Raw genomic sequence first — 57,671 nt, 5'->3', positions numbered from 1 at the left:
GCCCTATACGCCCGCATGGCAGGAGAAGTACACGGGCATCGCACCCGACCTCGTCATCAAGACGGCGCGCGAGATCGCGGACAATGCGATCAAGACGAACGGGCGCACGATGATCATCATGGGCNCTCCCGCCGCTCCGCCCGCCCCGCCGGCAGAGCGCGTCGCGGCGAGCCTGCGGGCAGAGGCGACACCTGAGTACCCACAGGAACTCATCGAGGATGATGTCGAGGGCTCGGTGACGGTCAAGATTCTCGTTGCCGCAGACGGCTCGGTCGAGTCTGTCAAGCTCGTCACCTCCTCCGGCTACAGTGCGATGGATCGCGCGGCGATTGCGGCGGGCTATCGCTTTCAGTTCAATCCGGGGGACAATGGACGCAAGGGGGTTTTTCCGTGGACATTTTACTTCCGTTTGGAATAAGGACTGGAATATGAGTATTGCTATCTTTATGGGGGAAATATTATCATGAGACGATGGAAAAAGAAAATACTGACGACGGCAGTCCTGCTCTCCGCACTGACGGGACAGGTCTATGCGGAGGAGCCCGCGGCGGCGACAGACGATCACACGCTCGGCGAGACCATTGTCACGGCGACGCGGACGACGAAGCGTGATGTCGATGTGCCGGCTGCGACGGCCACCATTACGGCAGAGGAGATCGCACGGAGCGGCGCGGCAACGGCATCGGACGTGCTGGCAAAGGCGGATGGGTTTACGTATACCTCCTTTGGACCGAACGGCGCGGCGATGGCCAGCATGACGAACGAGCTGAACATCCGCGGTCTGAAGGGCGGTGCGCTCGTCCTCATGAACGGCAATCCGATTGCATGGCGCGGCAAGTACAATCTGGATCAGATCCCTGCGAGCACGATCGAACGCGTCGAGATCGTCAAGGGCAGCGGCTCCGTTCTCTACGGCAGTGATGCAGTGAGCGGTGTCGTCAACATCATCACGAAAAAAACAATGCCCAACGAAGTGCATGTCGGTGTCGGCAACTATGGACAGCGCAGCTATGGCGTGAGCGTCGGCGATGAGAAATTCGGCTTCTACTATAACTACGATAAGTGGGGGCGGCAGGGCGGTGTCACCAATACTGACTATGCCGTCACGCGCTTTCATGGGTCGACACAAACGGACATCAGCGATGTCATCAAGCGCAATACGGGACTGACCTACCGCATCAATCCGCGCGTGGATTTCCAGCTCGGCTATTACGAGACAGAGGGGACGTATGCGCGTACCTTTACCGCCGTTGATCCGTCGCATAACTTCTATCACATCCATGTGGGTGATCCGATGAATCGCCGCACGTACGAGACGAAGCAGTACATCGCGCAGCTGAACTACCACGACCGTGCGTGGAAGGCGAATCTGTTCTTCAACACGGGGACGCTGGATTATGCTGGCGTCGCTCGTTTTTCTGACAACCCCTTTTCCCGTAGGTCGAATGAGCTCTATCATACTCGTGAAAAGAATACGACGTATGGGGTCGATGTGCAGCGTACGTGGAAGGTCCATCCGAGAGCCACGGCAGTCGTCGGCATGGATCTTGCGCATGAGATCTATGCGAAGCTGCCGACACCTGCCAGCACGGAGGACAAGCGGTACGCACGCAATAACTGGGGACTGTTCGGTCAGTGGGAGCAGCGTTTTGATGCACGCAATACGGGGATCATCGGTCTGCGAGAGACGTGGACGACAGGGGCGGCACGCGGCCAGAACTACAGCAACCTCAGTGCCTCGGCACAGTGGCTGCATAAGCTCGATGCGAAGAGCAGTGTCTATCTGAACATTACGCAGTCCTTTGTCATGCCGACATTCTCCCAGATGTATACGGATAACGGCCGGCAGAAGGCAGCGCCCGATCTGCGGCCGCAGAAGGGGATCAACTATGAGATCGGCTGGAAGAAGACGCACGGCGGGCATGCGTGGAAGGCGGCGCTGTTCCACATGGACGTCACGGACAATATCTCTGCACGCGCACTTAGGTCGGGGCAGTATCAGTATACAAATGAGGACTTCCGCAATACAGGGATTGAACTCTCAGATCGCATCCAATCCAAGAATGGGCTTTCCTATCGCTGGGGCGTGACACTGCAGAACCCTCAGGTGAAGAACACCATGAAGAATCGCGGCTGGGAACGAAGCTTCGGGCGAGTTCAGCTCACGGGCGGTATCTCCTATCAGCGTGGGAAGTGGACGTCCGATCTCTCCGCATCCTATCTGGCGGAGCGTGTCCAGCTGCCGTCCAAAGAGCCTGCCTATGAGACGAAGCCGTACCTGCTCACAACGTGGAATACGGTCTATGCGCCCGATGAGAACAGTGAGATCCGTCTGCGCATCGACAACGTCCTCGATCGGCATGACAGCACGTCCCATGCCGGATCGGAGTACTATACGGCGCCGATTAACTACCTCTTGAGCTACAGCTACAAGTTCTGATGCCCTACCGCGCCATGGCAGGAACGGCGCGCAGGCATCGCAACAGCACAGCACGAGACGAATACAACAATCATGAAATCACTTCGCCCATGGATTTGGGCAGTGATCATAAATATAGTCACAATCTCATAGATGCACTGATGGATGTGGCTTATCAGTGTTTTCTTAAAGAAGGAGAATGGTAATGCAAATGTGGAACAAACAACTTTTGGCAGCGGCGATTGCACTTTCTGCAACGACGGGACAGGTCTATGCGGCGGAGACGGTGGATGCCGATGTGTCCGCTGGCGAGGAGGTTGCGACGCATGCCCTCGGTGAGACCGTAGTGACAGCGACGCGGACGAAGAAGCGGGATCTCGATGTACCTGCTGCGACAACGATTATCACGGCGCAGGAAATCAAGGACAGCGGGGCGGCAAACGCGTCGGATGTGCTTGCGAAAGTCGACGGCTTCGCCTATAAGTCCTTCGGACCCAATGGTGCAGCGATGGGCTCCATGACGAATGAAGTAAATCTGCGCGGGATTAAGGGCGGCGCACTCGTTCTTATGAACGGGAATCCGATTGCATGGCGCGGAAAGTATAACCTCGACCAAATCCCTGCAAGCAGCATCGAACGTATTGAAATTGTCAAAGGGAGTGGGTCTGTTCTCTACGGCAGTGAGGCAGTCAGTGGTGTTGTCAATATCATCACAAAGAAAAAGGGCACAAACGAGGTCCATGTGGGCCTCGGCAACTATGGACAGCGTAGCTACGGCGTGAGCGTTGGCGATGAGAAATTTGGCTTCTACTATAATTACGATAAATGGGGCAACAGAGATGGCCTTAACTATGCAAGTGCATCGACTGCTCGTTTTAGAGGAGAGACGCGTCTGGATGTCAGCAATATCATTCGACAGAACATAGGGCTTTCTTATCAAGTGAACCCCAGACTGAATTTCCTTTTTGGTTACTATGAAACGGAGGGGAAATATACGAGTGAGGTATCTCAGGCACGGGGAGGCACTTCAGGCTTGCGTGTGGGGGATGTAATTCAAGCCCGTAAATATGAAACAAAACAGTATATTACGCAGCTGAATTATCAGGATGCCAATTGGAAGGGAAGCTTGTTCTATAATACGGGAAATTTGGCATACGAGGGACCTACATACATCATCCGTTCATGGCAGAGAAGGAATAGTTGGTACCATACGCGTGAAAAGAACAGTTCATACGGTATGGATGTACAGCGCACTTGGAAGATGAGTCCAAAATCCACCGCGATATTGGGCTTTGACTTGGTTCACGAAATGTATGCCGTTATTCCTACGTCTTATCGACCGAGTAATGAACGGTATTCGCGCAACAACTGGGGGATCTTTGGGCAGTGGGAGCAGCGCTTCGATAAGAGAAATACTGGTATTTTCGGATTGCGTGGAACGTGGACAACGGGGGCTGCACGCAGTCAGAACTACAGCAACCTCAGCGCATCCGGACAGTGGCTGCACAAGCTCGATCGTGAGAACAGCCTATACCTGAATATCAGCCAATCCTTTGTCATGCCAACCTTTGCACAAATGTATAACGATAATGCTTCACAGCTGTCTTCACCGAATCTGCGCCCACAGAAAGGCATCAATTATGAAATTGGTTGGAAGCAGAATCATGATAGACATACATGGAAAGCTGCAATATTCCATATACGTGTTAAGGATAATATCACTCCTCACATTGACGATCTGACAAATCCGGTACGCTACTATACGAATGAAGAGATGCGGAACGTCGGAATGGAACTTTCCAATGAGATTCGGGGAGTAAATGGGTTCTCCTACAACTGGGGCGTAACATGGCAGAACCCAATGACAAAGAATACTGAGAATAAACTTGGATGGGTGCGTACATTTGGAAAGGTTCAGCTGACAGGAGGCGTGAATTACCACAAAGGAAAATGGACATCTGCGCTCACGGCTTCTTATCTTGCGGATCGTGTACAGACGCCAAACAGCAAGCCCACATTTCGTTCTAAGCCGTATCTGCTCACGACATGGAACACAGCCTATGCACCCGATGAGCACAGCGAGATCAATCTGCGCATTGACAACGTGCTCAACCGTGATGACACGGCGGGGCACTCAGGGACAAAATATTATGTTGCACCGTTCAACTTCCTCCTGAGCTACAGCTACAAGTTCTGATGCCCTACCGCGCCATGGCAGGAGCGGCGTGCAGGCAGCGCAATATCACAGTGGGAGACAGATACAACAATCATGAAATCACTTCGCCCATGGATTTGGGAGGTGATCATAAATATAGTCACAATCTCATGGATGTACTGATGGATGTGGCTTATCAGTGTTTTCTTAAAGAAGGAGAATGGTAATGCAAATGTGGAACAAACAACTTTTGGCAGCGGCGATTGCACTTTCTGCAACGACGGGACAGGTCTATGCGGCGGAGACGGTGGATGCCGATGTACCCGCCGGCGAGGAGGTTGCGACGCATGCTCTCGGTGAGACCGTAGTGACAGCGACGCGGACGAAGAAGCGGGATCTCGATGTACCTGCTGCGACAACGATTATCACGGCGCAGGAAATCAAGGACAGCGGGGCGGCAAACGCTTCGGATGTGCTTGCGAAGGTGAATGGCTTTACGTATAAGTCCTATGGTCCTGCGGGTGCGTCGATGGGAACGATGTCGAATGAACTGAATGTACGCGGTGTAAGAAGCGGTGTGCTCGTGCTGATGAACGGCAACCCAATTGCATGGCGCGGCAAGTACAATCTCGATGCAATCCCCGCAGAGAGCATCGAGCGTATCGAGATCGTGAAGGGCAGCGGCTCCGTACTCTATGGCAGCGATGCGACGGCAGGCGTTGTCAATATCATCACCAAGAAGACGATGCCCAACGAGGTTCACGCGGGCTTCGGTAACTATGGACAGCGCAGCTATGGTGTCAGTATTGGAGATGAACGCTTCGGTTTCTATTACAATACCGACCAGTTTGGACGCAGGGATGCGCTCTATTATGGTGAAGAGAATCTAAAGAAAAAGGTTAGCTCAGTCTATGTTCCGCAATTCAAAGGTAAGCAGCGTACAGATGTTCACGACATTAAGAAAGAAAGTATGGGATTGACCTACCATGTGAATCCTCGTCTCGATCTTCTTCTGGGTTATTATGAAAGTGAAGTGCGTTACACGCGCACATTCACACGAGTTGACTACACTACGTCGGGGGTTGTGGCAGGAGATCCGTACAATGCACGCAAATACATAACCAAACGATATACAACGCAGCTAAACTATAAGGATCGAGCTTGGAAAGGCAGCCTGTATTTCAATACGGGGACAGTGGCATACAACGGTCCCGATTATATCAAATCGGACGGGACACCCAATGGACGAACGGATAAACGGGAGAAGAATGTGACATACGGCATGGATCTCCAGCGTACCTGGCATGTTGGTGGAAAGTCCACAGCAATTGCTGGATTCAGCATGGAACATGAGACATACGCGCTCCTCCCTGCATTCAGTACAAAGACAGGAGCACGTTATGTACGCAACAATTGGGGGCTGTATGGGCAATGGGAGCAACGCTTTGATGCAAAGAATACGGGTATCTTCGGTCTGCGCGAGACGTGGACGACTGGAGCAGCACGAGGGCAGAACTACAGCAACCTCAGTGCCTCGGCACAGTGGCTGCACAAGCTGACCCCGGACAGCAGCCTCTATCTGAATGTCAGTCAGTCCTTTGTGATGCCGACGTTCTCCCAGATGTACCCCAATAATGATATGCAAAGGCCTGCACCGAATCTGAAGCCGGAGAAGGGCATCAACTATGAGATCGGATGGAAGAAGAATCACGGCGGACATCATTGGAAGGCGGCGCTCTTCCATATTGATGTTAAGGACAATATTACAGCGTCTGTGAACAAAAGGAACAACACACAATATGCCTATGTCAATGAAGATTTTCGCAATACGGGCATCGAACTGTCCGACGAGATTCACGGGAAAAACGGAGTTTCCTATCACTGGGGTGTCACATGGCAGAATCCCCAGATCAACAACTCCGATCGGAAGGGCGGTGGGTGGTACCGTACCTTTGGTAAGCTGCAGCTGACGGGCGGCGTGACCTATCGAAAGGACAAGTGGACTTCCTCGCTCACGGCAAGCTATCTTGCAAGTCGCGTGGTTTTGCCGTCACAGCAGCTGCCTAGCCCGGTCAAACCTTATCTGCTCACAACATGGAACACATCCTATGCCCCCGATGAGCACAGCGAGATCAGTCTGCGCATTGACAACGTGCTCGACCGCGATGACACGACGATGCACAGCGGTCTCCGTTACCACAGCGCACCGATCAACTACCTCCTGAGCTACAGTTACAAGTTCTGATCATGCTTACCTTAACCAATCTCTCCAATGCGGACTGCGATGTGGAGCATATCCTTCACGGCGATACGGATGCTCTTCCTGTCATCCTGCAGGAACTGGGGCTTGACGGCATCGAGTTCATGCTCTGTGCGACGTGGGATCGCACGCTGTTTCCGCCCACGTACATCAAGGGCGTACATCTCCTGTTTTGGCCGACGTGGGTTGATTTTTGGCGCGGGGACCGTTTTGCACTCATGGCGGAGTTCGGCAGCGAGGACAATATCCGAGGCTACTACGGCTCGCTGGATGTTGACGACTGGGTGGAGGGCTGGCGGGGAAATCTGCGGCGGGCGGCAGAATGTCAGCCGCAGTATCTCGTCTTTCACGTCGCGCATAACTGCACGGCTGAGATGTATACGCGCGTGTTTTCTGTCGCGGATGAGGAAGTCGTTCGCGCGGCCATCGAGGTCGTCAATGCGATTGCCGGCGAGATACCGAGGGGCTGCAAACTCCTTTTTGAAAATCTCTGGTGGCCGGGACTGACCTTTCAAAAACCGCAGCTCGCCGCTGAGCTCTTGGAGCGCGTCAGCTATCCCGATACGGGCTTCATGCTCGACACGGGACATCTGATGAACACGAACTTGGATCTGCAGAGCGAGGCGGAGGGCGCGGCATACGTGAAAAAGATCTACCACGAGCTTGGAGAATTGGGAAAGCGCGTCTATGGCATTCACCTGCACCAGTCCCTCTCAGGGGCATATACGCGGGAGATGATGCGTCGGCATGTAGGATGGAAGACATCGCTCGACTGGCAGGCGGCGATGGACTACGTCATGCATGTCGATCAGCATCAGCCGTTTCATACCGATGCGGCACGCCGTATCGTCGAGACTGTTCAGCCAATGTATCTCGTTCACGAGTTCCAGCATCGTTCCCGTGATGATCTGGTGAGGAAGCTGCGCATACAGCATCACGCCGCAGCGCACGACCGATAGATTCAGGTTCACAGCATGGTGGTTTTCCCTTTTATAGAGCACTGCTTTGTCATATATTCGTAGTGCTCTATATTGGTGTTTGGAGTTGTTAGTATATTTGCGCTTGACAGGACAATAAATTCGTATTATAGTACGATATGTCGAATTGCTGGAAAACTGAATATTATCGAATTAGGTGTCAAAGACTTAATGGAGAATTCGGTGAAGGCTGTATGGCCGTATGCCATGCAGACCGATGCCGAAGCGGTCCCGCCACTGTATCAGCGAGTGAGCCTGCAGGGCGTGCAGAGATGATCTGCCGTCCCGATTTGCCACTGGAGGAATGTCCTCTGGGAAGGCGCAGGTGAACGATGACCTGGAGCCAGGAGAACTGCCTAGTTATGAATCACTGCTTGTACCTGCGAGTGACAGGGAAGGGATTCTATTGTGAGCGAATGTTGTTGCGCCCGAATCATGCCTTTTCGTGAGGCTATCCCCTTTCTGTATCGCAGGAAGGGGATTTTTATTTTCTATGATTCATGCCATGCATCAAGAAGATGCGTCAAGATGCTTGTGCCAAATTTATCAGTGTTTCCTGAATATGCTTTTCTCTGACTGACGAAGTACATCCCTTTGCAGCAGATGAATAGATGGTGTATTGCCCTGCAGTAATGTGTAATGTTTTAGGAGGAGATTACGAGATGAAGCGATTGGGGTCAAGGAAGAAGCTAGGAGCTGCTCTGACAGCAGCCCTCAGTGTAAGCGTGCTGTCCATGGGCGGGCATGCATTCGCAGCCGATGCGAATAATACGGCAGATGAACATACTCTGGGGGAGACGGTCGTCACGGCGACAAGAACCCCGAATAAGGAACTCAAGACGGATGCAAATATCACGGTGATTACAGGCAAGGACCTCGAGCGCCGCCACTACACAGACCTCACGCAGGCGCTGCGCGATGTGCCGGGCGTTACGGTCAATGAGCATGCACCGGCGGGATACAACAACAGCAATAAATTCTACATCAACGGGTCGGAACATGTGGTCCTTCTGATCGATGGTGTCCGCCAGAACTATGCGGGGGGCTTTTCGGCCTCTTTGGCATCTGCGATGAAGGATCTTAGCGGCATCGACCGCATCGAGGTGCTGCACGGCTCGGCGTCAACGCTCTATGGCTCAGATGCGAAGGGCGGCGTTATCAACATCATCACGAAGAAGGCATCGGGGATGAAGACGACGCTCGGCATCGGCTACGGCAGTTATGGACGTCAGCAGTACAGCATCGCGAATGCGGGCGGTGAGCACGGATGGGACTGGCGCATCAAGTACCAGAAGGATAAGAGCGGAGACTTTTCGGATGCGCACGGCAATACGGTGCCGTCTCATCTGGATGCGGACTCGGTCAATCTTCACCTCGGCAAGGATCTGAGCAAGGCATCCTATCTTGCCTTCAATCTGCGCTCATACAAGGACTCGGATCGCTATCAGGCACTCTATGAAAAGCAGCAGGGGTTCAATGTCAATCGCGGGAACTATGATTATTTGGATGGCGATTTGATTTGGAATGTGAAAATCAATGACACGACCAAGAACCAAATGAGTATCTCGCGCAGCAAATATGATTATGATACTTTCACCCATGGCATGTGGACTCCTGCGGGATCCAGTTATGATTTTAGTGATTCGACATGGAGATTCAGCGACCAATTCGACAAGAAGCTCGGCAACCATCTGCTGACGGCTGGCTTCGAGTTCACAAAGGATGATACGACGATCAAGAAGGGCGGCATTGTGAGCATCGATGATCGTACGCTCATCAACCGCTCCTTCTATTTGCAGGATCAGTGGAGCATCTTTCCGACGCTGAAACTCACAGCGGGTATTCGTCATGACAGCAACTCGTCCTTTGGCAGTCACAACAGCCCGAGTGTCAGCCTCGGCTATGACATTGATCCGATGACGCACGCCTATGCTTCTTACAGTGCGTACTTCATCACGCCGACGCCGAATGAACTTTATGCGCCGACATACGGCAATCCAAACCTCAAGCCCGAGTCCGGCAACACGAAGGAGATCGGTATTGCCCGTGACTTTGGCAGAGGTCTCAGCCTCACGGCGAGCTACTTCAAGCGCCACTCGAAGGATCGTATCGGTTACCATCCTGTGACATACGTGAGCATCAATGTCGGCGATGAGGATGCCCATGGTTGGTCGCTGCAGCTCGCGAAGCGCGTTGACTCGCATCTGCGCGCGCGCCTCGGTTATACACGGACGCATGTCGGCAAGACGGAGCAGAGAGGCGTGAATGTAGACGGTTATCTGCCCGAGGATCAGTGGAACATCGGTGTCGACTACCGCAACCGTGCATTCGATGCGTCGCTGCTTGCGCGCGGGATCGTTGGACGCCCGGGACCGGTACGCGGTGCTTTCCCGACGGATAATTACTGGGTCGTCGATCTTGCGATGAACTATCAGATTGCCGACGCAACAAAGGTATATCTCAAGGCGAACAACATTTTCAACCAGTTCTATGCCGAGCATTCGAATGTAAAGTGGGGCGCCCCCGGACAGTGGTGGACGGCACCCGGACGCAACTTCATGGTCGGTGTGGAGCAGAGCTTCTAACGTTTCCTTCCGGCAGCGTTCCCATGTGGTGCGTCGCTCGGGTATCTCATAACTTTATAACACCGTAACTCCCCTTTCTGCGCTGTAGAGAGGGGATTTTCCCAAATAATGGGGCAAGTTTCGCGAGAGGGCTATAGATCTATAAAAGGAGTTGTGGAACGATGAGCAGATGGCTGCGTGCAGTGATGCTGCTGTGCATATTCATGCTGTTATTCTCTTTGACGGGCTGTGGTATTTCGGACAGGCAGGCTCAGAACACCTACAATGTTACTGATGCGGATGGGACGGTTGTGTCTATTTTGCATAAGCCTCAACGGATCCTGACGATTGGCGCGAGCAGTGATGAGATGATGCTTGGCCTTGTGGAGCCGAAGCGCATGGCTGCCATCAATGAGACTCTTGCCAATACAGAGGATACGAATATTCCATGGGTACGTGAAAAAATCTCAAACGTTATTTCTCGCAACCCATCAGTGGAGGAAATCGCTGCTTTGCGGCCGGATCTCGTTGCTGTTCCGGAATGGCTGCCGAAAGAGAATGTCGATGCAATACGAGACCTGAATATACCTGTTGTTGTATTCAAGTCAGCAGCCACCATAGACGATATCCATGAAAATATACGCTTGCTTGCTGCGGCTGTTGGAGAATCGGAGCGCGGGGAGAAGCTCATTAAGAAAATGGAAGACAAACTTGCTGAGCTCCAAGAGAAAATTGCCTTAGTGCCGGAGGAGAAGAAACACAAGAGTATTGCGCTTATTTCCATTATGCCAAATTATGGCGGCGCAGGGTCTACCTTTGATGAGCTCTGTCGTTATACGGAGTCCATCAATGCAAAGGCTGCCGCAGGGAATCATATGGGAGAGGAGATGACAAAAGAGCAGCTCATTGCTGCGAATCCTGACTACCTTTTCTTCCCCAGCCATGAAAATGCAGGTTCACGGGAAGAAGGGTTTGGCAAGCAGTACTTAGAAGACCCTTCGCTGGCGCAGATGACGGCCATACGGGAAAAGCACATTGGGCATCCGTGGGCACGATATGTCTACAATATTTCTCAAGATATTGTATTTGGCATACAAGAGACTGCATGGCTTCTTTATGGCGATGAATTCCGACTGTCGCGACAGGAGTTTTTGACGGCTGTGGAGTAAAGGAGGTTCTGATACATTCGATGCTGCCCCCGTGACGTAGTTTTTGCTGCTCGTACTTTGACGGAAAATCCTCCACAGAGCACCACGCTGCATTCGGAGTACCACACGTTCAGACGAAAAAACGACACCGATCTGGCGAATGTCATTTTATCGGCGGCCATTTTAAGGAAGCACTGATAAATTCGGCACGCCCATCTTGACGCATCTTTTTCGCCCGCTTTTCGTTAGCAAATCCTCCACATAGCCCTCGCTATGCGTCCGGTTTGCTGCCTCAATCGGACAAAAAATCTACGCCAATCTGGCATACCTCATTTTATCAGTGTTTCCTTAACTTAGGGCGGTGCATCAGGCCGAAGACTTTTTGCTTGCATATATAGGATGATATGGTACAATAAATCTAAGGTTGAGAAATGTTTTTGGAGGGAATGCAATGCTTGACAAGAACAGTGCCGCTGCCGGCGGCACACAGGATTTTGCAGAGAAGATTCAGGGAATTATTGCGGGGCATGAGAAGAATGAGCTGTTCTCAAAGCTGCATGACAGCGAGCCATACGCCGCAGAGCTGAATGCACTGATCGACTGTGTGAACGAGGAGCTTGAGTATCAGCGATTTCGTCTGCGTACGGTCAACGAGGCAATCAAATCCGGTATGTGGTACATGAAGATCAATCCGGATTTCAGCATTGCCTATGCAATCTGGTCGGATGAGTTCCGCCGTATGATCGGCTTCCGTGACGCATCGGACTTCCCAAACACAATCGAGTCGTGGAGTTCGCGTCTGCACCCGGACGATGTGGAGGGAACGTTTTCCTCCTTCAACGCCTGCATTCGGGATCTCACGGGTCATACGCAGTACAATGCAGACTATCGTCTCAAGGTTCATGACGGCAGCTATCGTTGGTACCATGCGTCCGGCAATGTTGTACGCGACAAGAGCGGGCACCCGGAGGAGATCATCGGTGTCTTTGTCGATATCGACGAGGAAAAGCGGAAATCGGAGGTGCTGGATCAGAACGCACAGAAGAAGGAAAAGTTCTACGGCGAGCTTGAGACGATGCTCAGCAGCCTATATGCGTCGATTGATGCGATCACGGAGAGCGTGAGTCAGACGATGGAGCGCACGATGGAGATCTCAAACGTACAGGAGGAGATCACGAAGGCTGCAGAGGATACGCGCGGACAGACGGAGAACACGCTCAAGATGTCCGAGCTCGTTATGACGATCTCAAAGCAGACGAACCTTCTCTCACTGAATGCCTCTATCGAGGCGGCACGCGCGGGCGAGGCAGGGCGCGGCTTCTCTGTTGTGGCGGAGGAGGTCAGAAAACTTGCCGACAGCAGCCGCGATGCCGCAAGCAAGATCTTCGAGGCACTCGAATCCATGGAGAAGGCGGCAAGTCATATCGCCGAGCGCATTAAGTCCATCAACGGACTGATTGAGAATCAGGCGGCGAACATGAAGGAGATCAGTGCCTCGGTTGAGGAGGCAAAGGCAATGTCGGACAACATCGAGGCATTGTCTAAGAAGCTGTAACCATATATCCATGGGTCAATATTGACTTGTAAACGACCGCAGTCCCCCCATAAGCAGCATCTTTCGTGTGCTTATGGGGGAAATTTAGTTTATCTATTCAAATAAAAAGGGGTTGAGAAGATGTCAAGTGACATCATGCTTCGTACCTATCAGCCGGGAGATCCAAGCAAGGTCTGTTATTTTCAATACGAGCTCTATAAGCGTCAGTATGGCTTTAACGGATTTTATGAACAGGAGATGCTGCGCGGGATGGCGGAGCTCTACGATGACGTGGAGGGCAGTCAGATGTGGATTGCCGAACTGGATGGGAAGATGGTCGGTGATATCGCAGTCATCAAAAAGGGGACGAATCGGGCACAGCTGCGTTGGCTTGGTGTAGATATGGATGTGCAGGGACATGGGCTTGGAAATCGTCTGCTGGCGGAGGCGATTTCTTTTTGCCGCAGAAAAGGCTACCGCCGGCTCTTTCTGGGGACACTCGATCTCTTAAAGCCTGCACGCCATCTTTATGATAAATTTGGATTTCATCGAACGAAGAGTGAACCTTACAATGAATGGGACAAAAACAGAGAAATGTGCCGTGAGATTTGGGAATGTGAATTAACGTAATACAACAGCTGTAAAGAGCGTGAATTTATTGACAGCACAGGGGGATTGAAATATAATATTAAGGAATCACTGAAAAAAAGAAGTTCGTCAGATTAGCATAGATTTTTCGTTCGAACGAGGTGGAAAACCGGAGGCAGAATGGTGTTCTGTGGAGAATTTCCCGCCGAAGTGCGAGCAAAAAGATGCATCAAGATGATGGCGCTGAATTGATCAGTGCTTCCTTAAGGCGGCTGTTTATGCCGTCGTACTATTGACGGAATGGATGAGTTTATGAATTTCGATATGAATCTCGTGGTTAATTCGTTCCCGCTCCTGCTTGTCGGTGCGGGCGTGACGATTCAGATCACGGTGCTCTCGACGGCGATCGGTTTTGTGATCGGTCTGGTCGTGGGCGTTGCGCGCATCTCGCATCTGCGCCCGCTGCGCCTGCTTGCGGAGGTCTACGTGGAGTTTTTCCGCGGTACGCCGCTGCTCGTGCAGATTTTCCTCTTTTACTTTGCCCTTCCTGTGATCACGGGGCAGCGCATCGATCCGTTCATCGCAGCGATCTCCGCCTGCGGCATCAACTCCGGCGCGTACGTGGCGGAGATTTTTCGTGCGGGGATACAGTCGGTCGATGAGGGGCAGATGGAGGCTGGGCGCTCGCTTGGTATGACGTGGCTGCAGACCATGCGCTACATCATTGTGCCGCAGGCGTTCAAGCGCGTCATTCCGCCGCTCGGCAACGAGTTTATTGCGATGCTGAAGGATTCGTCCCTTGTCTCCGTCATCGGCTTTGAGGAGCTGACGCGGCGCGGTCAGCTCATCATCGCGAAGACTTACGGGTCGTTTGAAATCTGGATGAGCGTCGCCGTGATCTACCTCGTGATGACGCTGACGATCTCGCGCTTTGTCGCGTATCTGGAACGGAGGTGCCGCGTCCATGATTGAGATTAAAGAACTGCGTAAGTCGTTCGGCACGGATGAGGTGCTGAAGGGCATTGATCTCTCCATTGCGGAGAAGGAGGTCGTTGTCATCATTGGTCCGTCCGGCTCAGGCAAGAGCACGCTTTTACGCTGCATGAATCATCTCGAGGAGCCGACGGCGGGCGAGGTCACCATCGACGGCATCATACTTTCGGGCGAGGCAAACATCAATAAAGTGCGTGAAGAGGTCGGCATGGTGTTCCAGCGGTTCAACCTGTTCCCGCACATGACGGTGCTCGACAACATCATGCTCGCCCCGATGAAGGTAAAGCATATCGCACGCGCCGATGCTGAGAAAACGGCGCGTGAGCTGCTGGCACGCGTGGGGCTGGCGGAGAAGGCGGATGCCTATCCCGACAATCTCTCGGGCGGTCAGCAGCAGCGTGTTGCCATCGCACGTGCTCTCGCGATGCACCCGAAGGTGATGCTCTTCGATGAGCCGACGTCGGCACTCGATCCCGAGATGGTCGGCGAGGTGCTCGATGTCATGCGTGCCCTTGCTAACGAGGGCATGACGATGGTTATTGTGACACATGAGATGGGCTTTGCCCGTGAGGTAGGCGACCGCCTGCTCTTCGTGGACGAGGGACGCATCATTGAGTCGGGGGCACCGCGCGAGGTGTTCGAGCATCCACAGGAGGAGCGTACGCGCAGCTTCCTGTCAAAGGTGCTCTAGGATGCGCCTGCGCGGGAGTTTGATGCTGCTGGCGGCGGCTTTCTTCTGGGGGACGACGTTCGTCGCACAGATTCTCGGGATGGAGGGGCTTGGTCCCTATACCTATGCAGCAGCGCGCTTTGCCCTCGGGACACTGTTCATGACGGCGCTCTGGCTGCTCTATCGCGGACAGCGTAAGGCGCAGCGGCGCGCGGGCACGTTCCATTCGGGCTTTCGCGCCGGGATTCCCGTCGGGCTGGCGATGTTTGTCGGCGTGACGCTGCAGCAGGTGGCGCTCCTCTCGACGACAGCGGGTAAGACGGCGTTTATCACGACGCTCTACATCGTACTCGTGCCGCTTGCGGCAGTGCTGCTTGGTCACCGTATCCGAGCGGTGCAGTGGGGTGGTGCGCTCCTTGCCTTTCTGGGCGTCTACTTTCTCTCTGCCTACGGGGAAACGACGCTGAACCAAGGCGATGTACTTGTCTTTCTCTGTGCATTTTTCTGGATGGTACAGATTCTGCTCATTGACCGCTTTGCCCGCATGGTGGATGCCATCGAGCTGTGCCTTATGGAGATGCTGATCTGCACGCTCGGCAGCGCGTTGCTCGCTGTATGTTTTGAGACCTGCACGTGGGCGGCGCTCTCGGCCGCCGTGGTCCCGATCGGCTATGCGGGCATCCTCTCCTGCGGTGTCGCATACACCTGTCAGATTTTGGGGCAGGCGCATGTCGAGCCGACGCAGGCGGCGATTCTCATGTCGATGGAGGCAGTATTTGCCGCCGTGGCAGGATGGGCGGTTCTGGGGGAGACGATGAGCGCAGTGCAGGTACTTGGCTGCGCTCTGCTGCTTGCGGGCGCGGTCATGGCACAGGCAGCACCGAAAGCGTGTAGAGAATAAGGAGGCGCGATATGCCGACTGAGGGAATTATTCAGGCGAAAATTACCATCAAGGTGGTCGGCGTGGGCGGCGGCGGCGGGAATATCCTGCGCAGTGTGCGTGAGAACTACGATCTCGATATGACACTTGTCGGGCTCAACTCGGATCTTCGTCAGCTGCATGCGCTCGAAAAACAGGGGATCACCGTGCTGCCCATCGGTGAAAAACTGACGCAGGGGCGCGGCACGGGCGGCAGAGTCGAGGTCGGTGAGGAGGCAGCGCGCAGCGAGGAAAAGGCGATTCGTCAGATGCTTGAGGGGACGGATCTCGTCATCATCACGGCGACGATGGGCGGCGGCCTTGGGACAGGGGCGGCACCTGTTGTGGCGGAGATCGCACGCGACATGGGGATCCTCTCCATCGGCGTGGTGACGACGCCGTTCCACTTTGAGATGCCGCGCAAGATGCAGACGGCGCAGGCGGGGATCGCACGGATGCAGGGCATGACGGATGCCTTCATCACGATGCGCAACGACAACCTCCTGAAGATTGCCCCCGACCGCAAGATGTCGTTTGTCGATGCTTTTGCCCTTGCCGATGAGGTGCTGCGGCAGACGGTTGGCTGCGTGGCAGAACTGATTTTGACCACGGGGGTCATCAATGTTGATTTTGCCGATGTGACGACAATCTTTCGGCAGAGTGCATCGAGCGAAACCCTGCTCGCCATCGGTACCGATGAGACGCCGCAGAAGGCGGTGCGAAAGGCGATGGAGAGTCCGCTGCTCGACCGCAATACGGCGGGCGCACGCGGCGTCGTCCTCAATCTCACGGGAGGCCCCGCGATGAGTCTGCGTGATGTGGATGAGGCCGTACGCTATATCCATGGGCATGCACATCCTGCGGTCAATATCATTGCAGGACTGGTTGTGCAGGAGAGCATGGCAGACAAGGTGCAGGCGACGCTGGTCGCGACGGACTTTGACGAGAGCTATGTTCCGCCCGAGGAGGGATGATCGGGGCGATGTACGTGAAAGGAGGAACGCAGATGGAAAAACTCCTGCATGAAATGCACACATGGATGAATGCCTATATGCGCTCCTTTCGTACCAATGACCCCGAGGTCATGCGCGGCATTCAGCTCAAGGAGATTCATACAGGCTATGTGACGGCACATGCCCGCGCACTTGCCAAGCATCTTGGATGCCATGCGCACGATATGGCTATTGCTGAGATCATCGGACTCTTTCACGATGTTGGACGGTTTCGGCAGTATGCCCGCTATCGGACGTTCAACGATGCTGCGTCGGAGGATCATGCGGAACTCGGACTGAAGGTACTCGCAGAGGAGAATATCCTCGCGCCGCTTAGCGATGTGGATGCAGAGGCGGTGCGTTTTGCGATCAAATATCACAACAAAAAGGAAATTGCTCCGACCAGAGATGAGCGCAAGCTGTTTTTTGCCAAGGTAATCCGTGATGCGGACAAGCTTGACATCTATCGCGTTCTCCTCCCGTTCCTCACGCCGGAGGGCGCGGAGAAGGCACCGAACTTCGTCCCGTCGGACGCAGCGCAGGAGGTCAGCCCCGATTTCGTGGCGGACTTTGCCGCAGGACGACAGGCGGACTACTACCGTCTGCGTACGAATGGAGACCGCAAGATCGTACGTCTCATGTGGATTTACGATATCAACTTTATGTGGACGCTGCGCCGCATTGTAGAACGTGGCTATGTGGACACTTTTATTGCGAGCCTTCCTGCGCAGGCGGGGATTGCCGAGGGCGTAGCGAAGCTGCGCGCTTACATCGATCGGTACTGCGCACAGAACGATTGATATCGAATTATACGGATAGAGGGATAGGAACATGGCGGATGTAAAGACATCAAATTTTATCCGAAATATCATCGACGAAGATCTGCGTGCGGGACGACATGCGGAGGGGATCCATACGCGGTTTCCGCCCGAGCCGAACGGCTATCTGCACATCGGACACGCAAAGTCCATCTGCCTTAACTTCGGTGTTGCTGAGGATTACAATGGTCTCTGCAATCTGCGCTTTGACGATACGAACCCGACGAAGGAGGACGTCGAGTATGTGGATTCCATTCAGGAGGACATCCGCTGGCTCGGCTTCTCGTGGGGCGATCGGCGGTTCTATGCCTCGGACTATTTCGAGCGGCTGTATGAATATGCAGTCGAGCTGATTAAGAAGGGGCTTGCCTATGTGGATGATCTCACGGCGGAGGAGATCCGGGCCTATCGCGGTACGCTGACCGAGCCGGGCAAGGAAAGTTCGTGCCGCGGGCGCTCGATCGAGGAGAATCTGGATCTCTTCACGCGTATGCGTGCGGGTGAGTTTCCGGACGGAGCACGCGTTTTGCGCGCCAAGATCGACATGGCGTCGCCGAATCTCGTCATGCGTGACCCCGTGATCTACCGTATTGCCCATGTGTCTCATCATCGGACGGGCGATGCGTGGTGCATCTATCCGATGTATGACTTTGCCCATCCGCTCTCGGATGCGATTGAGGGCATTACGCACTCGCTCTGCACGCTGGAGTTCGAGGAGCATCGCCCGTTCTACGACTGGCTGCTCACGTCACTGGGTTTCCTTGCGGGGGAGCGGCCGCGTCAGATTGAGTTCGCACGTCTGAATCTCTCGGGCGCGATCACGAGCAAGCGCAAGCTGCGCCAGCTCGTTGAGGAGGGGCATGTGCGCGGGTGGGACGATCCGCGTATGCCGACCATCTCGGGGATGCGGCGGCGCGGTTATCCGCCTGCAGCCATCCGTGCGTTCTGTGAGGAGATCGGCGTCGCCAAGAGCAACAGCACGGTGGACAGCGCCATGCTCGAGCACTGTGTACGCGACGAGCTGAACCGCAACGCGCCGCGCATTATGGCGGTACTGCATCCGCTGAAACTCGTCATTACCAACTATCCCGAAGGCGAGACGGAGTATCTGCTCGCCGAGAACAGCCCGACGCACGGAGGACGGCGATATGTGCCCTTTGGGCGCGAACTCTACATCGACCGCGAAGACTTTATGGAGGATGCGCCGAAGAAATTCTTCCGCCTGAAGCCGGGCGGCGAGGTGCGCCTCAAGCACGCCTATATTATCCGCTGTGAGGAAGTCGTAAAGGATGCGGCGGGCGAGATCACGGAGCTGCGTTGTACCTATGATCCAGAGACGCGGAGCGGCGGTACGGCGGCGAACCGCAAGGTGAAGGGGACGATCCAGTGGGTCGCGGCAGAGCATGCGCTCACAGCGGAGGTGCGCCTCTATGACAGCCTGCTGCGTACGGCAGAGGAGGGCGAGGAGGAGCCGGCAGACTTCATTGCGGCGCTCAACCCGCACTCACTTGAGGTGCTGACAGACGCGAAGGTGGAGCCGAGCGTCCGTCTCACAGCGGCAGGGACGCGCTATCAGTTCCTGCGCGTTGGTTACTTTGTTGTTGACCCGGATACTACGCCGGATCATATAGTGTTCAACCGCATCGTCGGGCTGAAGGATACGTGGAGCAAAATCAAGTAGCGCATTCTTTTTCTCGATGTGTTATGTGCCACGGACGGCAGGAGGAGGTTTGCTGTGGCAAAGATACCAAAAGATTTGTCCGACAAGGATATGATGCAGGGGCACGAGGCAGAGGAAACTCTCGCCGAGACCATGCTGCGTCAGGAGCGGCAGGCAGAGGAACGCGCCCGTGCGGCAGCGGCAAAGGAACCGCCCGCCGATCTCGCGCGTGCGGGACTCAGCGCCGCGCAGGCAGAAGAACTCGGCAAGGCTCTGCTGGAGCTGAAGCTGGCACTCGCGCAGGAGGGTGAGACGAATGTCAAGCTGAAGATCCGCCGCAGCGGCCGACAGGTGATTATCACGGCGACGTGATGGATTTCTCATAACGAGAAGTAAGGATGTGTAATGATGGAAACAGCAACGATTGTGGCGATTGTCATATTTGTCGTCGCATACGCGCTCATCATCTCCGAGAAGGTGCACCGCACCATCGTGGGACTTTTTGGCGCCATGCTCATGATACTCTTCGGGATCATCGATCAGGAGGTCGCAGTTCACCATATCGATTTCAATACGCTCGGACTGCTCATGGGCATGATGATCATCGTCAATATTACGAGTGAGACGGGACTATTCAACTTCCTCGCCATCTGGGCGGCGCAGAAGGTCAAGGCGCAGCCCATTGCGCTCCTCGTCGTTCTCTCGACCATTACGATGGTCTGCTCGGCTCTTCTGGACAACGTTACGACGGTTCTGCTTACCGTACCAATCACGTTCAGCATCACGTCACAGCTCAAGGTCGACGTCATGCCGTATCTCATTTCGCAGATTTTGGCATCGAACATCGGCGGAACGGCAACGCTCATCGGCGACCCGCCGAACATTATGATCGGCAGCGCGGTCGGGCTCGATTTCATGGCGTTCGTTGAGAACCTTACATTGATCTCGATAATTATCTTTATCTTGGTACAATTCATTCTTATTGGCCTCTACCATAAAGGCCTGCATACTCAGCCGGAGCTGCAGGATAAGATCATGCGTCTCCCTGCGGGCGCACAGATCACCGATCATGCTCTTCTGCGCAAGTGCCTTGCCGTTATCTTCCTCACGATTACGCTCTTTGTCCTGCACGGCAGTCTCGGCCTTGAGTCCGCGACGGTCGCACTCTCGGGCGCAGGTCTCCTCCTCCTTCTCACGGCGACGCGCGATGAGGGCGCGATCGTCAAGGTGCTCTCAAAGATTGAGTGGCCCGCGATCTTCTTCTTCGGCGGGCTCTTCATCCTTGTCGGTGCACTCGTAGAGACGGGCGTCATCCGTATGCTTGCGGCTGAGGCGATCAAGGCGACGGGCGGCAATGTCGAGGCAACCGCCATTCTCATTCTGTGGATGAGTGCCTTTGCCTCTGCCTTTATCGACAACATCCCGTTTGTCGCCACGCTGATTCCGCTGATTCAGGATATGGGACAGATGGGACTCAGCAACCTCGATCCGATGTGGTGGTCGCTTGCTCTCGGCGCGTGTCTCGGCGGCAACGGAACGCTGATCGGTGCAAGTGCGAATGTCGTCGTCGCGTCGATGTCGGCACAGCGCGGCCGTCCGATCTCCTTCCTTGGCTTCATGAAGGTCGCTATGCCTGTCATGATCTTTACGATCATCATCTCGAACATCTACGTCTATATCCGGTATCTCTAAGAGAATGTAAACTACAGTGGATCTGTTGTAGCCCCCCCTAAAGCCTTCCCCGTTATCACGGGGAAGGGGGACCGCGTAAGCGGTGGAAGGGGCACAACAGCCCCATTTTTCTTTTTCTCCGATTCGTGTTATCCTGTGAAAAGGGGAGGAGGTATGCGATGATACTCAACACGGGCATGCGTACGGATATTCCGGCGTTCTATGCGCCGTGGCTGGTGAATCGGCTGCGTGCGGGCGAGGTCTGTGTCCGTAATCCCTATGACACACAGCAGGTGACGCGCTATCGCCTTGATCCGCGCGTGGTTGACCTCATCGGCTTCTGTACGAAGAATCCCGCACCGATGCTCCCCTATATGGATCTCCTCGCACCGTTCGGGCAGTTCTGGTACGTCACCATCACGCCCTATGGCAGGGATGTTGAGCCCCATGTTCCGCCATGGGAGGAAGTTGTGCGTTCATTTCATCAGCTCTCGGCTGCTCTCGGAACGCACTCCGTCGGGTGGCGCTACGATCCGATCATCCTTGACGCACATCATACGCTGGCGTGGCACAGAACAATGTTTGCCGCGATGGCAGAGCAGCTGGCGGGGCAGACGGAAGTGGTCGTCATCAGCTTTCTCACGCGCTATGCCAAGACGCGCCGCAACTTTCCCGAGGGACGTGATGTCACGCACGCAGAGCGCATGGAGCTCGGTGCATTTATCATTGAGACGGCACGGCGGTGCGGTATGACCGTCTATCCGTGCGGCGGAGGTGATGCACTCGCTCTATACGGGGCGAATACGGGCGGCTGCATGACCCCGCACATCTATGAGCGGGCACTTGGGCGGCGCATTCACTTCCCGCACTATCAGCCGCAGCGCAGGGAGTGCCGCTGCTATCTCGGTGCGGACATCGGTGCATACGACAGCTGCCCGCATCTCTGCCGCTACTGTTACGCCAATACGCATCCTGCGCGTGTGCGCCGCAGCCGTCTCGCTCACGATCCCGCATCCCCCTTTCTCATCGGCCATGCGGAGGAGGGTGACCGTATCCATGAGGCGCGGCAGGAAAGCTGGCTCGAATGGCAGGAGAATTTATTTTAGCGGATATAAAAACGGGAGAGCCATGCGAGACGATGGGTCTGTGCATGACTCTCCCGTTGATGCGATTCCTCTATTGTTTAGAAAATATGGTCGTCTGTATCAGCGTCACTCGCGAGGAGTGCGCCGGTCACGGCGTCGATGCGGAGCTTGTAGGTGATGTTGTTTGCCGTGCATTTCACCTTGTAGAATGGGCGGAAGTCTGTCTGTGCGGCAGGATCAGCAGGCACGGCAGGTGCCGCTGCGTCCTGCGCCGCTGCAGCAGGTGCGGACTGTGCCTGTTGTCCTCTGTGGTCTCGATTTCCGTGCTTCCCCTTCTTGTGCCCTTTGCGGTCGTGGTCACGATCACCGTCGTGATCTCTCATTTTCAGTTCGAGCGGACGGAAGGTCAGCTCTGCCTCGGATTTTCCGATGGATTCGGCGGCAATCGACCGCACCTTGTCCTCATCGAGCAGAACAATGTTTCGCTGTGCTGCCTGAGCAGCGATCATTTCCGAGCGAGCCTGCCGCTTCATGAGGGATTGTGCCTCGGCCTGCTGATAGTGGAAGTAGGCTGTGCCGGCGGTGGCGACGCCGACGAGAACAGCGAGAGCTGCTGCCTTCTTCAGATGTGCGGGACTGAATACGCTCTTGACCTGTTCTTTGATTTTCTGTGCTTCCATGATGAAATCCTCCTTTTGTTTGTCACATTTTTGCTGACAGGTATATCCTATCGGAGAAAGTTAAACAAAGTGTAAACACGCGTAAAACTTTTTCAAAAATCGACGGACAGCGCGGATTTTTTCCTCTGAATCCATTATAATGGCATCATGAAAGTGAGGTGTCGATATGCACCTGCGTGATTTGTCGCTGAAAACAAAGCTCCTGCTGACCAATGCGCTGATGGTCGTCATACCGATCTGCGTCCTTGTCGCCATCGGTGCAGCGCTTCTTGGCGGACTGCGCCATGCAGGAACGCTGCAGCAGCAGGCACTTGAACTGCTCTGGCCGGAGAAGGGGACAAATCTCTCTGTACCCTTTGCACTGAGTTCGCTGCGTGCTGCCGCAGAGAGGAAGCAGTTCAAATGGAATCATGCTGAGCGTGACGTTCATCTGCTGGAGTCGGCAGGCGTCCGCGTCTCTATCGTGCAGGATGGTCTCCTCTATCTGACCGATGGGGCAGATGCCGATGACATTCGGTATGCGGTGATGCGTGAATGCGGGGCGCGCGGCTCCGCACTGACATGGAACGATGCGGGACTTTTTTTTCGCTATGAGGGGGACCGCAGCGGCATTGTTTTCATGGGGGCAGGCGCTGTTCCGATGATGCGGCATCACGATGAGATGCGTATTTCGCCGCCGATGCGGGAGACGGTGATCAACGCGGTGTTTATTTTTTTCATCGTCATCACCTCGGCAGGGATTTTCCTGCTCGGGCGTTATCTTGCCCGCCTCCTTTCGGCGCAGATTCTTGCACCGCTTGCTGCGATACGTGATGCCGCCGGCGCGATGCAGCATGGTGATTTCGACCATGCCCTGCCTCCGATGGGCAGTGATGAGGTGGGGGCGACCTGCCGCGCTTTTGATGCCATGCGCAGCGATCTGCGGCGCGCACGCCTGCGGGAGGAACAGGAGGAGGCACGGCGGCGGGAATTCCTCATCGGTGTACTCCATGACATCGCAACGCCGCTGACCGCCGTCAAGGGATATGCGAGCGGCCTGATCGACGGGATCGCTGCGACGCCGGAGAAGCAGCGGGCCTATGCTGAGCGCATCGCCCGTGCGGCGGCGACGATGGAGGGGCTGACCACACAGCTGCGTTCTTTTTTGCGCACAGAGACAGGCGAGGTATCGCTTACATGGGAGGTCGTTGAGGCACAGACATGGATCAATGCGTTCATTGATACGCATGCGGCGGACTTTCGCGAGCGGGGCATTGAGCTGTCGATGGCGGAAGGCGGGGGGCAGACGTATATCCGCATTGACCGCAGTGCATTCGCCCGCGTGCTCGAAAACCTGTGGGAAAACAGCGGGAAGTACCGCCGCGGGGAACGAGCGCACGTCTGTATGTCGCTTTCTCATGAGGGAGATTTTCTCGCCATCCGCTGTGACGACGACGGCGTTGGCGTGCGCGAGGAGGAACGGGAGCGGCTGTTTGACCTCTTTTACCGCACGGATGCGGCGCGTACCCATGTCGCTGACGGCAGCGGGCTGGGACTGGCGATCGTGCGCCGGATGATGACGACGTTCGGCGGCAGTGTGCGGGCAGAGGAATCCCCCATGGGAGGGCTGCGCATCGTCCTGCTGCTGCCAATTCGGAAAAAGGAGGACACGCATGAAGAAGATACTGCTGGTCGAGGATGACGCTGCTATTGCCGAGCTGGAGCGTGACTATCTGGAAGCAGATGGCTTCGCCGTCGATATTTCCGCGGACGGCGATGCGGGGAAGCGCCTCGCCATGACGGGGGACTATGATCTGCTTTTGCTGGATGTGATGCTGCCGGGGGCGGATGGATTTGCCATCTGCCGCGATGTTCGGAAAGCATACGATATCCCCATCCTCATGGTCTCGGCGCGTCTTGAGGATGTCGATAAAATACGCGCACTCGGACTGGGGGCGGATGATTATATCATCAAACCGTTCAGTCCGAGTGAGCTGGCGGCACGCGTCAAGGCACATCTTGCGCGTTATGAGCGCCTCAAAGGCAGTGCAGGAGATGCGGCTGTCCTGCGTTTTGGCGCGCTTGAGATTCAGCCGCAGACGCGGCGCGTATTTCTTGGGGGAAACGAGGTGATTCTTGCAGCACGCGAGTTTGATCTCCTGCTCTTTCTCGCGCAGCATCCGCAGGTCGTCTTCAGCAAGGAGACGCTGTATGACCGCGTCTGGGAGTTGGATGCCATGGGCAGTACGGCGACCGTCTCCGTCCATATCAATCGGCTGCGCGAAAAGATGGAACGCGATCCTGCCCATCCACAGTGGCTGCAGACGGTCTGGGGGGCAGGGTACCGCTTTAATGATGGAATGTAGAAGGGCGATGAAGACATGACAGCCCTACCATCTGAACGACACGTAAGTTGTAAAATAAATTGACGCAAAAAGTTCCATTTTGCAAACGGTTCAGTTAAACTTTTAGTCACAACACAAAAAGAAACTGAAAGTGAGACTGCAAAATGGAACAGAATCATTGTACTACAAAAACAGGGAAATGGAAACAGCTGACGGAGCGGGATCGGTACAAAATCGAAGCCTATTTCCAGGCCGGGTTGAAGCCGCAGGAAATCGCCGCATACATTGGCTGCTCCAAGCGTACGATTGAGCGGGAGCGGCGTCTTGGAATGACAGTACAGCTCAAACCTGCGACGAAGAATATCAAGACCTGCGGAGACCTGCAGGTGCAGTGGGTGTATCTTGCCGATGTAGCACAAAGACGACACGAGGAAAACGCTGCTCGTAAAGGGCGGGGGCTGAAAATCGATAAAGACCACGCGCTTGCTCGACACATTGAACATAAGATCAAAACAGAAAAATGGTCTCCTGCGGCAGTTATCGGTGAGCTCTGTCAACGCGGCTGGAGCTATGATGTCCGCATTTGTGTCAAGACCCTGTATAACTATATCGATCAGCAGCTGTTTTTCGAACTCACAAACGACGACCTCCTATACAAAAAGAATCAGGGTAAACAGACAGAAAACAGCAGGCGCGGTGTTGCGTGGAATAACCGGGACGGGAAAAGCATCGACGAGCGCCCTGAGCCGGTGAATCGGAGAGAGGAGTTCGGACATTGGGAGATTGACTTGGTCGTCGGTCGCAAAGGGACAAAGCCGGTAATTTTAACATTGGTCGAACGGCAGACGAGGAAATCACTCTATGTTCTGATAAAGAACAAGAGCCAAAAAGAAGTACTGCAAGCACTTCGTCGGTTGCAGCGGCGCGTCAAAGGAGACTTTACGCACGTATTCAAGAGTATCACGGCAGACAACGGGTCAGAGTTTTTGGATGGCGAAGGAATGAAGCGTGCCGCCAAATGCGGCGAGGTATATTACGCGCATCCGTACAGCAGCTGGGAGCGTGGAAGCAACGAAAACGGAAATCGGATGCTGCGCAGGTTTCTTCCCAAGGGAACGGACTTCAGCAAATTGAAGCCGAAGGAACTGCAGCGGATCGAAGATTGGGTTAACAACTATCCGCGCAAGATTTTCGGATATAAGTCAGCAAATGATATGTATGCTGCGATGATATAACTCGCTAAAAGTTTAACGAGACCTTGCGACAATTAAACTTGCAATTTGCCACCATCTGAACGACAATAAAAAATGCTTGCACTTCATGAAAAATGCCTGTATAATACAGAGCGTTGAAATCCGTTCCTCAAGTCCTGATCGTCGTTCAATGAACGAGTGAAGCACTGTTTATATATGCAGTGTTTGCCCGAACCATAATCTCAGTGAACGCTTTCCGAGTGCGGCGAATGGAGAGTCAAAATTATTTTTCAAGGGAGATTGTGGAAGAATGGCTTTTGAAGACAAAACCCTCGTATGCAAAGAGTGCGGCAAGGACTTCGTGTTTACCGCAGGTGAGCAGGAGTTCTACGCAGAGAAAGGCTTTGAGAACGAGCCGGCGCGCTGCCGTGACTGCCGCGACAAACGCCGCCGCAGTCGTGACGATCAGAATCATGGCGAGCGTCAGATGTTCCATGTGGTCTGCGCCGAGTGCGGCAAGGACACGGAAGTCCCGTTCGAGCCGAAGACGGATCGTCCGGTTTACTGCCGCGACTGCTTCAATGCAAAGCGCGCAGCACGTTTCTAAAACGATTTAGATTTCATGGGGGGATAGCAGCACAGACGGTGCGGCGTCCCCCTTTGTTTTTTGGAATCACGGATAAAACAGCCCATCGGATTGGAAATCATGCGGCTGCGTTTATCTGTGTGTCCTTTATCTTTTGAGGAGGTTTCCCATGAAGCTGAAGAAATTGGCACTCGTGCTGACGGGTGCACTCGTGAGCCTTTCCCTGCTCGGATGCGGCGCAGGCGGCGATCAGGCGAAGCAGGCAAGCAAGCTCCGCGTCGGCGCATCGATTGACTTTGCCCCGTTTGAGTTCCAGGATGAGGGACAGAAGGACTATCAGGGCTTTGATATGGATCTCATCCGTGCCGTTGCCAAGGAGATGGGCAGCGAGGCAGAGATCCAGAACATCGGCTTCGACGGCCTGATTCCTGCCCTGCAGGCGAAGAACATCGACGTGATCATCAGCGGTATGACGATCAACGACGAGCGCAAGGAGAAGGTCGCGTTCTCTGATCCCTACTATCAGTCCGGCCTGACGATGGTTGTGCGCAGCGATGAGGAGAACATCAAGTCGTTCAGCGATCTGAAGGGGCATAAGGTCGCCGCTCAGATCGGCACGACGGGTGCCAAGATGGCAAAGGAGATGGAAGGCGTCACCGTCAGCGAACTGAATACGCCGGCGGACTGCTTCATGGAGCTGAAAGCAGGCGGCGTAGATGCCGTGATCAACGACCGACCGGTCAATGACTACTACATCAATCAGTCACAGGCAACCGGTGTGAAGACACTCGCAGACCGCCTCTCTGCTGAGGACTATGGCATCGCTATGGCGAAGGACAACACCGAGCTTCAGCAGAAGATCAATGCAGCACTTAAGAAGCTGCATGATAACGGCGAGTACGATAAGATCTATCAGAAGTGGTTCGGCGCGAATAAGTAAGATTCGGATCGAGCATAGAGAAAACCCCGCAGATGCAAATTTTCATCTGCGGGGTTTTTGTCTCATGGATGGACGAGGCACGCAGCGATCTGCGCCATGTCCCTAGGGAGCGGGGCAGTCAAGATGAGCACTTCCTTGGTGCGCGGATGTACGAGGGTGAGATGCGCCGAGTGGAGCGCGTGCCGTGCGATTGGCTCCGTCGTTCCGCCATAGAGATCGTCGCCGAGAAGCGGATGTCCGCAATGGGCGAGGTGAACGCGGATCTGATGCGTGCGCCCCGTGTCAAGCCACAGGCGCAGGAGACTGTAGTTGCCGTTCGTTCGCTGCGTTTCGTAATGGGTACGTGCGGGCTTTCCGTCCTCTGCCACGCAGCGGAGGATGATGCTCGGCAGGGCACGCGCGATCGGTGCATCAATACAGCCCGCAGGGGGCATGATCGTGCCTTCGATCAGGGCGAGGTACTCGCGCCGCAGCGCGTTCTGGCGCATGATCTGGTACTGCACCTCGGGGTGCTTTGCGATGAGGAGCAGCCCGCTCGTATTGCGGTCGAGGCGGTGGCAGGGGTGAACGTCGAGATGGACGCCGCAGGCGGCATAGTATCCGCGCACGGCGTTCGCGATGGTGCCGCGCGTTTCCTTTGTCGTCGGATGGACGAGCTGTCCTGCGGGTTTGTCGAGGACGAGCAGATCGTCGTCCTCATAGACAATCGAAAGCGGCAGCGCTTCGGGAACGACGGTGCTGACGACAGGCAGATCGTATGTGATGTGGTCGCCGTCCTTCACCATCGTGCGTGCAGCGATCGCAGGGCTGCCGTTCCATGTGAACGCACCATGGTGTTTGATGCGTTTCCACAGGCTGCCCGAGATGCCGTGCACGTGCATGAGGTAGGCCTTGGCGGGACATGTTTCTCCTCTGGGGAGATCGACGCGGAGCTCTGTCATTTCTGCGCGGTGGCATCCTTGCGCCGCAGGGCGAGGATGATGCGGAAGGAGATGGAGAGGATGATGGCGATCACGGTGGCAAGCGACATTCCTCGCAGAGTCACTGTGCCGATGGTGATGCTGGCGGTCGATACGCCGACGCCCATGACGATGGAGGTCAGGAGGAGGTTCATCGGATTGTTGTAGTCCACCTTTGCCTCGACGAGGATGCGGATGCCCGAGGCGGCAATCACACCGAAGAGCAGCATGGAGACGCCGCCCATGACGGGGGTCGGGATGCTCTGGATGAGTGCGGCAAGTTTGCCGAGGCAGGAGAGCAGGATGGCAAAGATCGCTGCGCCGCCGATGACCCATGTCGAGTAGACCTTTGTGATGGCGAGGACGCCGATGTTCTCGCCGTAGGTGGTGTTCGGCGTGGAACCGAAGAGGCCCGAGAAGATGGTCGAGATGCCGTTGCCGAGGAGGGAGCGGTCAAGCCCCGGATCTTTGGCGAGGTTGCGTCCGACGATGTTGCCCGTCACGATGAGGTGCCCGATGTGCTCGACGATGACGACGATGGCAGCAGGTAGGATGATGAGGACGGCATTCAGCTCGAAGGTCGGCGTGTAGATGGTCGGGAGGGCAAGCCACGGCGCGGCGGCGACGTTCGAGAGATCGACGATGCCGACGGCACAGGCAATGAGATAGCCTGCGATGACGCCGATGAGGATGGGGATGATGGAGAGGAAGCCACGAAATGCCATGGAGGCAAAGATCGTGATGGCGAGCGTTGCGATGGAGACAAAAACGACGGTCGGGTCGACCTTCTCCGCTGTCAGACCTGCCATCCCCGCCGCCGTCGGCATCAGCTCCAGTCCAATGACGGCGACGATTGCGCCCATTGATGCGGGTGGAAAGATCACGTCGATCCAGCTCGTTCCAATGGTATGAACAATGAGGCTGACCAGACAGAAGACGATGCCGACGATGATGAAGCCGCCGAGTGCCGCCTCATAGCTGTACTCGGACAGGACGATGAAGACGGGAGAGAGGAAGGCAAAGCTCGAGCCGAGATAGGCAGGGATTTTCCCCTTGCACAATATGAGGTAGAAGAGTGTGCCGATGCCGTTGAAGAGCAGCACGGTCGCAGGATTGACATGAAAGAGAATCGGAACAAGCACCGTTGAGCCGAACATGGCGAAGAGGTGCTGCAGGGAAAGCGGGATGGTTCGCCGAAGCGGCGGACGTTCATTGGTGTCGATCTTGGTTTGAGACATGGAAATCACTCCTTTAGCTTTCCTATGATACCATAGAGGCGAATGGGGGACAATCGGGACTTTTGAAGGAGTAGGGAGTCACGGGGAAAATCAGGGAATCGATGGACAGCGAAATCTTTTCTTTGCTTCCTTAAAGATTTCAGAGGGATTCGGTAAGATATTATAAAGGAGGAATTGCCGATGAATGAGCCGATGAAGCTGACCGCGCCGCTGAAGGACTATCTCTGGGGCGGGACACGTCTGCGGGACGAATACGGCAAGCGCACGGAGCTGTCGAAGGTGGCAGAGAGCTGGGAGCTCGCCTGTCACCGTGACGGAAAGAGCGTTATTGCCAGCGGCACGGCGGCAGGGGAGACGCTCGAGGCGTGGCTGACACGCGCGGGGGCAGAGGCACTCGGCACACGAGCCGCGCAGTTTCCGTATTTCCCTCTCCTCATCAAGCTGATCGATGCACACGACAATCTCTCTGTGCAGGTGCATCCGAGCGATGACTATGCCCTGCGCGTGGAGGGGGAGTACGGCAAGACGGAGCTCTGGTACGTCGTCGATGCCGCCCCGGGCGCAGAGATTCTCTACGGTTTTGTGCATGCGATCGCAAAAGATGAATTTCGCAGGCGTATTGCGGACAACACACTCCTTGAGGTCGTGCGTCATGTACCGGTACAGAAGGGGGATGCGTTCTTCATTCCTGCGGGGACACTCCATGCCATCGGCAAGGGGCTGCTCATCTGTGAGATTCAGCAGAGCTCCAACGCGACGTATCGTGTCTACGACTATGGGCGCATCGGCGCCGATGGGAAGCCGCGCGACCTGCATGTCGAAAAGGCTCTCGATGTGACGTCGCTCGTGCCCGTTTCGCTGCGTGCAGAGCAGCTTCCTACGGCGGATGAATTTCGTGGCGCGGAGGTGCGCCTGCTCGCCGCATGCCCGTATTTTACCGCCTATCATCTGCGTATTGACGGCATGTGCGAGAGCACGGCGGGGGCAGACTCCTTTCACTGTCTGACGATTCTCGCAGGGACGTTGACGCTGACGTGGGCGGGCGGGGAGCTCTCCGCCGTCAAGGGGGAGAGTGTCTTTATCCCCGCGCATCTTGGACAATATATGCTGCACGGGATGGGGGAGCTGATCCTCAGCAGGGTGTGACTGCCGCAGACGGCTTTCATGGGACTTGACGCCTTTGTTATAATGAAAACACGATACTTTGGGAATCGCTGAGTTTATCAGTGCTTTCTTCATGGGGAGGTTTAGGATGATCGATTTTCGACCATTGAAAAAAGAAGACAAGCCATTGCTGGATCGATATTTTCATGCAAACTATTACGAGAACTCGCATTTTAATTTTACGAATCTCTATATGTGGCGCGCGCCGTTCTTCGTGCATATTGCCGAAGAGGATGATGTGCTCTATGTGGCGAGCGAGTGGAAGGGGATCCTTTCGCTGCTGCAGCCCTTCTGCGATCCATCGCGCTATCCCGAAGCGACGAAGAAGCTGATCGCCTACTTTGAGGAAGTGGAGCAGCCGCTGCACCTTTACGATATGGAGCGCGGTTATGCAGACTATCTGCGCAGCTGCGATTTTGCAGACTTTGACGTGGTCGCCGACCGCGACAACTACGACTATGTGTATCTCTCGGAGAAGCTCATCAGCCTTGCGGGGCGCAAGCTGCACTCGAAGAAGAACCATCTGAATGCGTTCCGCAAGGAGCACCCCGAGGCAGAGTATCTGCCCATCACAGAGGATGTCGTCACGCAGTGCAAGCTGGAGCTCAATAGCTGGTACAAGCAGCACATCCGCGGGGACGGGACGATCGACCCGTTCATTGAGTACGAGCGCACGGCAATCCTCGAGGTGCTGAACGATTTTGACTACTTTGGTCTGCAGGGCGGTGCCGTCCGCTTGGGAGGGCGTATCGTCGCCTTTACCTTCGGCGAGCAGCTCAACACGGATACGGCCGTCATCCATGTGGAGAAGGCGGATCCCGAGGTGCGCGGCGCATATCCCGCGATCAATCAGGGATTCGTGGAGCACGCATGGAGCCATCTCACCTACATCAACCGTGAGGAGGATATGGGCATCGAGGGGCTGCGCAAGGCGAAGGAGTCCTATAAACCCGAGAAGCTGATCGAGAAATTCAACGCGCGGCTGCGCTGAGAAAATACATGGATGCGGGGGAATCATCATGATGAATTATCAGAAATATACGAAGGGCTACTTTATGCCGCCGGAGATCCGCATGGACTGGCTGAAAAAGGATGCACCCGATCATGCACCGATCTGGTGCTCGGTCGATCTGCGCGACGGCAATCAGGCACTCATCGTTCCGATGAGCCTCGATGAGAAGCTCGCTTTTTTTGATCTCCTCGTGCGCGTCGGGTTCAAGGAGATCGAGGTCGGCTTCCCTGCGGCCTCGGATACGGAGTATGAGTTCCTGCGCCGTTTGGTGGAGGACAACCTCATCCCCGATGATGTGACGGTACAGGTTCTGACGCAGGCGCGTGAACACATCATCCGCAAGACGTTCGATGCACTGCGCGGGGTGAAGAACGCCATCGTGCACGTCTACAATCCCACCTCGGCGGCTCAGCGCGAGCAGGTTTTTGCGCGCTCCAAGGAGGAGGTCCTGAAGATCGCCGTGGACGGTGCAAAGCTCCTTAAGGAACTGACGGAGGAGGCGGGTGCGAAGTACCGCTTTGAGTACTCGCCCGAGAGCTTTACGGGCACAGAGCCGGAGTATGCCCTCGAGGTCTGCAACGCCGTGCTCGACGTGTGGCAGCCGACGCCTGACCGCAAGGCGATCATCAATCTGCCCTCGACGGTGCAGATGTCGATGCCGCATGTCTACGGGATGCAGATTGCCTATATGAACGATCATCTGAAGTACCGCGATGCGGTTGTGCTCTCACTCCATCCGCACAACGACCGCGGCTGCGGCGTCTCGGATACGGAGATGGGCCTCTTGGCGGGGGCGGATCGCGTCGAGGGGACGCTCTTCGGCAACGGGGAGCGCACGGGCAACGTGGACATCATCACGGTGGCGATGAATATGTTCGCCCTCGGCGTGGATCCGCAGCTCGATTTCTCCAATCTGCCGCATCTCGTCGAGGTCTATGAGAAGGTGACGCGGATGCAGGTCAACCCGCGCCAGCCATATTCGGGCGCACTTGTCTTTGCAGCGTTCTCCGGCTCACATCAGGATGCAATCGCGAAGGGGATGCACTACTGGGCAGAGAAGCATCCGGAGCACTGGTGCCTGCCGTATCTCTACATCGATCCGAAGGACATCGGGCGTACCTACGACAGCGATGTGATCCGCATCAATAGCCAGTCGGGGCGCGGCGGCGTCGGCTTCGTCATGGAGCAGCAGTACGGCATCGATATGCCGAAGAAGATGCGTGAGGATCTCAGCTACCGCGTCAAGGCAGTCTCCGATGTTGGACACAGGGAACTGCAGCCGGATGAGATCTACAAGGTGTTTATGGACACCTATGTCAATGTCGTTTCCCCTTACGAACTGGCGGACTTCTGCCTGAACAAGCAGCCGGACGGCACGCGGCGCGGCGACCTGCATCTGCGCGTGGACGGCGAGGATCGCACCTACGAGGCGCACGGCAACGGACGTCTGGATGCCGTGTCGAATGCGCTGCAGGAAAACCTCGCTCTCTCCTACTCGAATCTGACCTACAGCGAGCACGCCCTAGAGCTGGGGCAGAGCTCGCGCGCGATTTCCTATATCAGCATCACCGGCGAGGACGGAAAGGTGTACTGGGGCGCAGGGATGGATACGGATATCATCACCTCGTCCATTCTGGCACTCTTCTCTGCGATCAACCGCATGAAGGCAGGGCTCTGATGTGACCGATATTGTTGCAGAAAAACTGAAGCTGCTGCCGGACAGCCCGGGCGTCTATATCATGAAGGACGACCACGGGAAGATCATCTACGTGGGCAAGGCAATTGTCCTCAAGAACCGCGTCCGGCAGTATTTCCAGAGCAGCCGCAATCACACGCCGAAGGTGCGCGCGATGGTCTCGCATATCGCCGACTTTGAGACGATCATGACGGCGAACGAGGTGGAGTCGCTGATCCTTGAGGCGAACCTGATTAAGAAGCATCAGCCGCGTTATAATATACGGCTGAAGGACGATAAGAGTTACCCCTATGTCAAGGTGACGGTGCAGGAGGAATTTCCGCGCGTCTTTATCACGCGGCGTGTGCTGCGTGACGGCGCGCGCTACTTCGGCCCCTATACGAATGTGACGGCGCTGCGGGACAGCTTAAAGCTCCTGCGGCGTCTTTTTCCTCTGCGCACCTGCCGCACGATGCCAGAGCGTCCCTGTCTCGAGTATCATATCAAACGCTGCCTTGCCCCGTGCATTGGCAAGGTGGAGGCGGAGGACTACCGTGCCATGATCCGCGCCGTGCTCCTCTTCCTTGAGGGCAGAACGGATGACGTCGAGCGCGAACTGGAGCAGCGCATGAATGCAGCGGCAGAGGCGTATCACTTTGAGACGGCGGCACGGCTTCGCGATCAGCTGAGTGCTGTGCGCACGGCGGCGGAGCGGCAGAACATCGTGACGGGGGCGGGCGATCAGGATGCCGTCGGCATGGCGCGCTCGGCGGCGGGCGTCTGCGTGCAGATCTTCTTCATCCGCGGCGGCAAGATGATCGGGCGCGAGCACTTTCTCCTGCGCGGCAGCGAGGAGGAGAGTGACGCGGATATCCTGCGCGCCTTCTTGGAGCAGTACTACAATCAGGCGACCTTTGTCCCGCGTGAGGTGCTGCTGCCGTGTGCGATTGACGCAGCGGCGCAGGCGACCATCGAGGCGTGGCTTGCCGCACGCAAGGGGGGCGGCAAGGTCGCACTCCTCACGCCGCAGCGCGGCACGAAGCACGATATTGTGCAGATGGCGACGGGCAACGCCGCGAAGTTCCTCGCAGACGAGGAGACGCGGCGCAGTCTCTTGGATGAGCAGACGCTTGGCGCCGTGGAGGAACTCGGGCGATACCTCGGGCTGAAGCATCCGCCGCGTCGCATGGAGTGCTTTGATATCTCGCACAATCAGGGGCAGGAGACCGTTGCCTCGATGGTCGTCTTTGAGGACGGCGCACCGAAGAAATCGGACTATCGCCGCTTTAAGATCCGCAGCACGGAGGGCAAGCCCGACGATTTCCTCTCTATGCGCGAGGTGACGACGCGCCGCTATGTAGGTTTGCCCGAGGAAGAGCTGCCCGATCTCATCATCATCGACGGCGGCAAGGGACAGCTCTCCTCCGCCCTTGAGATCATCCGCCACGCGGCAGGGCATAAGGATGTCCCCGTCGTCGGCCTCGCGAAACAGTTTGAGCTCGTCTTTACGGAGGGAAATTCAGAGCCGGTTGAACTGCCGCGCCGCAGTCAGGCCCTCTATCTCATCCAGCGCATTCGCGACGAGGCACACCGTTTTGCCATCACGTTTCATCGAAAACTGCGCGGCAAGCGCAACCTCGTCTCCGTACTCGACCATATCGTCGGCATCGGTCCCAAACGACGGCAGAGCCTGCGCATCCACTTCGGATCGCTGGAAAAAATCAAGGAGGCGTCTGTGGAGGAACTCGCTGCTGCTCCCGGCATGAATCGCACTTCTGCCGAGGCAGTGCGTCATTTCTTCGATGCACAGCAGGAACTACGTGGGAAACAATAACAGAATAGGATTATCACACCAAAATGATGAACTGTACGATTGAATTGCAGTTCTGATTATTGTAGAATTATCAAAAGGATTTGAAATTGATGACATCTCATTTAGGAGGTGTCGCACGATGCTCATCTTTCAACGTATGCAGATATTGTGTGCGGCACTTCTCCTCGGCGTTAGCTCTGTTCTCGTCGGATGTGGGTCTGCTCGTCAGGCTCCTACGGACGATGAGAATCTGGTCGTGGTCTATAACTGCGGTGCGGAGGATTGGACAGACCCCATTGCCAAGGAGTTTCAGGAGGAGACCGGAATCCGCGTCCAGTTGGTGGACGGTACATCCGATGCCCTCATGACACGCATTCGTACGGAACAGGAGAATCCGCGCGGCGATGTCCTGTGGGGCGGTGTGGAAGATGTCTACCTATCCCTCACGTCCTATCTGGCATCCTACGACTGCCCGGAGGAAGGTGCCCTGCGCAGTGACTATGTTGGCGGTGACAAGGCATATTACCTTATCACAGAGGATCCCTATGTGCTGGCTTACAACACGGATCTCATCGATGCCGAGGATGCTCCGACCGGATGGAGCGATCTTTTCAAATCACGTTTTCGCGGGCGCATTGCGCTTGCTGACCCGACCAAATCCTTGGTCTCATACGATGTCCTTATGACGATGATGGATGTACTCGGCGGTGATAACGCCCTGATCTCTCGCATGGAAGATCAGCTGGATGGGCACATGGTCTCTGCCTCGGCAGAGCAGGTCAAGGCCGTTGTGAGTGGTGCGTATGCGGTCACGGCGACAGCGGAGCAGCCAGTTCTGCGGTCTCGGTCGGCGGGGGCACACATCGAGGTCGTCTATCCACGGGAAGGGACACGTGTGTCCGCCACCGGGGTTGCGATCATCAAAAATGCTCCGCACATAGAGAATGCAAAAAAATTCCTTGATTTTGTTATGAGCCGTCGTGTTCATGAACGTCTCGGCGTATATGAACGACGCTCCACGCGTGCCGATGTCACGGCACCGCCGAATCTCCCAACGCTCGCGGAGATTCATTCCACACGGTTTGATGCCCGGCATGCCGCCGCGTTCAGAGATGAGTTTTTGAGCGAATGGCGTGCTGCGGTTATCAAATAAATCCCCATTTCCCCCCATCCCCCCATTCCCATATTTTCCCCTTCCAAGACCGTCACTTCGTGTGGCGGTTTTCCTTTTTCTGTTTTCACAACATAGAATGAAAATCCCTACAAAATGATAATTTCACTTGACAGAAAAACGATTTATCCTTATTCTTTCTATATAGTCTGAAGATTGAGGAACATAATGTATTTTTATACATTCTTATGGTTGTTCTGACGCGGCGAGATCTTGTTTTTGATGTATGGGAAAGGCGGAGGATACAGAAATGGAGTGGTATACGATCAGTTATCAGAAGCGACTGTTCGCATACCTTCTCTTAGGCGGCGTCCTTCCTCTCCTGATCGTCTCGACGATTATCCTCTACGCTGCGGATCGTGCCTATGAGAGTACACAGGAGAAGGCCGGGTACGCTGAGGTGCAGCGCATCTCCCGTGAGATCGACAATCTCGCACTTGCTTATCAGCGGCTGATGATGCCGTTTTTCATGCGGGATGATGTCATGGCGTATATGCACGGGGAGCCGACGGATACGACGCATCTCTATGCCGATCTCTATGGTGTCCTCTCCGGGCGTACGGGGGAGGCGGCCGTCTATCTGCTTCCGGCGGATGGGCGGCGTGCGATTGCCACGGACGATGTGCCGCGTGACCATCGTCTCCCGACGAATCTCCACTGGGGCGTGATCGGTCAGGCGGTACAGCAAGATGGCTGGGCGTTGATTGCGGCTGACCGCACGGCTCCTGACCAGCAGAATACTGTTTTTTCGATGGCGCATGCCATTCGTCAAAATGGCAAGCTGCTCGGTGCCGTGGTTGTCGATATTCGCCGCGAGGCTCTCGTTCCGCTCATTCAGCGGGTGCAGGACGGCAACGAGGGGCAGATCATCCTGACGGATCGCTACCGCTACGTGATGATGGATTTGCTCGATCATCGCGGCGAAGGGTTCTCCGCCCTCTTTGCTTCGGCGGCGGAGGATGAAACGTCAGCGTCCGTTTTTCGTGACTTCGTGAACAGCTCTGCCGTGACGGGGATTGCCGTGCATCTCCGGCAGCGGACGGACGGGACACCGGTGGAGGAGCTGATACGTCTCATCCTTGCCGTAGACGCTGCCGCGCTTGCGGTGACGGCATACCTCGCGTGGCGGCTCAGCCGCCGTCTCTGGCATCCGCTCCACATTCTGACACAGGCAATGCGCCGTGCACGGAGCTCGGATGATTTTTCGACGCAGCTGGAGGCGCATCGCCGCGACGAGATCGGAGAGCTCGCACGGACGTTCAATGGCCTGATTGCGCACATACGGACGCTCCTAGCGGAGAACCGTGCGCGAGAGCGGCGCCTGCGCATCGCGGAGGTCAAGTCATTGACCGAAATGACGCGCCCGCATTTCATCTACAATACGCTGAATCTCATCAAGTGGAGTGCAAAGCTCGGCGACGCGGAGGGCGCGGCAGATATCGCCGTCCAGCTCGGCAAGATCCTGCGTGCTTCGGTGAGCATGAAGGAATTCGTGACGGTGGCAGAGGAACTATCCTTCCTGCGCACCTATCTGAAAATCCAACAACGGCGCTTCGAGGGACGTCTGAAGGTGACGCTGGATGTAGACAGCCGCATCATGGGATGCTATGTGCCGAAGCTCATCCTCCAGCCGCTGGTCGAGAATGCGATTCAACATGGACTTGAGAGTGTGGAGAGCGGCGGGCGCATCCTCATCGTCGGCAGGCGCGACGGCGATCATATTCTTCTCCGCGTGAAGGACGACGGGCAGGGGATGTCCGAAGCGCGCCAGCAGGAAGTGCTCGCGCGGCAGGATGATAATCACTTTGGCCTCTATAACGTCCACATGCGCGCTATGCTGAACGGTGATGCGGACTGCGGGATTGACCTCTCCAGTGCGGAGGGGAAGGGCACAGAGGTGCGGTTGATGTTGAAGTACATGGAGGAGGCTCCGCGCGATGATTAAAGTGCTTGTGATTGATGATGAGCCGCTGCAGCGGCAGGGCATCGTACAGCTGACCCCGTGGCAGGATTTTGGTGCAGAGGTAATCGGTGCGGCCTCCGGCGGGATGGAGGGCATCCTCATGGCGCGGGAACACCATCCCGATGTGCTGATCGTGGACATCAAGATGCCGGGGATGACGGGGCTCGATGTCATCGCCAGTCTGCGCGAGGAGATCGATGCCGAGTACATTATCCTGTCGGGATTCGGGGAGTTTGAGTATGCACAGCAGGCGATTGCCCTCGGTGTATGTGCCTACCTCCTCAAGCCGCTGGATGATGAGGAGCTTGCGGCCGCGATCAAACTCGCCGCTGGGCATATCATGAGCCGTCGTCATGGCGTACACTGTGATGATGACGATCCGGTGTGCGGGAGCCTAGCGCTTCCCGCGGAAGAGCCCGTGCGCGGCTATCTCCTGCATGCTGTACGGCACATAGAGGCACACATGGCAGAACCGATCACCGTCCGCGAGGTTGCAGGAGAGCTGGGGCTGAGCGTCAGCTATCTCCACAAACTTTTTGCGCGGTGCGGAACCTCCTTCAGCTCCTACCTGACGGAATGCCGCCTGCGTCATGCAGGACACATGCTGCGCGAGAGCGATGCCAAGATCTATGCGGTCGCCGCCGCCTGCGGCTATCAGGATACGCGCTATTTCAGCAAGGTCTTTCAGAAGCACATGGGCATGAAGCCGACGGAATATCGCTACGGAAAAAATGGATAAAATTTTGCTCAGGGGTATGGACAAAAAGAGAAAAATGCTATATTATAATAATAGTTATTGGTTAATAAAATAAAGAACCAGTATCATCTACTGAAACTGTGTATGATTATAGGAGGAATTTGTTATGAAGACATGGGTTTGCTCGGTTTGCGGCTGGGTGTATGACGAGGCAAAGGGAGATCCTGACTACGATCTCGCTCCGGGCGTGGCATTTGACGATTTGCCCGACGATTTTGTCTGCCCGCTCTGCGGCGTGGATAAGAGTATGTTTGAGCTGCAGGAGTAACGTAAAGGAAGCACTGACGACATAGCCCCGCGTAAGCGGGGTTTTTATCTTTGTGGATAAAGGAAGCACTGATAAATTCGGCACAACCATCTTGACGCATCTTTTTTGCCCGCACTTCGGCGGAAAATCCTCCACAGAGCACCACTCTGCGTCCGGTTTTCCACCTCGTTCGGACGAAAAAATCTACGCCAATCTGGCAGACCTCATTTTATCAGTGATTCCTAAAATCTGCGCCAATTCGGCAGGCCACATTTTATCGGCGATTCCTTGCAAATATTTTTGCTTTTCCGCCGAGAATCCCGTATAATAAACGACATATTATGGTGTTAGGAGATTTTTTGTTGGCAGAGCGGATTGAGATCAGTGTTATTTTTCTTGTTTATATGCTCCTAATGATGGGCATTGGCGTCTACTACTATCGACGGACGCGCAATATGAGCGATTACTTCCTCGGGAATCGAAAGCTCGGCGCATGGGTGACCTCGATGAGTGCCGAGGCGTCGGATATGTCGGGGTGGATGCTGATGGGGCTGCCCGGCTTTGCCTATACGGCGGGGCTCAATGCCGGCTGGATTGCACTCGGTCTGGCGCTCGGCACATGGGCGAACTGGCAGTTCATCGCGGCGCGCCTGCGCGTCTATACAGAGCTGGCACACAACTCACTGACGCTGCCGGATTTCTTTGAAAATCGTTTTTTTGCCACGTCGGGCGCACTGCGGATCGTACCTGCAATCTTCATTCTCATCTTTTTTATCCTCTATACGTCATCGGGATTCGTGGCGGCGGGGCGCCTCTTTGAGACAATTTTCCAGCTGCCGTATCTGACGGCGCTGCTCTTTGGTGCCGTGGTCGTGGTGTTCTACACGCTCGTCGGTGGTTTTCTCGCCGTGTCTCGAACGGATTTTATCCAAGGCGTGATGATGTTCTTTGCCATTCTCGTGGTTCCTGTGGGGGCGGCATTGATGCTGGGCGGCTTTTCGGCGACGGCGGATCTGATCCATGCACAGCATGCAGAATTTTTCGCGCCGCTGACCAAGCCCGACGGCAGTACACTCGGGTTCATCGAGTTCATTTCCCTCATGGGCTGGGGGCTCGGTTATTTCGGACAGCCGCATATTCTCGTGCGCTTTATGGCGATCCGCCATGCAGAGGAGCTGCCCCAGGCGACGCGCATCGCCATGTCGTGGGTGGTGATCTCCCTCTCGGCGGCGATTCTCGTCGGCATGGTGGGGGCGGTGTATCTTAAGACACCGCTGGCGGGAACAGCAACGGAGACGGTGTTCCTCACGATGGCGGGTGAGCTTTTCCCGCCGGTCGTCGCGGGGCTGATCCTCGCGGCGGTGCTGGCAGCGATCATGAGCACGGCGTCGGCGCAGCTCCTCGTAGCCGCCTCGGCGTTTGCGCAGGATATCTATCGGCGCAGCTTCCGCCCCAAAGCGCAGCAGGGCGAGCTGGTCTGGGTGAGCCGTCTGTCCGTTCTCGTGATTGCAGCGGCGGCGATCTATCTCGGGCTCAGCCCCGACAACTTTATCCTCGATATGGTGGCGTATGCGTGGGCAGGCTTCGGTGCCGCCTTCGGCCCCGCACTCCTCATGTGCCTCTTTTGGCGGCGGACGACGGAGCGCGGCGTGCTCGCAGGGATTGTGACGGGCGGCGTAACGGTGCTCGTCTGGAAGCAGTTTGCGTTCTTTGGACTCTATGAGATCGTGCCGGGATTTCTGCTGGCACTCGCTGCCATCTATGTGGTGAGCCGGCTCGATGCAGAGCCGCCTGCGGCCGTGACGGAGCTCTTTGACCGCGCATCACGACAGTAGGGAGCTGTCGGTGATGCGCTTATGAGGAGGACGGCATTTTCCGATATACACAAAATACGAAATTTATCAGCGATTCCTTAATGGGGAGGACATTATGGCATTTAATTTTACGCATGTGAATTTCAATGTGCTCGATCTGGCACGCAGCATGGCGTTCTATGAAAAGGCATTTGGCTTCCGTGAGAAGCGGCGCCTAGAGGCGGAGGGCTTTACCCTCGTCTATCTGACGGACGGCACGACGGACTTTGAGCTGGAGCTGACCTATCTGGACGCGCGAACTGAACCGTACAATCTCGGGGAAAAGGAGTTCCATCTCGCGCTCCATACGGACGACTATGCAGCAGCGCATGCGCTGCATACGGAGATGGGGGTCATCTGCTATGAGAATGCCGAAATGGGCATTTACTTCGTAGAGGATCCCGACGGCTATTGGATCGAAGTTCTCCCAAAAAATATGTGACGAACAGCCCTTTTTTGTGTATAATAGAATTAGAATAGAGTGTTCGTGGCAGAGGGGGAGTAGGAATGGGAAAGCTGCGGGTACTGATCGTGGACGACTCCAAGATCAGCCGCGTGATGATTGCTGAACATCTAAGGGAAACGGATTTCGAGGTCTGCGGGATGGCGGCAGATGCCGTGGAGGCGCTGAAACTCTACGAAGAGCTGCGGCCGGACTTCGTGACGATGGATATGAACCTGCCGGACACAAACGGCCTTGAGTGCAGCAGACGTATCCTCGCGCTGGATGCGGATGCACGGATTCTGATGATCAGTGCGATGAAGGATCTGAAGCTCATCACACAAGGGAAGGCTGTCGGCGTGCGTGCGTTCCTTCAAAAGCCGGTTTCGCAGGCAGATCTGCTGGATACGCTGTACCTGATCGGGCAGGTATCCGCCACGCAGGAGACAGAGTTTCGGGAACTCTATGCAAAGCCGTTTGCACGTGCCCTCCAGCAGGGGGTGTCGGGGCTCCTCAATATGGAGGGAGAGCCGGAGATTGCACCCTATGAGTCGCGCACACTCGATGTGAGCGGTGCGGCAGTGATCATCGGCATCACGGGCTATACGACAGGACGCGTGATCCTCTACGCAGAGGAGTCTGTGGTACAGCTCTTCGCCATGCACATGCTTGGATATTCGACCGTAGAGGAGCTCACGGAGAACGAGGCAGCAGATGCCGTAGAGGAAGCCGCGAACATTATCGCAGGGCGAGCTGTTTCAAAGATCAACAATGTCCTGGATGGGAAGGAACTGCGCCTGACGCCCCCGGGGACGATCTCGGGCGCACAGGTGCATATTGTAAGTCCCCGCATGACGACGTTCTGTATCAGCATGAAGTTGCCGATTGGAACCGTCCGGATCAATGTGGGCTTTGCAGAAGGAGAGTAATCGATGGATGCAAAACTGATCAATCCTTTTGTGGACGCCTTTACGACGGTGATGCCGATGCTGGGATTCCTCGAGCCGACACGGACGAAGCTCTATGCAGCGAAGTCGCGTGTCAAGAGTCTCGGTGTTTCGATGCTGGTGGGCTTTACCAAGCAGATTCGCGGGAATGTCGTCTACAATATGAGTGAGGAGACGGCCAAGTTTATCGCGTCGCAGATGATGATGGGGATGCCGGTCGAGACGTTCGACGAGATGGCGCAGAGCGCGATCTCAGAGCTGAGCAATATGCTGACGGCTCACACGGCGACGAACATCACGGCCTTGGAGCTGGATGTCGATATCTCCACGCCGTCGCTGACGGTGGGGGCGGACTTCGAGGTGAAGGTCTGCGATGGCCAGTACCTCGTCGTCGCAATGGATCTGAGCGGCAAACTTGTGGAATTGGATATTGCCGTTGACCAGGTATAAAGGAATCTCCGATCAATACAGTACGGCCATCTCAGCGCATCTTTTTGTCGATGCGATGACGGGCAATCTGCGCTCATCCGAGGGGCTGCTTTATCGGTGATTTCAAGAATAACGCGTCGAGAGCATGATCGATGTCGTGCTCTCGCTGCACGGAACACTTTTTATCGGAGGAGGTTTCGATGAAGGGTGCGGAGCAGGTGCGTGTCTTTCTCAAGGGAAGACAGGTGGATGCTGCAGGCGAGGAGAGCCGCATTACGCTGTCCGTGATAGGACGGCGTTTTTTGCGTGGAGAGAGCCGCTATGTGAGCTATGACGATGCAGAGCTGATTGAGGGCGCGATTGTCCCGACGATTCTGCGCATCGGTGCGGACGATGTGCGTCTGCAGCGGCGTGGCGTCGTGCGCTGTACGCAGAACTTCGTCCCGGGGCAGGAACGGCGCGGCGACTACCGCACCCCGTACGGGCGGTTCTCGCTGTCCACGTTGACGCGGCGCCTGCGCGTGCGCAGCTTTCCGGACGGGGTGGAGGAAGCGTATATTTTCTATACGCTCTATGTGGACGGGATGCGTCAGAGCGACAACACGATGGAAATACGAATTGAGCCAATGCAAAGGAGATCAAATCAAGGTGGAGATCAAACAGCAGATTGAGCAGGCACTGCTTCGTGCCGTGGAGGCCGCCACGGCGGCGGGAGAGCTGCCGGAGGGCGGCGCACTTCCCCCCATTCTTCTGGAGGAGCCGCCGGATAAGGCGCTGGGCGATTTTGCCACGAACTTTGCGATGCAGTCGGCGCGCGTCTTTCGTCAGCCGCCGAAGAAGATCGCGGAGACGCTTCGTGCCCATCTTACGGGCGCATGGCTCGATCATGCGGAGATGGCAGGACCGGGCTTCCTCAATTTCTATCTCAAAAAAGATGTGATGGCAGATACCCTGCGTGGGATTCTGCGTGCGGGGGAGACCTACGGTACACTGGCGCCGAAGGATGCGGCGCCGATTCAGGTGGAGTACGTCAGCGCGAATCCGACGGGACCGCTGCACGTCGGACACGGGCGCGGTGCGGCGGTCGGCTCGGCGCTGGTGACGCTGCTGCGGACGGCAGGCTATACGGTGGAGAGCGAGTACTATGTCAACGATGCGGGCAACCAGATGCATTTGCTCGCCGTGTCGGTGAATGCGCGCTATCTGGAGCTCCTCGGACGGGAGGTACTGTTCCCTGAGAACGGCTACCACGGTGCGGATATCGTGGAGACGGCACAGCGCATCATCGACCGTGACGGGGATCGCTATCTCGCTCTGTCCGAGGAGAAGCGTCTGGAACAGTTCAAGGACATTGCCTATCGCGAGAAACTCGCCGCGCTTCGCGAGGATCTCGCAGACTTCGGTGTGACGTTCGATGCGTGGTTCAGTGAGCGCACGCTCCATCCGGCGGCCGTGCGCCGCGTCGTCGATGTGCTGCTCGAACGCGGCGCCGCCTACGAGAAGGACGGTGCGGTATGGCTGCGCTCGACGGACTACGGGGATGACAAAGATCGCGTGATCTTCCGCGACAATGGCGTACCGACGTATCTTGCCGCGGATATCGCCTATCATGACAATAAGTACGCGCGCGGCTTCGGCAGGCTCGTCAACATCTGGGGGGCGGATCATCACGGCTATGTCGCCCGCGTCAAGGCGGCGATGGCGGCGCTCGGACACGATCCCCAGCAGCTTACGGTACTTCTCCTGCAGATGGTGAGCCTCTATCGCGACGGTGAGGTCGTAAAGCTGAGCAAGCGCACGGGCGAGACGGTGACGCTGCGGGAATTGATGGAGGAGGTCGGCGTCGATGCGGCGCGGTATTTCTTCCTGATGCGCTCCCTCGACAGCCAGCTGGATTTCGATCTCGATCTCGCGAAGAAGAGAACGAACGAAAACCCCGTCTACTACATCCAGTATGCGCATGCACGCATTTCCAGCATCTTCCGCCAGGCGGAGGAATCGAAAATTGGCCCCTCAGATGGGGCGGAGCTGGAACGCCTGACGGATGAGACGGAGACGGCACTCATCAAGAAGCTCGCTGCCTATCCTGAGGAGATCGAGCGCGCTGCAGCGGAATACGCTCCTCAGCGCATCGCACGCTACAGCCATGAGCTCGCGGCTGCATTTCATGCGTTTTACAATAAATGCCGCATTGTTGGACAGGAACCGGCACTTGCCTCTGCCCGCCTCGCCCTCGTCATGGCGACCGGGCGCGTGATTCGCCACAGCCTCGGTATTCTGGGCGTTTCCGCGCCGGAGAAGATGTAAGGCCTCACGGGAGACAGTCATCCGATTGGTGCAGATGTTCCGCCGGAGTGCGGGAAAATACACCAAGATGATGGTGTTGAATGGATCCGTGAACCATCATGCAACGTCCTATTGAAAGGAGTCTATCCATGGATTATACAAAGATGTCGGAAGTCGACGCCGCCTATCATATCCTCGCAGAGAAGAAAGAGACGATGAACTATAAGGATCTGATCCTTGAGGTCATCGAGGCGACGCATCGTCCCGTGCAGTCGCTCGCCATGGCGATCTCGGAGATCTATACGATGATCAATATGGACAGCCGTTTCCACTACGAGGGCGAGAGCCGCTGGGGGCTGACTGAGTGGGTGCCGCCCGAGGTCAAGCGCTCCTCGTCACGCGCGTCCTCCGGCACCTCGAAGACCGCGATTACGAAGGAAGCAGCACGCAAGAAGAAGCTCGAAAGCATTCAGAACTGATAGGATACGGCGGAGGCATAATATGGCAAAGTATATATTCGTCACGGGCGGCGTTGTTTCTTCCCTCGGCAAGGGCATAACTGCGGCTTCGCTCGGACGCCTGCTCAAGAACCGTGGCATCAAGGTGACGATTCAGAAGTTCGATCCGTACATCAATATTGATCCCGGCACGATGAGCCCCTATCAGCACGGTGAGGTATTCGTCACTGACGATGGCGCGGAGACGGATCTCGACCTCGGTCACTATGAGCGCTTCATTGATATCAATCTGACAAAGCGGTCGAACATCACAACGGGAAAGGTTTATGCATCCGTCCTGAACAAGGAGCGTCACGGCGACTACCTCGGCTCGACGGTACAGGTCATTCCGCATATCACAAACGAGATCAAGCAGCGCGTCTACGATGTGGCAAAGGCGGATAACGCCGATGTCGTCATCACGGAAATCGGCGGTACCGTCGGCGATATCGAGAGCCTTCCCTTCCTTGAGGCGATCCGCCAAGTCAAAAAGGAAGTGGGAAAGAATGATGCGCTCTACATCCATGTGACACTGCTCCCCTATATCACGGCGGCGGGGGAGCTCAAGACGAAGCCGACCCAGCACAGCGTCAAGGAGCTGCGCGCCATCGGGATCCAGCCCGACATCCTCGTCTGCCGGACGGAGCAGCCGATTCCGCGCGAGATGAAGGAGAAAATTGCGCTCTTCTGCGATGTTGACGCCGATGCAGTCATCGAAAATCGTACGGCCTCGACGATCTATGAGGTGCCGCTGATGATGCAGCAGGAAGGCCTCGACCGCATTGTTCTCGAGAAAATGGCGATGGATTTTGACCCCTCCAACATGGAGGCATGGGGGAAGATGGTCTTTAAGATCAATCACCCCGCAAAGAAGGTAAAAATCGCCGTCGTCGGCAAGTACGTAGCGTTGCCCGATGCCTATATGTCGGTGACGGAGGCACTCAATCACGGCGGCATCGAAAACGATGCGCAGGTGAAGATCGCATGGATCAACGCCGAGGAACTGGAGGATCCGAACGCAGATCTCGATGAGATTTTCGTCGGCTGCAAGGGCATCCTCGTACCGGGCGGCTTTGGCGACCGCGGCGTCGAGGGAAAGATCCGCGCGATCCAGTATGCGCGCGAGAACAAGATCCCGTTCCTCGGGCTCTGTCTTGGCATGCAGTGCGCTGTCATCGAGTTTGCGCGCCATGCGGCGGGACTTTCCGGTGCACACAGCACGGAGTTCGTACCCGAGACACCGCATCCCGTCATTGCCCTGATGGAGGATCAGCAGGGCGTGGAGGAGAAGGGTGGTACGATGCGTCTGGGGGCGTATCCCTGCGTCCTCGCAGCGGATTCGCTCTCGCGTGAGGCGTATGGAACGCCTGAGATCAGCGAGCGGCACCGCCATCGCTTTGAGTTCAACAATGCCTATCGCGCTCAATTGGAAGAAAAGGGGCTGCGCATCGCAGGAACAAGCCCCGATGATCAGCTCGTGGAGATCGTGGAGATCGAGGATCATCCGTGGTTCGTCGCTTCGCAGTTTCATCCGGAGCTGAAGTCGCGGCCGAATCATCCGCACCCACTCTTTGCAGGCTTTATCCGCGCGGCTCTTGCCGCATCCAAATGAATACATTTTTTTCGCTTCTGCGGGATGATCCCGCCCTCCGTCAGCTGACGGAGGTATTTGCGCAGCCGGCAGCACAGACCATGCTGCACGGTGCCGCAGGGGCATTGAAGCACGCCGCCGTCGCCGCCGCCTATGATGCAGCACCGCGCCCGCTCGCCATTGTGACGGCGGGACGGGATGCGCTGCGCGCGTGGCAGGAGGATCTCACGGCACTCCTGCCCGAGGCGGATGTCTATGAGCTGCCCGAGCTGGACCGCATTGACTTTGCTGCACCCGGTGCGGCGAAGGGGCTGGAGCGCTCGGCACAGCGCATGAACATCATGGCGCGTCTCCTGCGTCATGAGCCGATCATCGTGTTGGCGGACATCGGTGCGGCGGCGCAGAAGGGGCTCAGCACGACGGAATTCTCCCGTGCCGCACTGTCGCTGCGCCTGGGACAAGACCTCCCGCGTGAGACCCTGATGGAGCGGCTGTCGGCGCTCGGCTATGAACATGTGCCGGAGGTGGAGAACGTCGGACAGTTCAGCGTGCGCGGCGGCATTGTGGATGTGTTTCCCATCAATGCGCTCTCGCCCATCCGTGTGGAGTTCTTCGATACGGAGATCGACTCCATGCGAGAGTACGATCCTCTGACCAAGCGCTCCATCAAAAATATCGGAACGGCCTCCATCATGCCTCTGCGTGCCGCAGACGACAATGGGGAGGCCTGTTTTTTGAGCTATCTCGGCGCAGCCGGAACAAGTGTCTTTGACGAGCCGTCACGCCTGATGGCGGCACTGGAGGATGGCGTACGGGAGGATGCCGTGCGTGCAGCGCGGTGTTTCTCGTGGGCAGAGATGACCGCCGCCGGTACGGAGGGGCATGAGGTGTTCATCTCACTCATGAATCGCGCTGTCCCGACGTGTACGCCGCAGACGCTCATCGGCGTACAGATGGTGCCCATGACGGCGTTTCAGCGGCAGTTTTCGCTCCTCGAGAGCGAGCTGCATCGCTATCTGGGAGAGGGGATGCGCGTCCTCATCCTAGCGGGCGGGGCGGAGCAGGCCGCGCGAATGCGCGAGATGCTCACGCTCTGGAAGCTCCCGACGGTCATTTCACGCGGCGCAGATGCACCGGCCGAACATGCCGTCACCATTTCGCCCGGCACCCTGCGTGCGGGCTTTGAGCTGAGCGCGTCTCGCACTGCTGTCCTGACGGAGCAGGATATCTTCGGTCGTCATAAGGCACGGCTGCGCCGTACAGCGTCGGCGGGAGAGCGCATCCGCCACTTTCGCGAGATTGCGCCCGGCGACTATGTGGTGCACATCTCCCACGGCATCGGGAAGTATCTGGGTGTGGAGACCATCGAGGTCGCCGGTGTTCACCGCGACTATCTGCACATCCAGTACGGCGGGGACGACAAGCTCTTCGTCCCGACCGATCAGGTCAGTCTCCTGCAAAAGTATATCGGTGCAGAAGGCGCTGCGCCGCGCCTGCACCGCATGGGTACGGCAGACTGGGCACGCGCACAAGCCAAGGCGCAGAAATCGGTCGAGGATATCGCCGACCATCTGATTGAGCTCTACGCTGCGCGGCGCATGGCGAAGGGACATGCCTTTTCGCCGGATGATGCGGGACAGCGCGAGTTCGAGGAGGCGTTTCCGTATCAGGAGACGGACGATCAACTGCGCGCCATTGCAGAGATCAAGCACGATATGGAGAGCGAAAAGCCGATGGACCGCCTGCTCTGCGGCGATGTGGGCTTCGGCAAGACGGAGGTTGCGATTCGCGCGGCGTACAAGGCGGCGATGGACGGCTATCAGGTCGCCGTGCTCGTGCCGACAACAGTTCTCGCACAGCAGCACTATCAGACCTTTGCGGCGCGTTTTGCCGACTTCGCTCCGAAGGTGGACGTTGTCTGCCGCTTCCGCACGCTGCGGGAACAGGCGGCGACGCTGCGCGATGTGGCGCGTGGTCAAGTGGACATCCTCATCGGAACACATGCGATTCTTAATCGGAAGCGCGTGCGATTTCAGAAGCTGGGCCTGCTCATCGTGGATGAGGAGCAGCGTTTCGGCGTGACGCAGAAGGAAAAGATCAAGGAGTTCGCGACGGGCGTCGATGTACTGACGCTCTCCGCGACGCCGATTCCGCGCACGCTGCACATGTCGCTCGCGGGTGCGCGTGATATGAGTGTCATCGAGACGCCGCCCGCCGAGCGCCTCCCTGTGCAGTCCTACGTCGTGGAGAGCAGTGATGCCATGATGCGCGGCGCGATCGAGCGTGAGCTGTCGCGCGGCGGGCAGATCTACTTTATCTACAACCGCGTGGAGAGCATCGACCGGATGCGCGAGCACCTGCTGCAGATTGTACCGCAGGCACGTATTGCCTCCGCGCACGGACAGATGAGCGAGGATATTCTGGAGCAGGTCATGATGGACTTTTACGAGGGACATTATGACATCCTGCTTGCAACGAGCATCATCGAGAACGGCATCGATGTCGCCAACGCGAATACGATCATCATCTACGATGCTGACCGCTTCGGCCTCTCGCAGCTCTATCAGATGCGCGGACGCGTCGGCCGCTCGGCGAAGATGGCGTTTGCCTACTTCACGTATCGGCGCGACAAGGTGCTCAGCGAGACGGCGGAGAAGCGCCTACAGGCGATGAAGGAGTTTGCACGCCTTGGCTCGGGCTTTAAGATCGCGATGCGTGATCTCGAGATCCGCGGCGCGGGGAGCCTTCTCGGTGCGCAGCAGCATGGGCATATCGCAGGCGTCGGCTTTGAGATGTATGTGAAGCTGCTCGAGGAGGCCGTGGCGCGCAAAAAGGGCGAGAAACCTGCGCCGCCGCCCGTACAGACCGTCATCGACCTCCCCGTGGAGGCGTATCTGGATGGCGGCTACATCGAGGACGCCATGCACAAGATCGAGGTCTATCAGAAGATCGCGGCGGTGCAGACGGATGAGGATCTCGATGCACTGCTCGACGAGCTGATCGACCGGTTCGGCGAGCCGACAGCGCCCGTCCTTGCTCTGCTCGATATCGCGCGCATCAAAAATGCGGCGCGGACCTTTCATGCACGGAGCATTGCGCTGAAGGAAAATGCGCTCGATATCGCCCTGCCGGCGGATGAAAAGCTGCCGCTCCCGGCACTCATGCGCCTCGACCGCGCCTTTGGGCGGCGCGTCGGGCCCCTGCCCGAGGGGAGCGGCTATCGCATCCGCCTCGCGGCACATGAATGCAGGAATGTATTGGATACGGTGCTGGAGATTGTGCAGTTGATCACAGGAGAGCGGCATGAATGACTATCGATTGACCGTTGCGGGGCTCGGCCCCGGTGACGCGGGGCTGATTACGCGCGAGACATGGACGCAGATCGAGAGGGCGGAGCAGATCGTGCTGCGCACGCGCATCCACCCGAGTGTATCGGCACTGGATGATGTGCAGATTTCCTATGAGACATACGATCCCCTCTACGAGGAGATGGGGGACTTTGATGCGCTCTATGCCGCGATTGTCACGGATCTCTGTACGCGTGTCCGCACGGGCTCTGTGCTCTATCTCGTTCCCGGAAGCCCGCACGTCGCAGAGCGCACGGTACAGCTCCTGCGCCCTGCGGCAGAGCGCGAGGGGATACCGCTCGACATCCTGTCCGGGATGAGTTTTTTGGATCCGCTTTTTGCGGCGGTGGGCATCGATCCCGTGAACGGGCTCTCCATTCTCGACGCGCTGAATGAGGCGCAGATCCGTGCCGTGCCGACGCAGGACCGCATCATTACACAAATTTATTCGCATGCGATTGCTTCCGATGTCAAACTGCTCCTGATGGAGCACTGCGACGATGCACAGGAGGTGCTCTATCTGCACCACCTCAGTCTGCCCGAACAGGACGTGCGGCGCATTCCGCTTTATGCACTCGATCGGCAGGAGGATGTGGATCATCTGACCTCCATTTTTGTCCCTTATATGCCGACTTTTTGGGAAAATCCGTAAAAAAAACGGGAGTTTTTGGGAAAAATCATCTTTTTTTAATATTTCCCCTTGATTTTTCGGGGTAATTCTGTTAAATTCTCTCATGTCAGTGCGACACTAAGCGGTCGCGAGGAAAATGGAAAATATCTTAAAGGAGGATGCTACTTTGAACAAGCAGGAATTGGTCGCAAACGTAGCAGAGCAGGCAAGTCTCACGAAGAAGGACGCAGAGAAGGCAGTCAATGCAGTTTTTGAGACGATCAAGGGCGCACTTTCCGAGGGTGACAAGATTCAGCTGATCGGATTCGGCACGTTCGAGGTGAAGGATCGTGCGGCACGCAAGGGGCGTAACCCCCAGACGGGCAAGGAAATCGAGATCGCGGCTTCGCGTAATCCTGTGTTCAAGGCCGGCAAGGCTCTGAAGGATGCTGTGAACTGATTTTGCAGTGTGACCGGACTTCCGACGGGAGTCCGGTTTTTCTGCGTTGTGGGGCGGATATGAGCAAAACGATCTTTGCACCGGATGCATTCGCGGGAAAATCCGTGCTGATCTCAGGCGGCACCTCGGGCATCGGATACGCGGCGGCGGCAATGTTTCTGGCGGCCGGTGCGCGCGTTGTGCTCATGGGGCGTGACCAGATGCGGGGCAAGGGCGCAGAGGAGCAGCTCTCTGCCACAGGGCGTGCGCTGTTTTGTGCCGGCGATGTACGGTCTCTGTCCGACTGTGGCCGCGTTGTTGCGGAGGCAATCCGCTGCTGTGGTGCGCTAGACGTTCTCATCAATGCCGCAGGCATCTACCACGAGGGCGCGCTGGATGCGCTTTCGGCGGAGGAGCTCGACGCTCTGCTTGATACGAACATCAAGGGGACGATCCATCTGTCACAGGCGGCTCTGCCCTATTTGCGGCAGACGCATGGAAATATCGTGAATATCGCCTCTGATGCAGGGCTGCATGGGAATTATTTTTGTGCAGCGTATGCGGCGACGAAGGGCGCGGTTGTCGCGCTGACGCGCTCGCTTGCCCGCGAGACAGCCTGCGACGGCGTGCGCGTGAATGCCGTTGCACCTGCCGATATTCTCACGCCGATGACGGAGCGCCAGCTCGCAGAGCATCTGCCACGAGAGGATCAGCTGCGGGAGATGGCGTCGCTCTATCCGCTCGGGCGCATCGGCACGGCCGATGAGGCCGCTGCCGCTGTCGTCTTTCTCGCCTCTCCTGCGGCAGCATGGGTAACGGGCAGCATCTATATGGTGGATGGCGGGCTGACGGCATAGAAATCCACATCGTCCGTCAAAAAATTTTTGCCATTGTCAAAAATTATGTTAAAATAAGATTGTATGAGGAGGTAGCTGATGGGACATGCCCGCATTCTCATTTTGACCGCCTCCATCGGTGCAGGGCATACGCGGGCGGCAGAGGCCATTCGTGCGGCACTGAAGGCGCAGCCGGGAGCAGCGGAGCAGCGGATCGATGTTGTGGACTTCATGTCGCGAGAGGTGTCCATCATCCACTATCTCATGAAACGTATTTATCTGACGATGCTGCGCTTTGTGCCGAATCTCTACGATGTCTTCTTCCACATTGCGGGAAAGAAGGCGGGCGGGGGTGCGGTGCGTGCTGCCTTTGCTTGGGTGATGGTGCGTACGATGGGACGGATCATTCGAACGTATCAGCCCGACCTTGTGGTCGCCACCCACCCCTTTCCCGAGGGGGCGGCAGCACTCTGGCGCGAGCAGCATGGCGGCTCCTTTGCGCTGGCGGCACTTCTCACGGACTACGCTCTCCACGCGATCTGGTTTGTGCGTAACGTGGATGCCTATTTCGTTGCGACAGAGACGATGGCGGATGAGATGGCGGCGTGTGGCTTTGATCGGAAGTGCATCCATGCGACGGGCATACCGATTACGCTCATGGCGAGCCGCTTGGCACGCCGCGAGGCACAGGTACAGGCAGGACTCTCTGGAGATCGGCCGACCGTTCTTCTCATGGGCGGCGGTCTGGGGCTTGGCGATATGGAGGCGACCCTTGCGGCTTTGGAGCAAGTACAGCTGCGCCTCTCCGTTCTCGTCGTGGCGGGACATAATGCTGCACTGGAGGAGCGTGCGCGTGCGCGCGCGGCACATTCACATCATGTGATCTCCGTGCGCGGCTATACCCACGATGTGCCGGTATTGATGCGCGCGGCAGATCTGCTCATCACGAAGCCCGGTGCGCTCACAATCAGCGAGGCATTCGCTGCAGGGCTGCCGCTCCTCCTGCATGACCCGATTCCGGGGCCGGAGACGGAGAACGCCGTCTATGCGACGCGATGTGGAGCGGCCGTATGGCTGCACCCGGGCGAGCGCATGGCACCGGCGGTGGAGGACATACTTACGCATCGTCTGCCTGCCATGCGCAGGGCGGCACGCGACTGTGCTCGCGAGGAGGCGGCACAGCGCGTGGCGGAGATTCTGACAGAGATGCTTCAGCGAAAGTGAGGGAGACGGATGGCACGGAGAAAGAATGCACGGCGGCCGCGCTGGTTTGTTGTGACGGTTCTTCTGATCCTTGGTTACTTTGGTACGATGATCGTATCACAGGGAATCTATCTCTTTCACGTGCGTGCGGAGCAGCGTGCGGCATCCGAGCGGCTGACGGCTGCACAGGAGGAGAATGACCGTTTGCAGGCGGAGAAAACGCATCTTGGGGAATTGCCGTACATTGAGAAATTGGCGCGTGAGGAGCTCGGCATGACGGGGGAAGGGGAACTTCCCTATGCACCGGGAAAGCGTGGAAACGGCAACTGACTGGGCTGCGTATTTTCTTGACAGAACGGGCGTCCGCCCTGTATAATAATTATGTCTGACAGTGGGGGAGACCCCGATGGTTTATCGTTGAAGGGAAGATTTGTTTTGGCCATTGAAGTCGGCAGCGTAGTAGAGGGTGTTGTCACGGGTATCACGAATTTTGGTGCTTTTGTCGAACTCCCGGAAGGGAAGACGGGGCTGATCCACATCTCGGAGGTTGCCGACGTCTACGTGAGCGATGTGCATGATTTTCTAAAAGAGCATGACAAGGTCAAGGTCAAGGTACTGACCGTGGATGATCGTGGGAAGATCGGGCTGTCGATCAAGGCTCTGCAGGATAAATCGTCCGCTGCGCAGTCCGCTGCTGCGCCGGCACGTCCGCCGCGTCCACCGCGCGATGTGCGCCGTACGGCGGCATCACGTCAGATCGGCTCGCCGTCCTTTGAGGACAAGTTGTCGCGCTTCCTCAAGGACAGCGATGAACGATTGACCGATCTGCGCCGCAAGACGGATTCCAAGCGTGGCGGACGCGGCTCACGCCGTGGCTGAGCACGTATGCTGCGATAGGATATGAGGAGAAAGAGGACACTCCATGTGGAGTGCCTTTTTTGTGGAAAGCACTGATCACGTGATTTTCATCGAACCGGTGTATGATGGTCTGCGCGGAGATAATTCTGAGCGGGCAGTACGACGCGTGCACCACGCGATGGACGCATGGGTCAGTGCTTCCTTTATCGGGAGATCATGTTGAAACGACAGGTGGCAGACATTCTTCGGACGCATGGATTTTTTGCGCCCGATCGCCGCGTGCTCGCCGCCTGCTCGGGTGGGACGGATTCTCTGGTTCTGCTGGATATTCTCAGAGATTTACATGCGGAGGGCGGCCCGCAGATCATCTGCGCACACTACGAGCACGGCATTCGCGGAGCAGCGTCACGCGCGGACGCAGATGCCGTGGCGGCATACTGTGCGGCGCGCGATATTCCCTGCGTCATAGAGGTAGGTGACGTACCGCGTTATGCGCAGATGCATAAACTTTCGCTTGAGACGGCGGCGCGTATCTGTCGCTATGATTTTCTCCATCGGCTGCAGGAGCAGGAGCACTGCGATGCGATAGCGCTTGCCCATCATGCGGATGATTTGGCGGAGACAGTGCTCATGCGTATTCTGCGCGGTACGGGACCCGCGGGGCTTGCCGCCATGCGTGAGTGGGACGGCGTCCACCTGCGTCCGCTGCTCCATACGGTACGCGCGGAGATTGAGGGATATATTCGGGCGCATGAGCTTCACCCGTGCCATGACCTGACGAATGATCAGCAGGATGCGCAGCGCAATCGGATTCGCCACACGCTTTTGCCGACCCTCTGCACCTACGGTAATCGAAATATCCGTGATGCACTCGTGCGCCTCAGTGATCTCGCGGGTGAGGAGGATGATTTCCTCACGCAGTATGCTGCGGCAGAACTGAAGCGCGCATCCTCCGGCGGTGGCCTCTCCGTCGGCGTGCTGAATACGCTGCATACGGCCATGGTACGGCGCGTCCTGCGTCTCTTCTGGGAACGCGTGACGGATGGCCAGCAGGATCTTTCCTACGAGCATGAGGAACGGATGCGCTGTCTCCTCACACGGGCGGGAACGGCACAGTGCGAGCTGCCGCACGGATGGCGTGCGCATATGCGCTATGGCGTACTCAGACTTCAGCGCGAAGAAACACGGACAACACAGCAGGGAAAGGAAGAAGAAATTTTCCTTCCTTTGACCCACGAATATGATATAATAAATTTCCAAGGAAGATTATTTTCCATGCGTCGGATGGATGACGTGACGGATGAGGATTGGCAGAAGGCAGTGGACGGGAAGGCTGTCTATGCTGATGCGGCAGGGCTGCCGCCGCTTGTCCTGCGTACACGGCGTCCCGGAGACTATATGCGGCTCTCCATCGGACGCAAAAAAATCAAGGATATTATGATCGACGATAAGATCCCGCGTGAAGCGCGGGACAGCATTCCGCTGCTTGCCGTTGCCGGCAGCAGTGAGATTTTTTGGATGGTCGGGGGAAGGCGCAGCATCTTGGCACCGGTGACGGAACATTGTGTTGTTTTTGCCATTGCATGGGAAAAGGAGAGTACAGCATCATGATGAGCGATGATATTGAGCGCATATCGTTCTCGGCAGAGGAGATACGCGCGCGCGTGCAGGAGCTCGGCGCACAGATTACACAGGACTACCGCGATGCACAGGAGAAGGTATACTGCGTTGGTATTTTGAAGGGAGCTGCCGTCTTCTTTACGGACCTTGTGCGCGCCATTGATCGCCCGGTCAACTTCGATTTTATGATTGTCTCCAGCTATGGCGACGCGGCCGTCTCCAGCGGACAGGTTAAGATTTTGAAAGATCTTGATTTTTCCATCGAGAACCAACATGTCATCATCGTGGAGGACATCATCGACTCGGGGACGACCATGCACTATCTGAAAACGTTGCTGCAGGGGCGACATCCGAAGAGCATCCGCCTCTGTGCGTTCCTCTCCAAGCCTTCGCGCCGTGTGACGCCGGTCGAGATCGACTATCTCGGACATGAGGTTCCCGATGAGTTCCTCGTGGGCTATGGGCTGGACTATGCGGAGAAATATCGGAATCTGCCCTACATCGGGGTGCTGCGGCGTTCCGTTTATGAGTGAGGAGG

General features: G+C 56.4%; 53 protein-coding genes and 1 riboswitch (1 of these 54 running past the window's edge). Of the genes, 49 read left to right on the top strand and 4 right to left on the bottom strand.

Translation table 11 applies throughout. From position 1 onward, the window contains the following. The 8 genes from C1713_RS12485 to C1713_RS09825 all read left to right on the top strand — a co-directional run. Positions 1–418 carry the final stretch of an energy transducer TonB gene (locus tag C1713_RS12485; RefSeq protein ID WP_245871095.1) on the top strand. Its footprint begins 539 nt before the window's first position, so 418 of the gene's 957 nt are visible here — the last part of the coding sequence; its start codon lies off the left edge, out of view; it ends in the stop codon at positions 416–418. 45 nt (positions 419–463) lie between these two features. Then, positions 464–2,440: a TonB-dependent receptor plug domain-containing protein gene (locus C1713_RS09850; protein WP_102493799.1), complete on the top strand. Its 1,977-nt coding sequence runs from the start codon at positions 464–466 to the stop codon at positions 2,438–2,440. 14 nt (positions 2,441–2,454) lie between these two features. Then, positions 2,455–2,625 (top strand): hypothetical protein, encoded by a 171-nt coding sequence (locus tag C1713_RS12085; protein ID WP_170950813.1) that lies wholly within the window; start codon positions 2,455–2,457, stop codon positions 2,623–2,625. Further along, positions 2,619–4,616 carry a TonB-dependent receptor plug domain-containing protein gene (locus tag C1713_RS09845; protein ID WP_170950812.1) on the top strand — a complete coding sequence of 666 codons (1,998 nt, stop codon included), beginning with the start codon at positions 2,619–2,621 and terminating at the stop codon, positions 4,614–4,616. Before C1713_RS12085 ends, C1713_RS09845 begins: the two co-directional genes overlap by 7 nt. Before the next feature lie 184 nt (positions 4,617–4,800). Continuing rightward, entirely contained in the window at positions 4,801–6,819 is a 2,019-nt protein-coding gene (locus C1713_RS09840; RefSeq protein WP_102493797.1) for a TonB-dependent receptor plug domain-containing protein, read from the top strand. 2 nt (positions 6,820–6,821) lie between these two features. Further along, positions 6,822–7,793 (top strand): TIM barrel protein, encoded by a 972-nt coding sequence (locus tag C1713_RS09835; protein WP_102493796.1) that lies wholly within the window; start codon positions 6,822–6,824, stop codon positions 7,791–7,793. Positions 7,794–7,949: 156 nt separating this feature from the next. Beyond that, a riboswitch (cobalamin riboswitch) is annotated at positions 7,950–8,185 on the top strand. Positions 8,186–8,473: 288 nt separating this feature from the next. Further along, positions 8,474–10,396, top strand: a complete 1,923-nt coding sequence (locus C1713_RS09830; RefSeq protein WP_102493795.1) for a TonB-dependent receptor plug domain-containing protein — start codon at positions 8,474–8,476, stop codon at positions 10,394–10,396. A 161-nt stretch (positions 10,397–10,557) separates the two neighbouring features. After that, positions 10,558–11,544 carry an ABC transporter substrate-binding protein gene (locus C1713_RS09825; protein WP_420852651.1) on the top strand — a complete coding sequence of 329 codons (987 nt, stop codon included), beginning with the start codon at positions 10,558–10,560 and terminating at the stop codon, positions 11,542–11,544. Between the two features lie 162 nt (positions 11,545–11,706). On the opposite strand, the gene C1713_RS12480 is transcribed toward C1713_RS09825, so the two are convergent. After that, entirely contained in the window at positions 11,707–11,832 is a 126-nt protein-coding gene (locus C1713_RS12480; RefSeq protein ID WP_071586093.1) for a secretion protein HlyD, read from the bottom strand. 142 nt (positions 11,833–11,974) lie between these two features. On the opposite strand from C1713_RS12480, the gene C1713_RS09815 reads away from it, so the two are divergent. From C1713_RS09815 to C1713_RS09760, 11 genes are all read left to right on the top strand, one after another. Continuing rightward, positions 11,975–13,078 (top strand): methyl-accepting chemotaxis protein, encoded by a 1,104-nt coding sequence (locus tag C1713_RS09815; protein WP_102493794.1) that lies wholly within the window; start codon positions 11,975–11,977, stop codon positions 13,076–13,078. A gap of 120 nt (positions 13,079–13,198) precedes the next feature. Then, positions 13,199–13,687: a GNAT family N-acetyltransferase gene (locus C1713_RS09810; protein ID WP_102493793.1), complete on the top strand. Its 489-nt coding sequence runs from the start codon at positions 13,199–13,201 to the stop codon at positions 13,685–13,687. Positions 13,688–13,957: 270 nt separating this feature from the next. Then, entirely contained in the window at positions 13,958–14,617 is a 660-nt protein-coding gene (locus C1713_RS09800; protein WP_170950834.1) for an amino acid ABC transporter permease, read from the top strand. Then, complete coding sequence (locus C1713_RS09795) at positions 14,610–15,329, top strand: amino acid ABC transporter ATP-binding protein (RefSeq protein WP_102493791.1); 720 nt, start codon at positions 14,610–14,612, stop codon at positions 15,327–15,329. The genes C1713_RS09800 and C1713_RS09795 overlap by 8 nt, the downstream gene beginning before the upstream one ends. Before the next feature lies 1 nt (position 15,330). Then, complete coding sequence (locus C1713_RS09790; protein ID WP_102493790.1) at positions 15,331–16,209, top strand: DMT family transporter; 879 nt, start codon at positions 15,331–15,333, stop codon at positions 16,207–16,209. A gap of 11 nt (positions 16,210–16,220) precedes the next feature. Further along, positions 16,221–17,201 (top strand): cell division protein FtsZ, encoded by a 981-nt coding sequence (locus tag C1713_RS09785; RefSeq protein ID WP_102493789.1) that lies wholly within the window; start codon positions 16,221–16,223, stop codon positions 17,199–17,201. Between the two features lie 32 nt (positions 17,202–17,233). Then, positions 17,234–18,019 carry an HD domain-containing protein gene (locus C1713_RS09780; protein WP_039981596.1) on the top strand — a complete coding sequence of 262 codons (786 nt, stop codon included), beginning with the start codon at positions 17,234–17,236 and terminating at the stop codon, positions 18,017–18,019. Positions 18,020–18,050: 31 nt separating this feature from the next. Next, positions 18,051–19,718 (top strand): glutamine--tRNA ligase/YqeY domain fusion protein, encoded by a 1,668-nt coding sequence (locus C1713_RS09775; RefSeq protein ID WP_102493788.1) that lies wholly within the window; start codon positions 18,051–18,053, stop codon positions 19,716–19,718. A gap of 54 nt (positions 19,719–19,772) precedes the next feature. Continuing rightward, entirely contained in the window at positions 19,773–20,069 is a 297-nt protein-coding gene (locus tag C1713_RS09770) for a hypothetical protein (RefSeq protein WP_170950810.1), read from the top strand. A gap of 33 nt (positions 20,070–20,102) precedes the next feature. Continuing rightward, a complete protein-coding gene (locus C1713_RS09765; RefSeq protein WP_050343227.1) occupies positions 20,103–21,389 on the top strand; it encodes an ArsB/NhaD family transporter in 1,287 nt (428 codons plus the stop codon). Between the two features lie 158 nt (positions 21,390–21,547). Then, positions 21,548–22,474, top strand: coding sequence for a DUF1848 domain-containing protein (locus C1713_RS09760; RefSeq protein WP_102493786.1), 927 nt, complete (start codon positions 21,548–21,550; stop codon positions 22,472–22,474). Between the two features lie 77 nt (positions 22,475–22,551). Here the strand turns inward: C1713_RS09760 and C1713_RS09755 are convergent, their stop codons facing one another. Beyond that, positions 22,552–23,133, bottom strand: coding sequence for a peptidase (locus tag C1713_RS09755; RefSeq protein WP_050343231.1), 582 nt, complete (start codon positions 23,131–23,133; stop codon positions 22,552–22,554). A gap of 166 nt (positions 23,134–23,299) precedes the next feature. Here C1713_RS09755 and C1713_RS09750 point away from each other — a divergent pair, with 166 nt between their 5' ends. The 5 genes from C1713_RS09750 to C1713_RS09730 all read left to right on the top strand — a co-directional run bounded on the left by C1713_RS09750 (position 23,300) and on the right by C1713_RS09730 (position 28,176). Then, positions 23,300–24,814, top strand: coding sequence for a HAMP domain-containing sensor histidine kinase (locus C1713_RS09750; RefSeq protein WP_102493785.1), 1,515 nt, complete (start codon positions 23,300–23,302; stop codon positions 24,812–24,814). After that, positions 24,786–25,478, top strand: a complete 693-nt coding sequence (locus C1713_RS09745; protein WP_006689818.1) for a response regulator transcription factor — start codon at positions 24,786–24,788, stop codon at positions 25,476–25,478. The genes C1713_RS09750 and C1713_RS09745 overlap by 29 nt, the downstream gene beginning before the upstream one ends. 143 nt (positions 25,479–25,621) lie before the next feature. Then, entirely contained in the window at positions 25,622–26,692 is a 1,071-nt protein-coding gene (locus tag C1713_RS09740) for an IS30 family transposase (RefSeq protein WP_102493784.1), read from the top strand. Positions 26,693–26,960: 268 nt separating this feature from the next. Continuing rightward, on the top strand, positions 26,961–27,257 hold the full coding sequence (locus tag C1713_RS09735) for a zinc-ribbon domain containing protein (protein WP_006689817.1): 297 nt from the start codon (positions 26,961–26,963) through the stop codon (positions 27,255–27,257). 148 nt (positions 27,258–27,405) lie between these two features. Beyond that, positions 27,406–28,176 (top strand): basic amino acid ABC transporter substrate-binding protein, encoded by a 771-nt coding sequence (locus C1713_RS09730; protein ID WP_006689816.1) that lies wholly within the window; start codon positions 27,406–27,408, stop codon positions 28,174–28,176. 62 nt (positions 28,177–28,238) lie between these two features. Here the strand turns inward: C1713_RS09730 and C1713_RS09725 are convergent, their stop codons facing one another. Both C1713_RS09725 and uraA read right to left on the bottom strand, forming a co-directional pair. Beyond that, the gene (locus tag C1713_RS09725; RefSeq protein WP_102493783.1) at positions 28,239–29,117 is read right to left on the bottom strand and encodes an RluA family pseudouridine synthase; all 879 of its coding nucleotides are present in this window, start codon (positions 29,115–29,117) and stop codon (positions 28,239–28,241) included. Next, positions 29,114–30,373 carry a uracil permease gene (gene uraA / locus C1713_RS09720; RefSeq protein ID WP_102493782.1) on the bottom strand — a complete coding sequence of 420 codons (1,260 nt, stop codon included), beginning with the start codon at positions 30,371–30,373 and terminating at the stop codon, positions 29,114–29,116. The genes C1713_RS09725 and uraA overlap by 4 nt, the downstream gene beginning before the upstream one ends. Before the next feature lie 180 nt (positions 30,374–30,553). On the opposite strand from uraA, the gene C1713_RS09715 reads away from it, so the two are divergent. From C1713_RS09715 to hpt, 25 genes are all read left to right on the top strand, one after another. Then, a complete protein-coding gene (locus tag C1713_RS09715; protein WP_050343245.1) occupies positions 30,554–31,519 on the top strand; it encodes a type I phosphomannose isomerase catalytic subunit in 966 nt (321 codons plus the stop codon). Between the two features lie 106 nt (positions 31,520–31,625). Then, entirely contained in the window at positions 31,626–32,528 is a 903-nt protein-coding gene (locus C1713_RS09710; protein ID WP_338063643.1) for a DUF2156 domain-containing protein, read from the top strand. A gap of 31 nt (positions 32,529–32,559) precedes the next feature. Beyond that, positions 32,560–34,227: a 2-isopropylmalate synthase gene (locus tag C1713_RS09705; RefSeq protein ID WP_102494068.1), complete on the top strand. Its 1,668-nt coding sequence runs from the start codon at positions 32,560–32,562 to the stop codon at positions 34,225–34,227. A gap of 1 nt (position 34,228) precedes the next feature. Continuing rightward, entirely contained in the window at positions 34,229–36,058 is a 1,830-nt protein-coding gene (uvrC, locus tag C1713_RS09700; protein WP_102493781.1) for an excinuclease ABC subunit UvrC, read from the top strand. A gap of 118 nt (positions 36,059–36,176) precedes the next feature. Beyond that, positions 36,177–37,190, top strand: coding sequence for an extracellular solute-binding protein (locus C1713_RS09695; protein WP_061944028.1), 1,014 nt, complete (start codon positions 36,177–36,179; stop codon positions 37,188–37,190). A 268-nt stretch (positions 37,191–37,458) separates the two neighbouring features. Further along, positions 37,459–39,153, top strand: coding sequence for a sensor histidine kinase (locus tag C1713_RS09690; protein ID WP_102493780.1), 1,695 nt, complete (start codon positions 37,459–37,461; stop codon positions 39,151–39,153). Continuing rightward, positions 39,146–39,910 (top strand): response regulator transcription factor, encoded by a 765-nt coding sequence (locus C1713_RS09685; RefSeq protein ID WP_102493779.1) that lies wholly within the window; start codon positions 39,146–39,148, stop codon positions 39,908–39,910. Before C1713_RS09690 ends, C1713_RS09685 begins: the two co-directional genes overlap by 8 nt. Before the next feature lie 124 nt (positions 39,911–40,034). Then, positions 40,035–40,196, top strand: coding sequence for a rubredoxin (locus tag C1713_RS09680; protein WP_009442777.1), 162 nt, complete (start codon positions 40,035–40,037; stop codon positions 40,194–40,196). Between the two features lie 341 nt (positions 40,197–40,537). Next, a complete protein-coding gene (gene putP / locus C1713_RS09670; RefSeq protein WP_039980982.1) occupies positions 40,538–42,010 on the top strand; it encodes a sodium/proline symporter PutP in 1,473 nt (490 codons plus the stop codon). Positions 42,011–42,104: 94 nt separating this feature from the next. After that, positions 42,105–42,470: a VOC family protein gene (locus tag C1713_RS09665; RefSeq protein WP_050343257.1), complete on the top strand. Its 366-nt coding sequence runs from the start codon at positions 42,105–42,107 to the stop codon at positions 42,468–42,470. A gap of 65 nt (positions 42,471–42,535) precedes the next feature. After that, a complete protein-coding gene (locus C1713_RS09660) occupies positions 42,536–43,399 on the top strand; it encodes a response regulator (protein ID WP_061944016.1) in 864 nt (287 codons plus the stop codon). A 3-nt stretch (positions 43,400–43,402) separates the two neighbouring features. Next, positions 43,403–43,867: a chemotaxis protein CheX gene (locus C1713_RS09655; protein WP_102493778.1), complete on the top strand. Its 465-nt coding sequence runs from the start codon at positions 43,403–43,405 to the stop codon at positions 43,865–43,867. 179 nt (positions 43,868–44,046) lie between these two features. Next, positions 44,047–44,517 carry a YwiB family protein gene (locus tag C1713_RS09650; protein ID WP_009442772.1) on the top strand — a complete coding sequence of 157 codons (471 nt, stop codon included), beginning with the start codon at positions 44,047–44,049 and terminating at the stop codon, positions 44,515–44,517. After that, positions 44,495–46,153 (top strand): arginine--tRNA ligase, encoded by a 1,659-nt coding sequence (gene argS, locus C1713_RS09645; protein ID WP_102493777.1) that lies wholly within the window; start codon positions 44,495–44,497, stop codon positions 46,151–46,153. Before C1713_RS09650 ends, argS begins: the two co-directional genes overlap by 23 nt. A gap of 128 nt (positions 46,154–46,281) precedes the next feature. After that, positions 46,282–46,611: a DNA-directed RNA polymerase subunit delta gene (gene rpoE / locus C1713_RS09640; RefSeq protein WP_009442770.1), complete on the top strand. Its 330-nt coding sequence runs from the start codon at positions 46,282–46,284 to the stop codon at positions 46,609–46,611. Between the two features lie 22 nt (positions 46,612–46,633). Then, positions 46,634–48,241: a CTP synthase gene (locus C1713_RS09635; RefSeq protein WP_050343263.1), complete on the top strand. Its 1,608-nt coding sequence runs from the start codon at positions 46,634–46,636 to the stop codon at positions 48,239–48,241. Beyond that, positions 48,238–51,531 carry a transcription-repair coupling factor gene (gene mfd, locus C1713_RS09630; protein WP_061944007.1) on the top strand — a complete coding sequence of 1,098 codons (3,294 nt, stop codon included), beginning with the start codon at positions 48,238–48,240 and terminating at the stop codon, positions 51,529–51,531. Before C1713_RS09635 ends, mfd begins: the two co-directional genes overlap by 4 nt. Beyond that, complete coding sequence (locus tag C1713_RS09625) at positions 51,524–52,219, top strand: SAM-dependent methyltransferase (protein WP_102493776.1); 696 nt, start codon at positions 51,524–51,526, stop codon at positions 52,217–52,219. Before mfd ends, C1713_RS09625 begins: the two co-directional genes overlap by 8 nt. Before the next feature lie 145 nt (positions 52,220–52,364). Continuing rightward, on the top strand, positions 52,365–52,637 hold the full coding sequence (locus C1713_RS09620) for an HU family DNA-binding protein (protein ID WP_050343269.1): 273 nt from the start codon (positions 52,365–52,367) through the stop codon (positions 52,635–52,637). 59 nt (positions 52,638–52,696) lie between these two features. Continuing rightward, a complete protein-coding gene (locus C1713_RS09615; protein ID WP_061944001.1) occupies positions 52,697–53,473 on the top strand; it encodes an SDR family NAD(P)-dependent oxidoreductase in 777 nt (258 codons plus the stop codon). 78 nt (positions 53,474–53,551) lie between these two features. Further along, positions 53,552–54,676: an MGDG synthase family glycosyltransferase gene (locus tag C1713_RS09610; RefSeq protein WP_102493775.1), complete on the top strand. Its 1,125-nt coding sequence runs from the start codon at positions 53,552–53,554 to the stop codon at positions 54,674–54,676. Between the two features lie 9 nt (positions 54,677–54,685). Next, positions 54,686–54,985: an FtsB family cell division protein gene (locus tag C1713_RS09605; protein WP_061943995.1), complete on the top strand. Its 300-nt coding sequence runs from the start codon at positions 54,686–54,688 to the stop codon at positions 54,983–54,985. 105 nt (positions 54,986–55,090) lie between these two features. Beyond that, complete coding sequence (locus tag C1713_RS09600) at positions 55,091–55,534, top strand: S1 domain-containing RNA-binding protein (RefSeq protein ID WP_061943992.1); 444 nt, start codon at positions 55,091–55,093, stop codon at positions 55,532–55,534. 195 nt (positions 55,535–55,729) lie between these two features. Continuing rightward, positions 55,730–57,124, top strand: coding sequence for a tRNA lysidine(34) synthetase TilS (gene tilS / locus C1713_RS09595; protein WP_245871093.1), 1,395 nt, complete (start codon positions 55,730–55,732; stop codon positions 57,122–57,124). Beyond that, a complete protein-coding gene (gene hpt, locus C1713_RS09590; RefSeq protein WP_102493773.1) occupies positions 57,121–57,666 on the top strand; it encodes a hypoxanthine phosphoribosyltransferase in 546 nt (181 codons plus the stop codon). The genes tilS and hpt overlap by 4 nt, the downstream gene beginning before the upstream one ends. Positions 57,667–57,671 lie beyond the last annotated feature (5 nt).

This window comes from Centipeda felix, assembly GCF_900186465.1.
Classification (GTDB): Bacteria; Bacillota; Negativicutes; order Selenomonadales; family Selenomonadaceae; genus Centipeda; species Centipeda felix.
The sequence above is the reverse complement of the archived record's forward strand: the minus strand, read 5'-3'. Positions and strand labels throughout refer to the sequence as shown.

Coding starts and splice junctions, on each gene's coding strand:
- C1713_RS09835 (WP_102493796.1), top strand. CDS start 6,822: ATGCTTACCTTAACCAATCTCTCCAATGCGGACTGCGATGTGGAGCAT.
- C1713_RS09650 (WP_009442772.1), top strand. CDS start 44,047: ATGAAGGGTGCGGAGCAGGTGCGTGTCTTTCTCAAGGGAAGACAGGTG.
- rpoE (WP_009442770.1), top strand. CDS start 46,282: ATGGATTATACAAAGATGTCGGAAGTCGACGCCGCCTATCATATCCTC.
- C1713_RS09795 (WP_102493791.1), top strand. CDS start 14,610: ATGATTGAGATTAAAGAACTGCGTAAGTCGTTCGGCACGGATGAGGTG.
- C1713_RS09730 (WP_006689816.1), top strand. CDS start 27,406: ATGAAGCTGAAGAAATTGGCACTCGTGCTGACGGGTGCACTCGTGAGC.
- C1713_RS09695 (WP_061944028.1), top strand. CDS start 36,177: ATGCTCATCTTTCAACGTATGCAGATATTGTGTGCGGCACTTCTCCTC.
- C1713_RS09605 (WP_061943995.1), top strand. CDS start 54,686: ATGGCACGGAGAAAGAATGCACGGCGGCCGCGCTGGTTTGTTGTGACG.
- C1713_RS09800 (WP_170950834.1), top strand. CDS start 13,958: ATGAATTTCGATATGAATCTCGTGGTTAATTCGTTCCCGCTCCTGCTT.
- hpt (WP_102493773.1), top strand. CDS start 57,121: ATGATGAGCGATGATATTGAGCGCATATCGTTCTCGGCAGAGGAGATA.
- C1713_RS09760 (WP_102493786.1), top strand. CDS start 21,548: ATGATACTCAACACGGGCATGCGTACGGATATTCCGGCGTTCTATGCG.
- C1713_RS09830 (WP_102493795.1), top strand. CDS start 8,474: ATGAAGCGATTGGGGTCAAGGAAGAAGCTAGGAGCTGCTCTGACAGCA.
- C1713_RS09735 (WP_006689817.1), top strand. CDS start 26,961: ATGGCTTTTGAAGACAAAACCCTCGTATGCAAAGAGTGCGGCAAGGAC.
- C1713_RS09850 (WP_102493799.1), top strand. CDS start 464: ATGAGACGATGGAAAAAGAAAATACTGACGACGGCAGTCCTGCTCTCC.
- C1713_RS09815 (WP_102493794.1), top strand. CDS start 11,975: ATGCTTGACAAGAACAGTGCCGCTGCCGGCGGCACACAGGATTTTGCA.
- mfd (WP_061944007.1), top strand. CDS start 48,238: ATGAATACATTTTTTTCGCTTCTGCGGGATGATCCCGCCCTCCGTCAG.
- C1713_RS09755 (WP_050343231.1), bottom strand. CDS start 23,133: ATGGAAGCACAGAAAATCAAAGAACAGGTCAAGAGCGTATTCAGTCCC.
- C1713_RS12085 (WP_170950813.1), top strand. CDS start 2,455: ATGGCAGGAACGGCGCGCAGGCATCGCAACAGCACAGCACGAGACGAA.
- C1713_RS09660 (WP_061944016.1), top strand. CDS start 42,536: ATGGGAAAGCTGCGGGTACTGATCGTGGACGACTCCAAGATCAGCCGC.
- C1713_RS09840 (WP_102493797.1), top strand. CDS start 4,801: ATGCAAATGTGGAACAAACAACTTTTGGCAGCGGCGATTGCACTTTCT.
- C1713_RS09625 (WP_102493776.1), top strand. CDS start 51,524: ATGAATGACTATCGATTGACCGTTGCGGGGCTCGGCCCCGGTGACGCG.
- C1713_RS09725 (WP_102493783.1), bottom strand. CDS start 29,117: ATGACAGAGCTCCGCGTCGATCTCCCCAGAGGAGAAACATGTCCCGCC.
- tilS (WP_245871093.1), top strand. CDS start 55,730: ATGTTGAAACGACAGGTGGCAGACATTCTTCGGACGCATGGATTTTTT.
- C1713_RS09615 (WP_061944001.1), top strand. CDS start 52,697: ATGAGCAAAACGATCTTTGCACCGGATGCATTCGCGGGAAAATCCGTG.
- C1713_RS09745 (WP_006689818.1), top strand. CDS start 24,786: ATGAAGAAGATACTGCTGGTCGAGGATGACGCTGCTATTGCCGAGCTG.
- C1713_RS09810 (WP_102493793.1), top strand. CDS start 13,199: ATGTCAAGTGACATCATGCTTCGTACCTATCAGCCGGGAGATCCAAGC.
- C1713_RS09610 (WP_102493775.1), top strand. CDS start 53,552: ATGGGACATGCCCGCATTCTCATTTTGACCGCCTCCATCGGTGCAGGG.
- C1713_RS09665 (WP_050343257.1), top strand. CDS start 42,105: ATGGCATTTAATTTTACGCATGTGAATTTCAATGTGCTCGATCTGGCA.
- C1713_RS09705 (WP_102494068.1), top strand. CDS start 32,560: ATGAATTATCAGAAATATACGAAGGGCTACTTTATGCCGCCGGAGATC.
- C1713_RS09790 (WP_102493790.1), top strand. CDS start 15,331: ATGCGCCTGCGCGGGAGTTTGATGCTGCTGGCGGCGGCTTTCTTCTGG.
- C1713_RS09845 (WP_170950812.1), top strand. CDS start 2,619: ATGGTAATGCAAATGTGGAACAAACAACTTTTGGCAGCGGCGATTGCA.
- C1713_RS09765 (WP_050343227.1), top strand. CDS start 20,103: ATGATGGAAACAGCAACGATTGTGGCGATTGTCATATTTGTCGTCGCA.
- C1713_RS09685 (WP_102493779.1), top strand. CDS start 39,146: ATGATTAAAGTGCTTGTGATTGATGATGAGCCGCTGCAGCGGCAGGGC.
- C1713_RS09655 (WP_102493778.1), top strand. CDS start 43,403: ATGGATGCAAAACTGATCAATCCTTTTGTGGACGCCTTTACGACGGTG.
- C1713_RS09740 (WP_102493784.1), top strand. CDS start 25,622: ATGGAACAGAATCATTGTACTACAAAAACAGGGAAATGGAAACAGCTG.
- C1713_RS09780 (WP_039981596.1), top strand. CDS start 17,234: ATGGAAAAACTCCTGCATGAAATGCACACATGGATGAATGCCTATATG.
- C1713_RS09775 (WP_102493788.1), top strand. CDS start 18,051: ATGGCGGATGTAAAGACATCAAATTTTATCCGAAATATCATCGACGAA.
- C1713_RS09680 (WP_009442777.1), top strand. CDS start 40,035: ATGAAGACATGGGTTTGCTCGGTTTGCGGCTGGGTGTATGACGAGGCA.
- C1713_RS09635 (WP_050343263.1), top strand. CDS start 46,634: ATGGCAAAGTATATATTCGTCACGGGCGGCGTTGTTTCTTCCCTCGGC.
- C1713_RS09785 (WP_102493789.1), top strand. CDS start 16,221: ATGCCGACTGAGGGAATTATTCAGGCGAAAATTACCATCAAGGTGGTC.
- C1713_RS09715 (WP_050343245.1), top strand. CDS start 30,554: ATGAATGAGCCGATGAAGCTGACCGCGCCGCTGAAGGACTATCTCTGG.
- C1713_RS09825 (WP_420852651.1), top strand. CDS start 10,558: ATGAGCAGATGGCTGCGTGCAGTGATGCTGCTGTGCATATTCATGCTG.
- C1713_RS09750 (WP_102493785.1), top strand. CDS start 23,300: ATGCACCTGCGTGATTTGTCGCTGAAAACAAAGCTCCTGCTGACCAAT.
- C1713_RS09710 (WP_338063643.1), top strand. CDS start 31,626: ATGATCGATTTTCGACCATTGAAAAAAGAAGACAAGCCATTGCTGGAT.
- C1713_RS09690 (WP_102493780.1), top strand. CDS start 37,459: ATGGAGTGGTATACGATCAGTTATCAGAAGCGACTGTTCGCATACCTT.
- uraA (WP_102493782.1), bottom strand. CDS start 30,373: ATGTCTCAAACCAAGATCGACACCAATGAACGTCCGCCGCTTCGGCGA.